Genomic DNA, 55,009 nt, shown 5'->3' on the forward strand with positions numbered 1-55,009 from the left:
AGTCGCACTGCGACACGCTGGCGTATACCGGCACGCCGCCGGCCTCGCCCAGGCGGCGGTCGCTCTCGCTGAGGCGCAGCTCCTGCACCGTGAAGCACAGCGGCGCGCTGCCCAGGCAGCAGCCGTGCGACTGGTAGAACAGGATGTCACCATGCGCGGCGCGCAGCTCGGCAATGAGTTGCAGCGCCGCCGCGCTGGCCTGCACACGGGGAATCGTCGGGCTGATGGGCATAGGCTCGGGACGGGGCCAAGGGAAAAGGGGCGGCTGTAGCCGCCCCCTGCCTGCTGATCGCGGGTAGCGATCAGAAGAAGCCCAAAGCGTTCGGGCTGTAGCTCACCAGCAGGTTCTTGGTCTGCTGGTAGTGGTCGAGCATGGCCTTGTGGGTCTCGCGGCCGATGCCCGATTCCTTGTAGCCGCCAAACGCGGCATGAGCCGGGTAGGCGTGGTAGCAGTTGGTCCACACGCGGCCGGCCTGGATGGCGCGGCCCAGGCGGTAGGCGCGGCTGCCGTCGCGCGTCCACACGCCGGCCCCCAGGCCATAGGGCGTGTCGTTGGCGATGGTCAGCGCCTCGGCCTCGGTCTTGAAGGTCGTCACCGCCAGCACCGGGCCGAAGATCTCCTCGCGGAAGATGCGCATCTGGTTGTGGCCCTGGAACAGCGTCGGCTGGATGTAGTAGCCGCCCGCCAAGTCGCCGCCCAGCTGCGCGCGGCTGCCGCCGGCCAGCACCTTGGCGCCCTCTTCCTTGCCCAGCGCCAGGTAGGTCTCGATCTTGTCCATCTGCAGGGCCGAGGCCTGCGCGCCCATCATGGTGTCGGTGTCCAGCGGGTTGCCCTGCTTGATGGCCGCAACGCGCTTGAGGGCGCGGTCCATGAACTTGTCGAAGATGCTTTCCTGGATCAGCGCGCGGCTGGGGCAGGTGCAGACCTCGCCCTGATTGAACGCGAACAGCACCAGGCCCTCGATGGCCTTGTCGAGGAAGGCGTCGTCCTCTGCCATCACGTCGTCGAAGAACAGGTTGGGGCTCTTGCCGCCCAGCTCCAGCGTCGCCGGGATCAGGTTGCTGGCCGCCGCCTGCGCGATGACCTTGCCGGTGGCCGTGCTGCCCGTGAACGCGATCTTGGCGATGCGCTTGCTGTTGGCCAGCGGCATGCCGGCCTCTCGGCCGAAGCCGTTGACGATGTTCAGCACGCCCGGCGGCAGCAGGTCGGCGATCAGTTCGGTCAGGATCAGCAGGCTGATGGGCGTGCTCTCGGCGGGCTTGAGCACCACGCAGTTGCCGGCGCCCAGCGCTGGCGCCAGCTTCCAGGCCGCCATCAGGATGGGGAAGTTCCACGGAATGATCTGGCCCACGACGCCCAGCGGCTCGTGAAAGTGATAAGCGATGGTGTGGTGGTCGATCTCGCTAAGCGCGCCCTCCTGCGCCCGCACGCAACCAGCGAAGTAGCGGAAGTGGTCCACCGCCAGCGGGATGTCGGCATTCAGCGTCTCGCGGATGGGCTTGCCGTTGTCCACGGTCTCGGCGTAGGCCAGCAGCTCCAGGTTGGCTTCCAGGCGGTCGGCAATCTTCAGCAGGATGTTGGCGCGCTCGGCCGGCGGCACGGCGGCCCAGCCGGCGGCGGCTGCGTGGGCGGCGTCCAGCGCCCGCTCGATGTCCGCGGCGCCCGAGCGCGCAGCCTGGGTGTAGACCTTGCCGTTGATCGGCGAGATCACGTCGAAGTACTGGCCCTCCACGGGCGGCTGGAACTTGCCACCGATGAAGTTGTCGTAACGGGGCTTGTAGGCGATCTTGGCGCCGGCTTGGCCGGGTGCGGCGTAAACGGTCATGGGGCTTGTCTCCGATGAAAAGGGCACGGCTCGTGTTGGCCGGGCTGCCCCTTTCAGCGCAAAGCCCGTGCCAACGCCGCTTGCGCCATCGCTGGCTTGACGCGGCGCAAACCCGGGGCCGCCAGCGGCCGGACTGTCACGAAATGGCACACCTGCCCTGGCACAGTGCGCCATTGCGGCACAAACGCTTGACGCCGCACGGCGTCAGGCTAGCGTCCGGCTCGCCGGGCATGCTGGCCCGACACGCAGAGCGCCCTCCCGAGGCGCCGCACTGGAGACACCCCATGCCCGCATCCGAGGCACCCACGCCGCCCGACCGCATCCGCCAGGCCCGCCGCCAATGGCTGGACACCGGCACCGTTGCCAGCGGCCTGATCGCCGGCCCGCTGCAGGCCAGCTGGGCCCGCTGCCGCGACCACTACGGCCTCGCCCCCGAAGGCCGCCCGCAAGGCGCGCCCCACGCCAGCGCCGCCCAGCTGGCCCGTGCGCTGGAGCATCGCCACACGCTGATGGCCCACGCCCGGCCCGTGATGGCCTTCCTGCACGACCAGGTGCAGGGCAGCGACAGCCTCGTGCTGCTGGCCGACGCCCACGGCCTGCTGCTACACGCCAGCGGCGACGCGCCCTTTGCCGACCGCGCCGCCCGCGTCGCGCTGCGGCCCGGCGCCGTGTGGAGCGAGCAATGGCGCGGCACCAACGCCATCGGCACCGCGCTGGCCGAGGGCCAGCCGCTCGTCGTGCATGCCGGCGAGCACTACCTGTCGCGCAACGGCTTCCTGACCTGTGCCGCCGCCCCCATCGCCGACCCCACCGGCCAGCTGCTCGGCGTGCTGGACATCTCCGGCGACCGCCGCGGCTACCACCGCCACACGCTGGCGCTGGCGCGCAGCGGCGCCCGCATGATCGAGCACCAGCTCTTCACCGCCCGCCACGCCGCCGGCCTGCACCTGCGCCTGCACACCCAAGCCGAGGGCCTGGGCAGCGTCACCGAAGGCCTGCTTGCCGTCAGCGAGGACGGCTGGGTGACCGGCGCCAACACCGCCGCGCTGGAACTGCTGGGCCTGGCACGCCGCGACATCGGCGCCGCCACCGTGGAGCGCGCACTGGGGCTGGACGTGCGCGCCCTGCTGGCCCAGGGCGCCGCGCCGCGCCTGCTGCCGCGCGGCGGCGGCAGCGCCCCGCTGTGGCTGCGCGTGGAGCGCGGCCTCACGCTGCGCCACACCGTGGCGCTGTCGACGCCGGCCGTCACGCGCGCAGCCCCCGACACGCCGCCCACTCCGCCCAAACCCGCCGACGCGCTGGCCGCGCTGGACACCGGCGACGCCGCCTTCCGCGCCACGCTCGCCCGCGCCCGCCGCGTGCTCGACAAGCCCGCCATCCCGCTGCTGCTGCACGGCGACACCGGCACCGGCAAGGACGTGCTGGCCCGCTCGCTGCACGCCAGCAGCGCCCGCCACAGCCAGCCATTCGTCGCCGTCAACTGCGCCGCGCTGCCCGAGACGCTGATCGAAGCCGAGCTCTTCGGCTACCGCCCCGGCGCCTTCACCGGCGCCAGCCGCCAGGGTGCGCCCGGCCGCATCCGCGAGGCCCACGGCGGCACGCTGTTCCTGGACGAGATCGGCGACATGCCGCTCGCCCTGCAGGCCCGGCTGCTGCGCGTGCTGGAGGCGCGGGAAGTGACGCCCCTGGGCGGCGGCACGGCGGTGGCGGTGGACTTCCGCCTCCTCTGCGCCAGCCACCGCCGGCTGGCCGACGAGGTCGCAGCGGGCCGCTTCCGCGAAGACCTGTACTACCGGCTCAACGGCCTGACGCTGACGCTGCCACCGCTGCGCGAGCGCAGCGACCTGCCGGCGCTGGTGGCCAAGCTGCTGCAGGCCGAGGCACCGGCGCGAGCGCTGCGGGTGGATGACGAGGTGATGGCCCTGTTCAGCCGCTACCGCTGGCCAGGCAATGTGCGGCAGCTGGCGAATGTGGTGAGAACGGGGGTGGCGCTGCTGGAGGACGGCGAGGACATGCTGACGCTGGCGCAGCTGGGCGATGACCTGCGGGAGAGGCTGGCGGGGTCAGGCAGCGCGGCCCCTGTCGCCGGTGTGCGGCCTGCCGGTGCCGGCGACCTGCGGGAGCAGGCAGACGCCAGCATCCGGGAGACGCTGGCGGCGGTGGATGGCAATGTGGCGGAGGCGGCGCGGCGGCTCGGCGTCAGCAGGAACACGCTGTATCGACGACTGCGGCGGGCGGGCCAGTTGGAGGGGCTTGCGATTTGAGACCTGACACCGAGCCCTGCGTGTGTTTGCCACTTGACGGGGCGGCTAATGGGTGCCCGCGAATTTTTTCTGGCCCTCGGCGAGTTGGTCGAGCGCCTGACGTTGCCCGTGCTTCAACGGCGCCAGCCGCTGCAGAAACAACTGCACGAGGTCATCCAGGTCGCGCACGGAATTGGCGATGACAACCAGATCGTCTCGCCGCTTGTCCTGCGGCGCATCCAACAGGATCACCCGACACAACATAACCGACCACGACCGTGGCGGGCTGCCAGACCAGCAAAGCGATCAACTGGACTTCAAGTCGATCGCGACCCGATGAACGTCCACCGGCACCACGGCGCTCACGGCGACGGTCTGGACCGCGTGAGATCCGTGCATCGAGACTTCCACGACGATGGTTTTCGTTCCTTCAGGGGATTCGGGGGGACGGGTGGCAATCGTCTCGTGCTGGATGCCGCTTATCCCCTGCACGGATGGGAGTTCAGGCATGAAGGGCTCTGTCCTCACAGGGTTCGATTTTGGAGGCTTGGTGCGAGATAACGCCCGCCGAATGCCCGATGCCAGCTTGCCCGTCAACTCGTAGCTGGCGCTTGCCAGCATGTTCTGCAGGAAGCCGGGCTGGGCGACCTGTGCGTCGAAGAACTCCACCAGGGTGTCAATGATTACCGAACCGTTCTGCACGAACTCGACCCGCGCTTCGACGCCAGAAGGTTCTTTGGACGCGGTGGCTGGCGGGTACCCTGCCCATTGGTTCAATGTTCGGTTGATGCTGGTCAGCAGCACGCCCAGCTCCGCCAGATTGATGCCCTCCTCGCTGTGAAGCCGCAGCCGCACGCGCAGTTTTCCGTCCGTCAAGATCATCATTTCCCCCTGGTTTGCATTCGTGTGCCACGTGGGCCAACTTGGAAGCTACTCAGCAGGTTGCAGGCACCTGCTGTCGATAAGTTGTCGGCATTTATGGTACGGGGTCACGGCCTGGTACGGGGGGGCACCCATTAGCCGACCCCGTCAAGTGGCAAACACACGCCCCTGCACCGCAAGAGCGCACCCTTTCTCCTTCAAGACTGCATTCCCCGTTGTCGAACTCACGGCGCACTTGGTTCTCGAAGTATTGGTTGCGCCGCAGCGCACCAGTCGCCCATCAGGATCAAGGCCTTGAACTCGGCGTTTGAAGCGTCGAGCTCGCCACCCCTGGCGGCCTTCACCGCCCCAGAAAACCGTCTGTTCCCCAGCACGTCCACTCATCGCAAGCCGGCGTGGCTCGCACAGGTCTTGTGGCTGCCGGCGCATGGCTCGATCTGGGGGCTCGGGGTCAAGGCTCAAATCTGAACCCCCAACTTGAAATCCAAGCGGACGCGCTCGATGTCATCGCGTCAAGTCTCGCAAGACGCCCTGCACCCCTGACCGCGCCTACTCCTGCCGGCGGCCATTAGCCAGCCTCAACCGGCCCGATCCAGCTTGTCCAAGAGCGCCAGCGCCCGCTCCGGCTTGCCGCGTGCGGCCCGGGTTTCAAACCTCACCCGCGCGTCGTAGTTCGCCAGCGCCACGGTCGCCAGTTCGTCCACCAGCTTGTTGACACTGATGGCATTGGCACGCGCCAGGGCCTTGAGCCGCTCGTGCTTGTCGTCAGGCAGGCGGATGGTCAGGGTGGACATGGAAACACCTCCAGGCATTGCTCGGGCGTCAGGACTTGGAGCCCGGGAAACTTCAACTCGCCGCGCGACAGGTCGCGCAGGTTGCGCGTGACGATCACATCGGCTTGCGCGGCAACGGCCAACTCGATGAGGTGGTTGTCGGCCTCGTCGGGCAGATTGGGCCGCCAGGCGTAGAACACCTCGACCCAGCGGCAGCGGCCCAGGAAGCCATCGAGCACATCGCCGCGTTCACCGGCATTCAATGCCGAGCGTTCAAACAGGGACTCGCGCGCCAGCACGTCTTCGTACTCCGCCAGCAACGCCGGCCCCAGCACGGCCTGGTAGCAGCCCGTCAGGCAGGCCCTGAGGACCGCCCGCGCGCTGGCGCCGCCCGGCATCAGCACGGCGACCAGAACATTGGTGTCGACGACGATGACCGGCATCGCAAAAAGATAGCACATATGCTGTCATTTTTCGCCGGCAAGTTGAGGGCGAACCTTCAATCCGACCTCTCACCGCAACGACGACGGCGGCCACGCCACTCAGCCCCATGCCCCGCCACCTCAGCATCGCCACCCAACTCCTGTCCCTGAAGGAGCGCTTCAAGATCCGCGAGGAGCGCGGCGACGGCAGCGAGCCGGTGGAGTTGTACGACTGCACCTGGCGCTTCGCCTGGTTCCGCGAGCTGTGGGTGCTGACGGCCGCAGGCGGGGCCGAGACGGTGATGCGGCGGCGCCTGCTGAGCTGGGCGCCACGGTGGGACATCAGCTCGCCGCTGGGCAGCTTCACGCTGTGCCAGCGCGTGTTCATGCTGCGGCGCACGCTGGTGGTGGAGGGCGGGCCGTTCGACGGCGCCACGCTCACCGGCAACTTCATCGACATGTCGTTCCGCCTGGAGCACCGCGGCCAGCTGCTGGCCACGGCCCAGGGCAAGTGGCTGACGCTGCGCAACCGCCACCTCGTGGAGCTGCTGAGCGACGCCCCCGCCGTGGAGACGCTGGTGGCCCTGCTGATGGCACGGCTGATGGCACGGCTGATGGCACGGCTGATGATCGACCAGGCCGCCGAGGCACAAGGCTCGGCCACCGGCGCGGGCGACTGAAGCGGGGCCGGCGGGCGAGCTGACGCCGATGCCCAACGCGCCGCCAACGCTGACTACACTCAGTCAACGCGTCAGCGCTCCCGGACCGACAGGTGATGACCATCCCCGTCCTGCTCGTCGATGACAGCGAGTTCGATCGCCTGTACACGCGCATCGTGCTCGGCCGCACGGGCCTGCCCTGGGCGGTGCAGGAGTGCGAGTGCGGCCCCGAGGGGCTGAGCGCCCTCACGCAGGCGCCCGGGCGCATCGCCCTCGTGCTGCTGGATCTCAACATGCCGGGCATGGACGGCTTCGAGTTCATAGCCGCCTTCGAGCGCCTGCCCGCCGCCGTGCGCGGCGGGACGGAGATCGTCGTGCTCAGCAGCTCGCCGCTGGACACCGAGCGCCAGCGCGCCCTGGCGCACCCGGTGGTGAAGGACTACCTCGTCAAGCCGCTGACGCTGCCCCAGGCCCAGCACCTGGGCCAGCCACCACGGCTGGCCGAAGCATGACGGCCCGCTGCCGGGCCCGGCAGGCGGCTGCGCTGGCGCTGCTGGTGGCCCTGGCGCCGCCGGCCAGCGCTACCGGCAGCGAGCCATTGGCCGTGCGCTTCGCCCCCGAGCGCGACTACGGCCCCTTCGTCTTCGCCGACGAGCAGGGCCGCGTGCAGGGCCTGTCGGTCGACCTGCTCGCACGCCTGGCGCCCACGGCCGGGCTGCGGCTGCAGACGCTGCCGCCCGCGCCGCTGGCCGAGCAGCTGGCGTTGCTGCGGACGGGCGGGGCCGATCTGGTGTCGTCCCTGCGCCCCACGCCGGAGCGGGCCGAGTACCTCGCATTCACGCGGCCGTATGTGACCGTGCCGGCCATCCTGGTGGTGCGCGCCGGGGCCGGCGCCGTGCTGCCGGGCGCCGACGGCCAGACCCGCCTGCTCGGGTTGACCGGCCGGCCGGTGGCCGTGGGCGCGGGTTATGCCGTGGAGGGCTTCGCGCGCGAGCGCTTCCCGCAGGTGCGCTGGGCGCCCGTGCCCGACGACGTGCAGGCGCTGCGCGGCGTGCGCGAGGGGCGCTTCGACGCCGCCGTGGTAGACGCCGCCAGCGCCGCCTTCATCACCCAGCGCCACGGGCTGGACAAGCTCGGCGCGGCCGGCCCCATCGGCTTTGACTATGCGCTCAGCCTGGCCGTGCCCAAGGCGCGGGCCGACCTCGTGCAGCGGCTGGACGCCGCGATTGCCGCCCTGCCGCTGCAGGCCCGCAACGAGATCCAGCAGCGCTGGATGGGCCCGCTGCATGGCAGCGCGCTGATGCAGCCGCCGTGGCACCGGCTGGTGGGCTGGGCGGCCGCGTGGCTGGGCGCGGCCGGGCTGCTGCTGGCCTGGGTGCTGTGGCGCCGGCACCAGCGGCGCCGTAGCCGCGTGACCGAGCCCCCCACCCCGCCATGACGGTCCCCAGCACGCCCCCGCCGCCCGCCCCTGCAGCCTCCTGGCTGGCACAGCAGCCGCTGGTGCCCACCGCGCTCGGGCTGGCCCTCGCCTACATCGCCGCAGCCGTGCTGTCGCTGGAACTGTCGCGCCAGCCGGGCAGTGTGGCGTCCATCTGGTATGCCAATGCACTGGCCGTCGCCGCGCTCGCACACCGGCCCCGGCGCGACTGGCCGGCGCTGCTGCTCGCCGTCACGCTGGCCATCGCGACCGCCAATGCGCTGTGGGGCGACCAGCTGCTGATGGCACTGTCCTTCACGCCGGCCAACCTGGCCGAGATCAGCCTGGCTGCGGCGGCGCTGCGGCGCGCGGGGCTGCACCGCAGCGGCATCGTGTCGGCCGCCACGCTGGGCTGGGCACTGCTGCTGGCGGCGCTGGCGGCGCCGCTTGTCAGTGCGACGTTGGCGCTGCTGACCGTGGGCCCGCTCATCGGCCAGGGCCTCACCGGGCTGTGGCTGCCGTGGCTGGAGGGCAGCACCATCGGCGTTCTGTCTGCGCTGCCGCTCGCGCTGCTGATGGCCGGCGAAGGGCCGCAGGCCGTGCGGCGACTGGCAGGCAACGCACTGGCCTGGGCGCTGCTGTGCGCCGCCATCGGCGCCACGCTGCTGGCGGCGGCCTACCTGCACTACCCGATGGTGTTCACCACGCTGCCGCTGATCACGGCCGCCGTCGTCCTGCCGCTGGCCGGCACCTACCTGCTGACGCTGGCCGTCTCCATCACGCTGGCCGCCGCGCTGGGCAGCGGCCTGCTGCCCGCACCGCCGCTCAGCGCGGCCTGGCAGCAGGTCTTCATTTACGTCGCCATCGCCGCCGCACTGCTGCCCGGGCATCTACTGGCTGCCACCCTGCACGAGCTGCGGCGCAGCCAGCAGCGCCTGGCCCAGCACAGCGACGCGCTGCGGCGCGCCAACGACGGGCTGGAGCAGTTCGTGCACTTCGCGGCCCATGACCTGCGCGAGCCGCTCAACACCATCGCCGGCTTCGGCAGCCTGCTGCGCGAGGAAGCCCAGCCGCTGGACGACGCGGCCCGCCAGCACCTCGCGCTGATGCTGCGCGGCACCGAGCGCATGCGCAGCCTGCTGGACGACATGCTGGCCTTTGCCCGGCTGCAGCAGCACGAGGCGCCCACGATGGGCCGGGTCGACCTGGACCAGGCGCTGCAGTCTGCCCGCGACGCGCTCGCGCAGCAGGTCGCCAACAGCGGCGCCCACATCACCAGCGCGCCGCTGGGCCACGTGCACGGCCACGCCGCCATGCTGCAGATGCTGCTGCAGAACCTGCTGAGCAACGCGCTGAAGTTCGTGGATGCCGGCGAGGCGCCACAGGTGGCGTTCAGCGCCTTCGACGACGGCCCGCTGCGCGTGCTGCAGGTGCGCGACCACGGCATCGGCATCAGCGCCGACGCCGTCAGCCGCCTGTTCAAGCCCTTCCAGCGCCTGCACACCCGGCGCCGCTACGAAGGCTCGGGCCTGGGCCTGGCGCTGGCGCGCCGCATCGTGGAGGTGCACGGCGGCAGCATCAGCGTCACCCCGGCCGAGGGCGGGGGAAGCTGCTTCACGGTGAGATTGCCGAGGGCGGCCGCAGAAGTCCTTTGAGACGCGCCTGTGCCTGGATCCGCCACACTGCGTGCCGCCCCCACTGCCCGCCCAAGAACCCACCATGCCCAAGGCCTACTGGATTGCCCGCGTCGATGTCTCCGACGCCGAGACCTACAAGCGCTATGCGCAGCGTAACAACGCGGTGTTCGCGAAGTTCGGCGGGCGCTTCCTGGTGCGCGCAGGGCAGTTCGAGAACCCCGAGGGCAGCAGCCGCGGCCGCAACGTGGTGATCGAGTTCCCAAGCTACGAGGTGGCGCTGGCCTGCTACCGCTCGCCGGAGTACGCCGCCCAGATCGCGCTGCGCCGCCCGGCCGCCGAAGCGGACGTGGTGATCGTGGAGGGCTACGACGGCCCGCAGCCCGGCGAGGCGTGACAACGGCCCGGCCGGGTGCGGAATCCGTGAGTTCCGGACATCGCCGGCCGCAGGCCATGCGGCGTGCGAAGCCGTGCTACCGCGCCTGCACCCATGCGCCGGGCCGCGACCCGGAGATGACCCTGCGGCTGCCGGAAGGCGTGGTGCTCAGCGCGCGGCCTTGGCGCGGTACATGGCCTGGTCGGCCCGCTGCAGCACGGCCTCGGGGCTGTCGTCCTGCGGGCCGAACACCGCCACACCGATGCTGGCCGAGCCGGGATGCTCGATGCAGCGCTCGCCGCCCGGCCCGCCGGGCAGCCGCAGGACATAGGTCTGGGCCAGGCGCTCGCGCAGCTTGGCCGCCACGCTCTCGGCCTGGTGCCTGGCCAGCTCGGGTTCGGCCGGCAGTGGCGTCAGCATCACGACGAACTCGTCGCCGCCCAGGCGCACCACCGAGTCCGACACCCGCACCGCCGCCTGCAGGCGCTGCGCCACCGTCACCAGCAGCTGGTCGCCGGCGGCATGGCCGTGGGTGTCGTTCAGCGGCTTGAAGTGGTCCAGGTCCACGAACAGCACCGCGCCATGCAGGCCGGTGCGCGGCCTCTGGTTGACGGCCATGCGCAGCCGGTCGTCCAGCAGCCGGCGGTTGGGCAGGCCGGTCAGTGCGTCCACGAAGGCCAGCTGGCGCACCTGCGCCTCCAGCTCCTTGCGGGAGGTCACGTCGTTGATGTAGTTGATGTAGTTGATGGTGGCCGGGCGACCCTGCCAGTCGATCAGCGAGCCGCCCATCTCCAGCCAGCGCACGCCGCGCTCCCGCGTCTTGACGCGGTACTCGTAGCGCATAGGCATGGGCACGCCCTGCAGCCGCTTGCGGTGGTTGCTCTCGAGCAGCTCGTGGTCGTCCTCGAGGATGAAGTCCAGGAAGGGGCGGCCCAGCAGCGCTTCCTCGGGGAAGCCCACGAACTCGCACAGGTGGCGGTTGACGAACTTGAAGCACCAGTCCTGCACCACGGCCACGCCCTCGCTGGCGGTCTCGCCCAGCTCCAGGTAGCGCCGCTCGCTGTGCTGCAGACGCGCCTCCAGGCGCAGTTGCTCGGTGAGGTCGCGGGCCAGCACCCAGCGCCCGTCTGGCCGGCCCAGCGCATCCACCAGCGGGCTCGTGTGGAGCGCCACCCAGCGCGGCGGCCGTTCACGCGCCAGCAGCAGCGCGCGGCCACCGGCATCACCGGCGTAGCGCCCGGCCTCCAGCAGCCGGCTCACGGGCTGGCCCAGCAGCGCCTCGGCGGGCCAGCCGCACAGCGGCAGCACCGAGGCCGACACCTCGCGAAGGCAACCCTGCGCGTCCTCGCGCCACCAGAGCTCGTGGCTGTGCGACAGCAGGGTCGCGGGCGGGCCATCGGCCAGCAACAGGCCGAGCTTGTCAGTCATGGAATCCTCCCTGTCGGCCGACCGATCTGGCTCGTGGGCGAGCTGCCGGGCGTGCGCGATTGCGCGGGAGTGTGCCGCAAGGCCGAGCAGCGGCGGGCGTGACCCACAGCCCCGCTGAGGCGGGAGGCTAGGCTGCCGGGTGTTCAACCCGTTGCGCATCGCCCACCCATGACGACCCGCCCGCCCCTGCTCGCCGCGCTGCTGGCACCAGCACTACAGCCGCGACAGCGCCATGGCCTCCACCGACAACCGCAACGCCCGCAATCCGGAGCGCCAGTCGCTGCTGCGCTCGCTAGGCAAGTCCTCCGGCGCCTACCAGAGCGGCGTGTACGGCCTGACGCCGCTGGTGCTCCTGAACCACCAGGGCAGCTTCTACAGCCTCAGCACCTTCGCCCACGAGCGGGGCCACGGCATGCACACCGTGCTGGCCAAGGCGGCCCCGCCCTTCGAGACCGCCGGCTACCCGCTGTTCCTGGCCGAGATCGAGAAGCTGCTGGCGCAGAAGGCCCGCAGGCCCGCCCGATTTCGCGCGATCTTCCCGGGTTCGCGGGGCTTGCGCGCGCCGGGCCGGACGGATCGCGGGGGTGGCCGGTACAATCCGGCCATAGATTCGCGCAAGACCCCCGGGGTCTTCCCAGCAGCCGCACCGGTCATCCCCTGGCCCGACTCCTGAGCGGCTCGCCGCAGCAACTCTGCTGAAGCTCTTGAGTGTTTCTGTCCCGCCCGGCAGCCGCCAGGCGGAGCCCGTCCAATGTCCCCGGCACGGCCGCCCGCCGCACCGGACCGGGCATTGCCAAAGATCCTGCGTGGCCCCGTGCCGCGCCCGCGCCTACGGAGCCCACTGACTTGGCCAAAGAAGAACTGATCGAAATGCACGGCGTCGTCGACGAAATCCTGCCGGACTCGCGCTTCCGCGTGACGCTGACGAATGGCCACAAGGTCATCGCCTACACCGGCGGCAAGATGCGCAAGCACCACATCCGCATCCTGGCCGGCGACAACGTGTCGCTGGAAATGTCGCCCTACGACCTGAGCAAGGGTCGCATCACGTTCCGCCACCTGGCCAACCGCGGCCCCGCCCCCGGCTCGCGCTGAACGTTCCCGGCTGAATTCGACGCTGCCGCCGCGCCCGCACCGGGCCGGCGGCAGTTGTCGTTTGCGGGGCCGCTCAGAAGGCCGTCACGCGCGCTGCGATCGTGACGGCGCTGGCCAGCGCCGCGCCGCCGCTGTGCGTGCCGGCGTTCTGCACCAGCGCGTTGAACTCGGCGCCACCGGCAGCCAGCGTGCCCCCGCTGACCGGCGTGAGGCTGATGCCGGTCTGCAGCAGCGGGCTGCTCAGCACGACGGCGCTGGCGGCGCGCGGCATCGTGAACGCGAAGGCCGGCTTGCCGTTGGCATCACGCAGCACCAGCAGCCCCGCCGGCACGGTGCGCAGCGTCACGCAGTTCTGCGTGGCGGCGCTGGCGGTCACGCTGCTGTTGCGGCCGCCCAGCCCGATGAAGGTGCCGCCGGTCACGGTGAAGGTGTTGTTGTCGCAGTCCAGCCCGCCCTCGGCGCCGCTGGCTCCGTCGGCGATGACGAGGCCGCCGTTGAGGGTGAGCGTGCCGTTGCTGTCGATGGCATCGTTGCGGCTGGCGCGCGCCAGGATGCGGCCGCCGTTGATGACGATGGCCTTGCCGGCGTTGATGGCGTCGTCCGTGGTGTTGATCACCAGCGTGCCGCCGTTGATGGTGACGCTGGACTTGCCCTCGATGCCCTCGGGCGACAGCGAGCTGTCGCCGTCGGTGAGGTTGGTGTCCTCGAAGGGCGTGCCCGTGGTGGTGATGGTGAGCGTGCCGCCGTTGATGGTGACACGCGGATCGGGGTCGTCCGTGGTGGCGCTGGTGCTGCCGTCCTCGGCGCCTTCCCACGACGCGGTGATGGCCTTGTCATGGCTGGTGATGACCAGCGTGCCGGCGTTGATGGCGATGAAGCCGACGGCGGCCGTCGCGTCCTCCTTGCCCTCGACCTTGATGCCCTTGCCGGCAGGCGTCGTCACGGTGAGGCTGCCGCCGTCCATGACGAAGGCGTGGTTGGCGCGCACGCCGTCCTTCTTGACGGCCTGCACGTTCAGCGTGCCGCTGGACAGGCGCACATGCGCGTCGCTGGCCAGGCCATGCTTGGCGGCCGACGTGATGGCCAGGCTGCCGGTGCCCGACAGCAGCAGCGGCCCCTCGGCAAACAGGGCGGCTTTCAGATCCATCGCGCTGCCATCGGGCCCGGTGCGCGCGGTGTAGGTGCTGCTGTCGCTGAGCGTGTTGCTGCCCGTCAGCACGACGAAGGCGCGCTGACGGGACTGCAGGTTCAGCGCCGGCCCGTCGGTGCTGGCCAGCGTCACGCCCTCCAGCGCCAGCCGGTAGTCCTGCTCGCTGTGCACGGTGACGGTCTGCGTCCCGCTGCCGCTGAGAGCCAGCTCCAGCCGCGCCGTGGCGGGCAGCGTGGACGTGACGGTCAGGCCCAACGCTTCGGCCTGCAACACGACCACGGTGCTGCCCGCCAGGCTGACCTCGGTGCGCCCCGCCACGGTGGCGCCAACCACCAGGCTGGCCGAGCCACTGCTCACGGCGCCCGTGCCCAGCGCAACGGCCAGACGGTGGTGGGTCAGCGCGGCGGCCGTGTCGATGGCGTTGGCGCCGGTCTCCAGGCGCCAGGCGCCCACCAGCGTGGTGGTGGGCGGCGCCACGTCGGCCCCGCTGGCATCGGTGCCCAAGACCGTGCCGGCCGTCGTGCCGCCAGTGCTGCCGCCCGAACTGCCGCCGCTGGTGCTGCCGGTGTCGCTGGAGCTGCTGCTGCCGCCACCGCCACCGCCGCAGGCGCCCAGCACCAGGGCCAGGGGGGCGGACAGCGCCAGCCGGCGGCGTGTCGGGTCGATCAGGGTGTCGGACAGGGGCGATGGCAAGTGCGATGGCATGGGCATGGGTATGGGGTGCGCGTGGCGTGTTGCGAAGGCGCCCAAGCTATCGGGCCATTCCCCGGTCCGTGTGTCCGCAGGTGAAGTTTTGTTGCCCCGGCAGGAGGTCGCTGAAGCCGCCGCGGGCAGCCGGACGGCCACCCGCCCACCGCCCGGGAAGGGCCTGCTGATCGGGGTTCACTAAACTCTCGCCCTTTTTCCTCGCGCGCGACCCGTGTGCGCGACCGTCGCCCGCATGCAAGCCTCCCCCCCTTCCACAGCCCCCGAGCCGCTGGCCCGGCTGCTGCTGCAATGGGGCGTCGCGCCGGTGCCGGCCACGCCGGTGGCGCCGCGCCTGGGCGGCTGGCTGGGCTGGGCGGACGCGATCGGGCTGTCGCAGGTGCTGGCCACGCCACCGGCCAGCGGCGTCAACGCCGCGGCGGCCGAGGAGGCGCGCCGCTGGGCGGCCGCCGCGCTGGAGCGTCTACACAGCGACCTCGCCAACGCCTTCGACGACGCCCTACTGGCCCGCGACGCCGCCGAGCCCGCGCCCGACGGCGTGTCGCTGGCCGACTTGCTGGCGCCGTTCCGGCTGCACCACGCGCAGCAGCAGCGCCTGATGGCCGCCCGCATCGCCACGCTGCGCGAGCGACTGCGCCCGCACCTGGCCGACGCTTCGGGCACCGGCATGAGGCTGGCGCAGCTGGATGCCGTCATCGAGCACGCCACACTGGCCGCCGAAAAACAGGCGCTGGCCGGCCTGGCCACGCTGCTAACGCGCCGCGCCGAGGCCCACCACGCCGCCGATGCGCGCGGCTGGCGCCACCCCTTCTGGGCCGACCTGCAGCGCCTGCTGCGGGCCGAGCTGGACCTCCGACTCCAACCGGTGCTGGGCCTCATGGACTCCCTTGAGGCGCTGCACCAGGCCGACTCCCCATGAACCGCTTCCTGACCGCCCTCTACCCCCTCGCCCTGGCCTCCGGCCTCGCGGCCATTGCCGGCGCGGCGCTGTCCGCCGCGCGCCACCACCCGGTGGCGCTGGCGATGACGCTGCTGATCGCCGCCTTCTTTGCCGTAGGCGTGTGGGAGCTGACCGCCTTCCGCCGCGCCAGCCGCGCGCTGCGCGAGGCGCTGACGGGCGACGACTTCCCGGCCCGCGTGCCCGCCGCGCTGCAGGCCGCCGTGCAGCAGCGGCTGGACGGCCTGCGCGTCACGCTGCCGGGCCTGGCCCTGGCGCCTGCCCTGGCCGGTCTGCTGGTGCTGCTGGGCATGCTGGGCACTTTCATCGGCCTGGTGCTGACACTGGGCAGTACGGCCTCGGCGCTGGGCGCATCGGCCGACCTCGCCGCGCTGCGCACCGCCCTGGGCGCGCCCGTGCAGGGCCTGGGCCTGGCCTTCAGCGCCAGCGTGGCCGGCGTGGCCGGCTCGGCCATGCTGGGCCTGATGGTGGCGCTGGCACGACGCGAGCGCGCCGCCGCCGTGGCGCTGCTGGACAGCGCACTGCTGGGCCCGCTGCGCCCGCTGACCGCCGCGCACCGCCGCGAGCAGGCCCAGCAGGCGGCCGCCGCGGCTGCCGCTGAGGCCACGCGCCAGCAGCAGCAGGCGCTGGTGGACCAGTTGCAGCAGTTCGCCCAGCAGGTGGCCGGCCAGCTGGCCGCGCAGAACGACCGCTTCCACACCAACACCCACGCGGCCTACACCGCGCTGGCTGCCAACGTGGACGCCACGCTGCGCCAGAGCCTCACCGAGAGCGCCCGCCTTGCCGGCGCCGCCATCCAGCCCGCCGCCGAGGCGGTGATGGCCGGCATCGCCCGCGAGGCTGCCGCGCTGCATGAGCGCGTGGGCACGCAAGTGGGCGAACAACTGGGCACGCTGGCCCAACGCTTCGAGGCCGGCGCCGAACGCATCGCCCAGCAGGGCGAGGCTGCCGCCACCGCCCAGGCCGACGCGCTGGCCCGCCAGCGCGAGGCACATGACCAGCTGCTGGCTGACACCGGCAGCGCCACGCAACAGGCCGTTGATCGCCTGGCCCAGCAGCAGGACGCCGCCGCGCAGACGCTGCTGGCCGCGCTGGCCGAGGCCGCCGGCCGCCAGCAGGCCGCCCAGGCCCAGGCAGATGCCGAGCGCGCCGACGTGCTGCGCCAGCAGGCCGACGCGCTGGCCCAGCAGCGCAGCGCCACCCAGCAAGCGCTGGCCGATGCGTCCGAGCGGCTGGCCGCGCAGGCGCAGGCCCTGTTCGAGCGCCTGGCCGAGCACCAGGCCCGCCAGCAAGCCGCGCAGGCGGCGCAGGCCGAGCAGGCCCGCGCCGCGCTGTTGGCCGAGCGCCAGGCGCTGGCCGACGAGCGCAGCGCCAACGAACGCCTGCTGGCCGCCCAGCGCGAGGCCGCGCAGGCCTTGCTGGCCGACAGCGGCGCCCGTGCGCAGGACGCGCTGACCGCGCTGACCACCGGCTTCGCGACGCAGACGCAGGACCTGCTGGACCGCATTGCCGACACCCAGACACGCCACGCCGCGCTGCAGGCCGAGCTGGATGCCCAAGCCCGGGCCGAGGCACGCGCCGAGGCCGAGGCCCTGGCCGCGCAGCGCGAGGCCAACGAGCGCCTGCTTGCCGCCCAGCACGACGCCGCTCACCAGTTGCTCACTGCCAGCGGCCAGCGGGCGCAGGACGCGCTGACCGAGCTGACAGCCGGCTTCACCGCGCAGACGCAGGCCGCCATCTCCGCCATCGCCGCCGCCCACAACCAGCTGCAGACGGCCCACGCCAGCCACGATGCCGAGCGACTGGCCGCCTGGCGCCACGAGCTGCAAGCCGCCGGCGCCACGCAGCTGGCGCAGCAACAGCAGCTGGCCGACGGCCTGCTGCAGCACACGCGCGACCTCGTCGCGCAGGCCGAGGCCCAGGCCAAGACCACGCTTAGCGAGGCCGGCGCCCTGCTGCAGGCGGCCGGCGAGGCGCCGCGCGCTGCCGTGGAGGTGGTGGCCGCGCTGCGCGAGCAGCTGGCCCAGAGCCAGGCCCAGGACCGCGCCGCGCTCGCCGAGCGCGCCGAGCTGATGCAGACCGTCTCCACGCTGCTGGCCTCGCTGCAGCAGGCCGCGGGCGAACAGCGCGCCGCGCTGGACGCGCTGCTGGCGGGCGCTGCCGGCCGCGTGGACACGCTGGTGGGCGGCACGTCGGCCCAGGTCGGCACGCTGCTGGACGGCGCCGCCGCCAAAGTGGACGCGCTGCTGCAGGGCGCCGCCGGCCAGGTGGAGACGCTGCTGGCCGGCACTGCCACGCAGGTACACACGCTGATGGGCAGCTCTGCCACGCAGCTGGAGAGCCTGGGCCAGCGCTTCACCGAGCAGGCCGGCGCCACCGGCCAAGCGCTGTCGGACGCCGTCACCACGATGGCCGCCAGCGCCGCCGAGATGGGCAGCCTGGGCGAGGGCTTCGGCACGGCGGTCGCGCAGTTCCAGGGCGCCAACGCGCAGCTGGTGCAGCACCTGGCCGCCCTGGAGGAACGCCTGGGCGCCACGCTGACGCGCAGCGACGAGCAGCTGAGCTACTACGTGGCGCAGGCGCGCGAGGTCATCGACCTGTGCCTGGGCTCGCAGAAGGCCGTGCTGGACGCGCTGCAGAACACGGCGGGCACCCATGGATGAGCCGCTGGACCTGGAGCACGACGCCCCGGCCGACGGCCTGAGCGCGCCGGCCTGGGCCGCCTTCGGCGACCTGATGGCCGGCGTGCTGGGCGCCTTCGTGCTGGTGCTGGCCGCCGCGCTGGTGGGCCAGCTGGACCTCGCCCACCAGCTGCAGGCCGAGGTGGCCCAGCGCGAGGCCGAGCAGGCCCGGCGCGAGGCGCTGGAGCAGGCGCTGGCGGGGCCGCTGGCCGAGTCGCTGAAGGCCGGGCTGATCACGCTGGCCGAGGGCCGCATCGGCATCAGCGGCGCGGTGCTGTTCGCCACCGGCTCTGCCGAGCTGCATGGCGACGGCCGGGCCCTGCTCAAGCGGCTCGCGGGGCCGCTGCGCAGCTACCTCGCGCAACGCGACGAGGCCCTGATGGTCAGCGGCTTCACCGATGACCGCGCCGTGGTGACCGGGCAGTTCGCCGACAACTGGGAGCTGTCGGCCCAGCGCGCGCTGACCGTCATGCGCGTGCTGACTGCCGAGGGCCTGCCGCCAGACGCGGTGTTCGCGGCCGCCTTCGGGCCGCAGCAGCCGGTCGCCTCCAACGACGACGCGGCCGGCCGCGCGCTGAACCGGCGCGTGGAGATCGCCCCCACGCCGCGCCCCCAGCGCGCCGGGGCCGCCGCCGCCTCGGCGCCCGCTTCAGCCACGGCCCGCTGAGCATGGACGACGCGCTGCGCGATCCGCTAGCCTGGCTGCAGGCGCGCACCGACCTGCTGGCCGGTGACCCGGTGCAGCGGCGCGTGCTGGACGGCCTAGCGCGCCGCGCCGCCGCGCTGCCGCCCGGCGCACTGCGTGCGCGGCTGGTGGCCCGGCTGCTGCAGCGCGCCGAAGCCGCGCCAGCCGGCCCGCCGGCCCGCGCCGCCGCCGCCGTCCCCACACCCAGCCCGCTGACCGCGCTGCTGGCGCTGCTGCACAGCCAGGCGCCCGGCGGCGGCGAGCTGCGCACCGTGGCCGCCCACCAGCGCACCTGGCGCCAGCTGCGCACCGCACAGCGCATGGCCGAGGTCAGCGCGCCGGTGCCCGAGCACCTGGGCCCGCTGAACAGCCAGGTGCTGGTGACGCGCGCGCTGCAGCAGCTGCAAGCCCTGGCGCCCGACTACCTGCAGCGCCTGCTGACCCAGCTCGACACGCTGGCCGCGCTGGCGCCGCTGCAACCTGCCGCCGCCGACGACAAGCACGCCCGCGGCACGCGCGCGCCAGCCCGCATGGCGCCGGCCAAGGCGGTCGCCCGCAAGCCGGCGGCGCGCAAGCGCTGAGGGCGACGGCGGGCGCCGAGCCTGCAAGCAGCCTCAGGCAACTACCAATTGGAACTGCGTTCCGAAAATACGAAATTACGTTTCGTTCGGCGCAACACGCCGTTTTGGACATCTCGACCGTCAGCGCCTGACGGGCCGGAGCCGCTGTTCACCTCCCCCGCCTTGCCCTGATCCGTCGCTCATTGCCCAGACGCCCGCGTGCCGAGCCGCGGCCACGCCCGTGGCCGTGAAGTCACACAACAAGCAACGACTGGAGACAAGACATGAACGGATTCCTGATGGCGCGCCGCCTGTGGCGCGGTGTGGTGGCGCTGGCCCTGGTGGCTGCCGCCGGCAGCGCGGCGGCCGCGCCCGGCGTGCGCACGGTGCCGGCCTGCACCAAGGTCAACGTCAGCGCCACCATCGACGTGCCTGCCGGCACGACCTGGGACGGCGTGGCCAAGTACGGCAAATGGGTCTGCCTGGTGGGCACGGCGTCCAACATGAAGGGTACGCAGAGCGAGAGCCAGATCCCGATGTTCAAGCTGAACAACGGCGCGACGGTGAAGAACGTCGTCATCGGCGACGGCTCGCTGGGCAGCGGCACCAACCTGGCCGCCGGCGGCGCTGACGGCGTGCATTGCTACGGCGTCTGCAACATCACCAATGTGTACTGGGCCGACGTGGGCGAGGACGGCGCCACGGTGCGCAAGCTCAGCGGCGTGACCAGCAAGCTGACCATCAGCGGCGGCGCGGCCTTCAAGGCGGCCGACAAGCTGTTCCAGCACAACAGCGACGGCACGCTGGTGATCCAGGACTTCTACGCCGACAACATCGGCAAGTTGGCCCGCTCCTGTGGCAACTGCTCCACGCAGTACGCCCGCAAGATCACGGTGACCGGCGTGCGCCTGGGCACGGTGAACTCGTCCGGCGTGGGCGTGAACAGCAGCTACGACAGCAAGTCGGGCATCGCCGGCAAGTACGACGTGGCCACCATCACCGACCTGGTCTACAGCGGCTCCAAGGCCAAGTGCGACGCCTTCGTGGGCACGGGCTCGGGCAACGAGCCGGTCAAGGACACCAACGCCAGCAACATCGCCCGCGCCTGCGTGTTCAAGTGAGCGCCCTGCGCCCGCTGGCCTGGGGGCTGGTGGCGACCGGCACCGCTCTCGCGGCGCTGGTGCTGCGGCCGGCGCCTGCGCCCACAGTGCCTGCGGCCGAGGCGGCGGCGGCGGCGCCGCTGCTGCACGTCTTCAAGCCGGCGCCCGCGGCGGCGCCGCTGGCCGCCACCGCCGCGCCGGCCGCCCCAGACCTGGGCCTGCCCGCGCTGCGCGAGCAGCTGGCGCGCGACCCGGCCGCCGCGCTGCCGGCGCTGGAGGCCCTGGCTGCCCGCCAGCCCGCGCTGGCGCTGCCACTGTACGAACAGCTGCTGGCCCACTGGGCCCAGCGGCGCCAGCACCCGCTGGCCGTACAGGCGCTGGCCCGCGCGCCGCTGGACGCCGACACCCGCGAGCGGCTGCTGCAGCCACTGCTCGCCCATTGGGCCGAGACCGCGCCCGACCAGGCCGCGCGCTGGGCCCAGGCCACACCGGGCCAGGCCGGCCTGCTGGCGCCGCTGCACGACCGCTGGCTGCAGCAGGATGCCCGCACAGCCACCGTGTTCGCCAGCATGCTGCCGGCCGGTGAGGCGCGCGGCGCGCTGCTGGCCGACGGCTGGGCGCGCTGGGCTGCGCAGGACGGCCCGGCCGCGCGCGACTGGCTGCGCTCGCAAGGCCCGCAACCCGCGCTGGACGAGGCCCTGGCCCGCCACGCCAGCGGCGACGAACTGGCCCGCCATGCGCCGCTGGAGGCGCTGGACCTGGTGGCCCGCATTGCCGACCCCGACCGCCGCCGCCAGGCATGGCAGGCACTGGCGCAAAGCCTGCACGACATCGACCCCGCCCAGGTGGCACCGCTGCTGGCCCGCGCGCCGGGGCTGTGGCCCGCCGAGCAGGCGCAGCTGCTGGCCGGGCTGCATTGAGCAGCCCGAGGCTGCGGCCCGGCCATCACCTGCGCTCATACCCACCCGGCCGGCGCGCATGGCTGCTGCGGGCCGGCCCGGGGCCGGGCAGGCGGTGGGCGCTGCAACAATCCAGCCCCATGACCGCCCCCTCCCGCGTCCTTGCCGCCGCGCTGGCCCTGCTGCTGGCCGCCTGCGCCAGCCCGCCGCCCTCGCCCTCAGCGCCCGCCCAGACCGGTGCCGCCGCCCCCGCCACGCCGCCCCCGCCGCTGCGCAGCGCCAGCGGCGAGATTCGCGCGCCGCAGATCGACCGCAGCCACACCTCGCAGAACCAGGACAGTCGCAGCCTCTTCATCGTGCTGCACTACACGGTGCTGGACTGGGAGAAGTCGCTGCGCGTGCTGACTACCGGCGGCCAGGTCTCCAGCCACTACCTGGTGCGCGACAACCCGGCCATCAGCTACGCGCTGGTGGACGAGAACCGCCGCAGCTGGCACGCGGGCGCCAGCTTCTGGGCCGGGCACAGCAACCTGAATTCCTCGTCCATCGGCATCGAGATCGTCAACGCCGGCTATGTGGACGGCCCGGGCGGCCGCGTCTACGCGCCCTTCCCTCAGGCGCAGATCGACGAAGTCATCGCGCTGGTGCGCGACATCCAGAAGCGCCACAACGTGCGCCCCGAACGCATCATCGGCCACGCCGACATCGCGCCCGGCCGCAAGCAGGATCCCGGCCCCAACTTCCCGTGGAAGCAGCTGGCTGACGCCGGCCTCATCCCCTGGCCGGACGGCCCCGCCGTGCTTGTGAAGACGCTGGAGCACGAGGTGGCGCCGCGTGACGTGGCGTGGCTGCAGGAGCGGCTGACGCGCATCGGCTACAACGTGTCGCGCTCGGGCCAGATGGACACGCTGACGAAAGAAGTGGTGTCCACCTTCCAGATGAAGTACCGGCCGCGCGACATCTCCGGCACCGTGGACGCCGAGACGGCTGCACTGATCGACGTGGCCGCCACGCCCGCGCTGATGCGCGTGAAGGGCGCGGGCGAGGGCGAGACACGCCCCTACACCTCGCGCTGGTGATGCTGGGCTTTCTGCTCAAGCGCCTGGCCACGCTGGTGCCGACGCTGATCGGCATCACGCTAGTAGCGTTCGGCCTGATCCGCCTGGTTCCCGGCGACCCCATCGAGGTCATGATGGGCGAGCGCCAGCTCGACGCCGAGACCCACGCCGCCCTTGTCAAGCGCATGGGGCTGGATCAGCCGCTGCCGGTGCAGTACGCGGACTACGTGGGCAAGCTTTTGCAAGGTGACCTGGGCGAGAGCCTGGTCAGCCGTGAGCCGGTGGCCAAAGAGTTCGTCGCGCTGTTCCCGGCGACGGTGGAACTGGCCGCGGCCGCGCTGATCTTCGCGGTCGGCTTGGGCCTGCTGCTGGGCGTCAGCGCGGGCCTCAAGCGCGGCTCGTTGCTGGACCAGGGCGTCATGGGCACGGCCACCATCGGCTACTCCATGCCGGTGTTCTGGTGGGGGCTGATCCTCATCATGTTCTTCAGCGTGCAGCTGGGCTGGACGCCGGTGAGCGGCCGCATCGGCATCGAGTTCGATCCGCCGCGCGTGACCGGCTTCATGCTGATCGACGCGGCGCTGAGCGACGAGGAAGGCGCGTTCACCTCGGCGCTGATGCACCTCATCCTGCCGGCGCTGGTGCTGGGCACGAGTACGCTGGCCGTCGTCGCACGCATGACGCGCTCGTCGATGCTGGAAGTGCTGCGCGAGGACTATGTGCGCACGGCCCGCGCCAAGGGCCTGTCTCCGACGCGCGTGGTCGTCGTGCATGCGCTGCGCAACGCACTGATCCCGGTGCTGACAGTGGTGGGCCTACAGACCGGCAGCCTGCTGGCTGGCGCGGTGCTGACCGAGACCATCTTCAGCTGGCCCGGCATCGGCAAATGGCTGATCGACTCCATCGCGCGGCGCGACTATCCCGTGGTGCAGGCCGGCATCCTGATCTCGGCGCTGACCTTCATCGGCGTGAACCTGGTGGTGGACGTGCTGTACGGCGTGGTGAACCCGCGCATACGCGGAGGTGGCCACTGATGAGCACCCTGGTGACCGAAGCACACCCGCCCGGCCCGCTGCGCGAGTTCTGGCAGGGCTTCACCGCCAACCGAGGCGCCTTTGCCGCGCTGGTGGTGTTCGCGCTGATCGCCGGAGCGTCGCTGTTCGCGCCGCTGATCGCACCGCACGACCCCATCGAGCAGTACCGCGACCACATGCTGACGCCGCCCGTCTGGGCCGAGGGCGGCAGCACACGCTTCCTGCTGGGTACCGACGAGCTGGGTCGCGACATGCTGAGCCGCTTGCTGCACGGCGGCCGCGTGTCGCTGGGCATCGGCCTGGCGGCGGTGGCGCTGTCGCTGCTGCCGGGCGTGCTGTTGGGGCTGCTGGCGGCGTTCTTCCAGCGCTGGTTGTCGCCAGCCATCATGCGCGTGATGGACATCGTGCTGGCGCTGCCGGCGCTGCTTCTGGCCATCTGCGTCATCACCATCCTGGGCCCGGGCCTCGTCAACACGGTCATCGCCATCGCCATCGGCGCGCTGCCGGGCTATGTGCGGTTGACGCGCGCGGCGGCGCTGGCCGAGATCGGCCGCGACTACGTGACGGCCAGCCGCGTGGCTGGTGCCGGCGTGTGGCGGCTGATGTTCATCACCGTGCTGCCCAACTGCATGGCACCGTTGATCGTCAACGCGACTTTGAGCTTTTCATCGGCCATCCTGGAGACAGCCGGCCTGGGCTTCCTGGGCCTGGGCGTGCAGGCACCCACGCCCGAGTGGGGCACGATGCTGTCGGCGGCGCGCGACTACATCACGCGCGCGTCGTGGGTGGTGACGTTGCCGGGGCTGACGATCCTCGTCACCGTGCTGGCCATCAACCTGATGGGCGACGGGCTGCGCGATGCGCTGGATCCGAAGTTGAAGAAGGTGGCGTGATGCTTCTTCGTTGCGCTTGCCTACCGCCCAGGCCCATGCCGGGAGTTCGCCCCGGCATGGGCCTCGCCACCAACATCCAGCAGCGATGAGCCTCCTCCACATCAAGAACCTCCGCGTCACGTTCGGCAACTTCCCCGCTGTCGACGGCGTCGACCTGCAACTCGACGCGGGCGAACTGTTGGGCATCGTCGGTGAATCCGGCTCCGGCAAGTCCGTCACCATGCTCGCGCTGATGGGCCTCATCGACGCGCCGGGCAAGGTGACGGCAGACGCGATCGAATTCCATGGCCAGGACCTGCTGAAGCTCACCCCGCGCGAACGCCGCCGCCTCATCGGCCGCGACGTGGCCATGGTGTTCCAGGACGCGCTGACCAGCCTCAACCCCAGCTACACCGTCGGCGCCCAGATCGCCGAGGTGCTCAAGACCCACCTCGGCCTTGGCAGCAAGGCGGCCCGGCAGCGAGTCGTCGAACTGCTGGAGCTGGTCGAGATCCCCGACGCCGCCAACCGAGCCAGTGCCTACCCGCACCAGCTCTCCGGCGGCATGAACCAGCGCGTGATGATCGCGATGGCCATCGCCTGCGGCCCGAAGCTGCTGATCGCCGACGAGCCCACCACTGCGCTGGACGTGACCATCCAGGCCCAGATCATGGCGCTGCTGCTGAAGCTGCAGCGCGAGCAGGGCATGGGGCTCATCATGATCACGCACGATCTCGCCGTGATTGCCGAGATGGCCCAGCGCGTGGCAGTGATGTACGCCGGCCAGATCGTCGAGACAGGCCCGGTGCCGGCGCTGTTCGAGGCGCCGCGCCACCCGTACACAAACGCGCTGCTGGCCGCGATCCCCGAGCACAGCGCGGGCGCCCGGCGCCTGTCCGCTCTGCCCGGCATCGTGCCCGGCGCGCTGGACCGCCCCACCGGCTGCCTGCTCAGCCCGCGCTGCCCGCGCGTGCAGGCCCGCTGCCACGCCGAGCGTCCGGCGCTGCAGGCCGGCGTGCGCTGCCTCTTCCCGGTGGATGCCGCGGTGGAGGCCGCATGACCGAACTCCTGCTCGAAGCCACCGACCTGGCGCGCCACTACAGCGTCAGCCGTGGCCTGTTCAAGCCCAAGGCCACCGTGAAGGCGCTCAACGGCGTGAGCTTCACGCTGGCGCCGAAGAAGACGCTGGCCGTCGTCGGTGAGTCTGGCTGCGGCAAGAGCACGCTGGCGCGGCAGCTCACGCTGATCGAGCCGCCCTCGCGGGGGTCACTCAAGATCCGCGGCACCGATGCCGCCACGGCCGACAAGGCCACGCTGCAGGCGCTGCGCCGCGACGTGCAGATGGTGTTCCAGAACCCGTTCGCGTCGCTGAACCCGCGCAAGACCATCGCGACGACGCTGGCCGAGCCGCTGCTGATCAACACGCCGCTGTCGGCCGGCGAGCGCCAGGAGCGCGTCGAGGCGCTGGCGGCCAAGGTGGGTCTGCGCGCCGAGCATCTGCGACGCTATCCCCACATGTTCTCGGGCGGCCAGCGGCAGCGCATCGCGATCGCGCGGGCCATGGTGCTGAACCCCGGCATCGTGGTCGCGGACGAACCGGTCAGCGCGCTGGACGTGTCCATCCAGGCTCAGATCCTGAACCTGTTCATGGACCTGCAGGACGAGTTCGGCACCGGCTATGTGTTCATCTCGCACAACCTGTCGGTGGTGCAGCATGTGGCCGACGAGGTGATGGTGATGTACCTCGGCGCGGCCGTGGAGGTGGGGCCCAAGGCGACGCTGTTCGCGCGCCCGCTGCACCCCTACACGCGGGCGCTGATGAGCGCCACACCGGCGCTGCGCGCGGCCGACCGGCGCGAGCGCATCGTCATCCACGGCGAGCTGCCCAGCCCGCTGAACCCGCCCTCGGGCTGCAGCTTCCACAAGCGCTGCCCGCTGGCCACCGAGCGCTGTGGCGAGGAGGCGCCCACCCTGCGCGAACTCGACGGCCGGCGCGTGGCCTGCCACGCCCTATAACCGCCGCACATGCCCGGCGCCCATTCCGTGATGCGCCGACTGTTGCGGCGGCGCTGATTTCACGCGCTTGACCTCTGACCCGGCGTGGCCGGCGTCACAAGAATCCTCGCATTCGGCAAAACGAGGATCACGCGCATGAAATTCCAGCCCACTCCCATCGCCTGCGGCCTGGCGAGCCTGCTGCTGTCGCTGCAGGGCGCCGCGCTCGCACAGCAGGCCGCGCCTGCCCGCGCGGCGGACAACAAGGCCAAGCAGTCGCTGGAGGCGGTCGTCGTCACCGGCATCCGCGCGTCCACTGAGGCCTCGCTGACCGCCAAGCGCGAGGCCTCGGCCAACGTCGAGGTCATCACCGCCGAGGACGTGGGCAAGATGCCCGACAAGAACCTGGCCGACTCGCTGCAGCGCCTGGCCGGCGTGGCCGTGCGCACCGACTACGACGAGGCCGAAAAGGTGTCCATGCGCGGCACCAACCCGGACATGACGCTGATCCTGTTCAACGGCCACACGGTCAGCGGTGGCGACTGGTACGTCTCCGACCAGACCTCCAGCAGCCGCTCCACGTCGCTGAGCCTGATGCCCAGCTCGGTGCTGAACTCGGCCACGGTCTACAAGACCTCGCAGGCCAACATCCTGGACGGCGGCCTGGCCGGCACCGTCAACGTGACGACGCGCAAGCCGCTGGATGCCAAGGCGTCCTTCGGCGGCGTCGTCAGCGTGGGCGCGGTGCACGCCACGCTGCCCAACAAGACCAGCCCGCAGCTCAATGCCAGCCTGAACTGGAAGAGCGACGACAACCGGCTGGGCATCATCGGCCAGGTGTTCGCCGAGAAGCGCTACGTGCGCCGCGACTCGGCCTCGCGCTTCGCGTACGGCGCCAGCAGCGGCTGGGACGTCATCAACACGTCCACCATGCTGGGCATCACCAACGCGTCGCTGGCCGGCACCGGCTATACGGCCGCCGACCTGAACGGCGTGCGGCTGCCGGGCAGCATGTCCACCGAGTTCGTCGAAGGCGTGCGCGACCGCAAGGGCGGCATGGTGTCGGTGCAGTGGCGCCCCACGCAGGCCGTGGACCTGGGGCTGACAGCCTTCCAGTCCAAGATGAGCTCGGACAACTATGGCCGCCTGACCTCGGGCGCGATGTACTCCATGCTGGTGGGCAAGGCCGAGCCCTTCGGCGCGGTCACGGCCGCGGCGGCCAACACCAGCTCCAACGGCCAGCGGGTGTACGCGTCTCTGCTGAACCCCAAGATCGTCGAAGAGACAACGATCTACGGCCACAAGATCAAGGTGCTGCGCGGTGGCACCATTGCCTTTGCCAACGGCACCACGCCGCAGTACGTGGGCAACTCGGAGGGCTTCTTCCGCAGCGGCGCCAGCGCCAGCAGCGGCTTCCTGGACCTGGACGCCAAGGTCAAGCTCAGCAACGACCTGACCGTGAAGGCGCTGTTCAGCACCACGCGCGGCGAGGGCACGACCGACCAGGACCGCGGCATCACCTACGCCCGCTACGGCACGGGCATCACGTTCGAGCTGCAGGGCGTCAACGACGCGCCGACCTGGGCCTACCAGGGCGCCGGTGACGGCAGTAAGCCAGTGCTGAACGCCGACGGCAGCGGCTACCGGCTGATCTCGCGCTCGGTGCCCACGCGCTACCTGACCATCGACAAGGAACGCAGCCTGGCGCTGGACGCCGAGTACCAGCAGAACAGCGGCATCTTCCAGACGCTGGACTTCGGCTTCCGCCACGCCGACCACCGCCGCGACCACCGCCGCTCGGCGCCGGCGCTCAAGAGCTCGGCCACGGTGGCGCCCGATGCCTCGCAGGCCGCGAGCTACCCGGGCGACTTCGGCGCCGACCTGGGGGCGGGCTTCGAGAACACCGGCTTCTACTTCCCGCGCGAGGTGCTGCGCTCCTTCTACGACGGCATCACCAAGGCCACGACGCCCGAGTTCGAGCGCCGCGTGGCCGCCGAGATCGAGATGCGCGAACAGCAGTCGGCGCTGTACTTCCAGCAGAACCTGGAGACGGCCGACGGCGCCTGGAGCGGCAACCTCGGCCTGCGCTACGCGCGCACGGTGGTGGACGCGCAGATCGCCACGCCCGTGCCCACCGGCCTGTGCCAGCGCATCGAGCCGGGCAAGCCCGTCGTGCCCTGCACCGCCTTCCCGACGGCCATCGTGACCGCCGGCGACGGTGCCAGCTACTTCGACGGCGTGCCCTTCAACCCCAACACCGGCACGATCTACTACAAGGTGCCCAGCCACAAGCAGTTCGACCACATCCTGCCCAGCCTGAACGCGCGCTGGCAGGTGGCGCCGGGCTGGATCGCGCGGCTGGGCCTGTCCAAGACGCTGGGCCGGCAGAACTACAACATCTACGGCGCGGGCTACACCAGCCAGGCCTGCAACGCGCAGGGCTGCACCGTCAACGGCCCGAACGCGCAGCTGCAGCCCATGACCTCGGCCAACACCGACCTGTCGCTGGGCTGGTACTACAGCAAGCGCTCGGCCCTGGTGCTGAGCGTGTTCGACTCCATGATCCGCAACTACGCCAAGACCGGCGCCGTGCGCCAGGACGTGACGGTGGACCTGCTGGACAACCAGAACGTCGTGCGCACCTACTTCATCAACACCACCAGCAACCAGCGCGCGCGCATACGCGGCGCTGAGCTGAGCTGGGAGCAGCCGGTGTGGGGCGGCTTCGGGCTGCAGTCCAACCTCAGCTACGCCGACACCCATGTGGAAGACGGCCGGCCCATGGTGGGCGCCTCGCGCAAGAGCGCCAACCTGGTGGGCTACTTCGAGAACGAGGTGTTCAGCGTGCGTCTGGCCTGGAACTACCGCAGCGAGTACGTCAACAGCACGACGGCGCCGGCACCCACGGCCAACAGCCAGGGCCTGTCGGTGGTGCAGGGCATCACCATGCCCACAGCGCCCACCATCCAGGCCCCGGTCACCAACGTCGCGCTGAGCGTGAACTACACGGTGATGCCGGGCTTGAGCCTGTCCTTCAGCGGCACCAACCTGACCAACCCGTCACGCGGCCAGTACCGCTACAGCGAGCTGGAGCCGCAGAAGGTGGACACCTCGGGCCGCCAGTACTACGTCGAGGCCCGCTACAAGTTCTGAGCCCGCATGAAAGAAGCCACCCGCAGGTGGCTTCCGGGCAGGGCCAGGGCGACAGTCAGCCCTTGGCGCTGAGGCACTCCTTCATGAAGGCCTTGCGCTCGTCGCCCGCTTTGCCCTTGGCATCGGCATTGCAGGCCTTCATCTTCTGCTGCTGCGGCGTGCTGCTCGCCGCGCTGGCTGCACCGTCTGACGGCTTGGCGGACAGGCACTCCTTCATGAAGGCCTTGCGTTCGTCGCCCTTCTTGTCGCCGGCATCTTTGTTGCAGATGGCCATCTTGGACTGTTGCACGGTGGGCGCCTTGTCGGCCGCCTGGGCGGTCAGCGCAGCACAGCCGAGGGCGATGGCGAGCGTGAGGTGTTTCATCGGGATGACTCCTTGCTGAGGGTGAGGGGCGGGTCGATTCCAGCACGCCGCGCGCGGCGGCTCAAGATTCCATCAGAGGATGCGGCGCGGATGCGCCAGCGCCTCGTGGGCCGCATGCAGGCGGCGCACCAGCACGCGGATGAAGGCGCGGTCAAAGCGGTGCTGGCACTCCGGGCTGAGCTGGCCCAGTGACTCCGGCGTGAAGCAGATCGTCGTGCAGGGCTGCGTCACCTTGATGTCGGTGCTGTGGCGGCGCAGGTCGGGGTTCGGCGCCAGGTAGGCCATCTCGCCCACCGAGGTGCCCTGACCCAGCGTGGCGACGATTCGGTTGTCACGGTGCACCTGCACCTCGCCCTGCGCAATGATGTGGAAGCTGTTGCCCTCCTGCCCGCGCTTGAACAGCGCATGGCCTTCCGGGTAGCGCTTCCAGCGCGCGCGCCGCACCACCTCCCACAGCTGCACATCGCCGAACTCGGCGAAGAACTCCAGTGCGCGCAGCATGTTGAAGCGCTCCGAGTCGCGCACCTCGCCCAGCCGGTTCAGCGGTACCTGCTGCGTGGCCACCAGGCTGGACAGCGCCTGCGCAAACGCGTCCCAGGTCGCGAAGCGCTCGTGCGGCGCCTTGGCCAGCGCACGCTGCACGACGGCGTCCAACGCCTCGGTGACGCCCTCGCGCTGGCCCATCAGCGGCAGCGGCGGCTGGTGGTAGATCTGGTGCATCAGCGCCATCTGGTGCGGCGCATCGAACGGCGGGCGGCCGCCGATCAGGTGGTACAGCACGGCGCCCAGCGCGTAGATGTCGGCGCGGCAGTCCACGTCGCCACCCTCGATCTGCTCCGGCGGCATGTAGGCCAGCGAGCCGACGCGGTGGATCTGCGTGGAGTCGGCATGCAGGTTCAGCGCCGAGCCGAAGTCGCTGACCTTGACGTCCACCACCTGGCCCGACGCGTCCAGCACCGCCAGCAGGTTGGCAGGCTTCACGTCGCGATGGATGAGCCCCTGGCGGTAGACGTAGCCCAGCGCCATCGCGCACTTGAAGGCCATTTCGACGATCTGATCCAGCGGCAGCAGGCGGTCGCTGCGGCAGAAGTGCTTGAGCGTGACGCCGGGCACGTACTCCATGACGAGGTACGGCGACGCGTCCTCGGCCACGGCGTCCAGGATGGCGACGACGTTGGGGTGATGCAGCCGGCCGGCCAGCGCTGCCTCGGCGCTGAAGAAGCGGTTGCTGAAGTCGCTGTTCGGGGCGTCCGGCGCGGGCGCCCAGGTGCGCATGCGCTTGATGGCGACATCCTGGCCCTGGAACGGGTCGCGCGCCAGGAACACGTCGCTGGTCGCGCCTTCGCCCAGGCGCCGGAGCACCTGGTAGCGGCCGATGTGGGAGGGCAGGTCGTCTGCTGGGGCGCTCACGCAGGTCATGATACGGGCCACCCATGACGGAGCCGGCCGATGTTCTCCCACGTCTTTGTCGCCACAAACGACTTCACGCGCGCCCTGGCCTTCTACCGGCCGCTGATGGCCGGGCTGGGCCTCGCCGAACGCTTCTGCGACGCGTCGCACCCCTGGGCCGCATGGCAGAGCGCACCAGGCCCGCGCCCGCTGCTGCTGCTGGGCCGGCCGTTCGAGGGCGAGCACCATCCCGGCAACGGCCAGATGGTGGCGCTGCTGGCCGCGCGCCGCGCGCAGGTGGACGCGGCTCACGCCACGGCGCTGGCCCACGGGGGCCGCTGCGACGGCCCGCCGGGCCTGCGCCCGCAGTACCACGAGCACTACTACGGCGCGTATTTCCGCGACCCGGACGGCAACAAGCTGTGCGTGGCCTGCCACGAGCCGACGGACGGCTGAACTCGCCCGACAGCCGCGCCATGCGTTTCGTCAGGCGCCCCCGGGGGCTGCCATGATGCGCGCCGCCCTGCCCACCACGCCATGACCGATCCGTCCAGCCACCTCGTCTTTGCCGCCACCGCGCTGCTGATGGCCCTCACGCCCGGGCCCAACATGGTCTACCTGCTGTCGCGCTCGCTGTGCCAGGGCCGCAACGCAGGCCTGCTGTCGTGGACGGGCGTGGTGCTGGGCTTCACGGTCCACATGGTGTGTGCGTCCATCGGGCTGACGGCGCTGTTCATGGCCGTGCCGCTGGGCTACGAGCTGCTGAAGTTCGGCGGCGCGCTCTATCTGGGCTGGCTGGCCTGGCAGGCGCTGCGGCCGGGCGCACATTCGCCCTTCGAGGCGCGCGACCTGCCGCCGCAATCGCCCCACAAGCTGTTCACGATGGGCCTGCTGACCAGCGTCCTGAACCCCAAGGTCGCGGTGTTCTACCTGTCGGTGCTGCCGCAGTTCATCTCACCGGACGGCGGTTCGGTGCTGGTGCAGAGCCTGCTGCTGGGCGCCACGCAGGTGCTCATCGGCGGCGGCATCAACCTGCTGGTCACGCTGTCGGCGGCGGGCATCGCCGGCTGGTTCGGGCGCCACCGCCTGTGGCTGGCCGTGCAGCGCTGGCTGATGGGCCTGGTGCTGGGTGGCCTCGCCGTGCGCTTGCTTAGCCAGCCGCGCCATGCCTGAGCGGGCGAGCCTCCTAAAATCGCGCCCATGATCCAAGCCAAGCAGGCGCTGCTCGCCGCACTCGCCGAGTCCCTCCAGGAAATCGCCCCCGGCGCCAACGCGTCGGCGGCCTTCGAATCCCCCAAGCAGGCCGCCCACGGTGACTTCGCCTGCACGGCCGCCATGCAGTTGGCCAAGCCGCTCAAGGCCAACCCGCGCGAACTGGCCACGCGCCTGATCGCCGCGCTGGAGGCCAAAGCCGCCTTCCAGCAGTGGGTGCAGGCGCTGGAGATCGCCGGCCCCGGCTTCATCAACATTCGCCTGAAGCCCGCCGCCAAGCAGACCGTCGTCGCCGAGGTGCTGGCTGCTGCTGGCCAGTTCGGCCACCGCGCCGCCACCGGCAAGCACGTCATGGTGGAGTTCGTCTCCGCCAACCCCACCGGCCCGCTGCACGTGGGCCACGCCCGCCAGGCCGCGCTGGGCGACTCGCTGTGCTCGGTGTTCCAGAGCCAGGGCCACGACGTGACCCGCGAGTTCTATTACAACGACGCCGGCGTGCAGATCGCCACGCTGGCCAACTCCACGCAGATGCGCCTGAAGGGCTTCAAGCCCGGCGACGCCGAGTGGCCCGAGGCCGCCTACAACGGCGACTACATCCAGGACATCGCCGACGCCTTCCTCAAGAAGGAAACCGTCAAGGCCGATGACCGCGAGTTCACCGCCTCGGGCGACGTGAACGACTTGGACAGCATCCGCCAGTTCGCCGTCGCCTACCTGCGCCATGAGCAGGACCTGGACCTGCAGGCCTTCGGCCTGAAGTTCGACAGCTACTTCCTGGAGTCCAGCGTCTACGCCGGCGGCCAGCTGGAGAAGACCGTCGAGCGGCTGGTGGCCAGCGGCAAGACCTACGAAGAAGGCGGCGCGCTGTGGCTGCGCACCACCGACTACGGCGACGACAAGGACCGCGTGATGCGCAAGAAGGAAGGTGGCTTCACCTACTTCGTGCCCGACGTGGCCTATCACATCAACAAGTTCGAGCGCGGCTACACGCAGTGCATCAACATCCAGGGCACGGACCACCACGGCACCATCGCCCGCGTGCGCGCCGGCCTGCAGGCGGTTGACCTCGGCATCCCGCAGGGCTTCCCGGACTACGTGCTGCACAAGATGGTCACGGTCATGAAGGGCGGCGAGGAGGTCAAGATCTCCAAGCGCGCCGGCAGCTACGTGACGCTGCGCGACCTGATCGACTGGACCAGCCGCGACGCGGTGCGCTTCTTCCTCATCAGCCGCAAGGCCGACACCGAGTTCGTCTTCGACATCGACCTGGCGCTGAAGGCCAACGACGAGAACCCGGTGTTCTACGTGCAATACGCCCATGCGCGCATCTGCTCGGTCATCCGCAAGTGGGGCGGCGACGTTGCCGGTGTCGCGGGCGCCGATTTCGGCCTGCTGACCGCCCCGACCGAAGAAGCGCTGATGCTCAAGCTCGCCGCCTACCCCGACATGCTCAGCGGCGCCGCGGCCGGCCTGGCGCCGCACGACATCGCGTTCTATGCACGGGACCTGGCGGGCGCCTACCACTCCTACTACGCTGCCGAGCGCGTCACGGGCCAGGCGCCCGAGCTGAGCCGCGCCCGCGTGGCGCTGCTGGCCGCCACCCGCCAGGTGCTGGCCAACGCCCTGGGCATGCTGGGCGTCAGCGCGCCCGAGCAGATGAACCGCGACACTGCTGACACCTCGGAAACCTCGGAGAGCGCATGACCTCAGCGTCCAAACCCGCCGGCCAGAAGAACCAGAAGGGCGGCTTCGTCCTCGGCCTGATCGTGGGCCTGCTGGTGGGCCTGGCCGTCGCCCTTGGCGTGGCGCTGTACATCACCAAGGTGCCCATCCCCTTCGTCGACAAGGTGCCGCAGCGCACGGCCGAGCAGGACGCGGCCGAGGCCGAGCGCAACAAGAACTGGGACCCCAACGCGCCGCTGGCCGGCAAGGGCGCCCGCAGCGCCAGCGGTGTCGTCAACGCACCGCCCGCTGCCACCACGCCGCCACCGGCCGTGCCGGCATCGGCCAGCGCCCCGGTCGCTGCGGCGAGCACGCCCACGGCGGCCATCGCCCCGGCCAAGCCAGCCGCCAAGGCTGAAGCGCCCGCCACGCCGGCCGCCTCGGCCCCGGCAGCGGCCGACGCCTTCGTCTACTTCGTGCAGGCCGGCGCCTACACGCGCACCGAAGACGCCGAGGCCCAGAAGGCCAAGCTCGCCATCCAGGGCTTCACGGCCAAGCTGATGGAGCGTGAGCAGAACGGCCGCACCGTCTACCGCGTGCGCCTGGGTCCCCTGGACACGCGCGACGCCGCAGAAGACCTGCAACGCAAGATCGAGGGCGCCGGCTTTGAGGCCAACCTCGTTCGTGTACAACGCTGACACCACCCTAGGAACCTGACGCCATGAAGCGCCGCGATTTCTCCGCCCTGCTCGCCACCACACCCCTCGCGGGCACCGCCCTCGCCCAGGGCGGCCCGGTCGAAGGCCGGCACTACAACGTGCTGGCCCAGCCGCTGCCCACGGCGCCCGGCCGCATCGAGGTGATCGAGTTCTTCTGGTACGGCTGCCCGCACTGCTACGCCTTCGAGCCTCTGATCGAGCCCTGGGCCAAGCAGGTACCGGCCGACATCGCCTTCCGCAAGGCACATGTGGCCTTCCGCGCCAGCCTCAAGCCGCACCAGCGCATGTTCTATGCGCTCGAAGCCCTGGGCAAGGAAGCCCAGGCCCGGCCGGCCATCTTTGCCGCGATGCACCAGCAGGGTCAGAGCCTGGACGACCCCAAGGTGCAGGCCAAGTTCCTCGCCAACCTGGGCGTGGACGCGGCCAAGTACCTGGACGCCTACAACTCCTTCGGCGTGCAGACCAAGTGCACGCAGGCCGACAAGCTGTTCGACGCCTACCGCGCCGACGGTGTGCCCGCGCTGGGCATTGCCGGCCGCTTCATCACCTCGCCCACCATCGCCAGTGCCGGCCAGCGCCTGGCCGAGCACGAGTCGGGCCAGCGCGCGCTGCAGGTCGCCGACTTCCTGATCCAGCGCGTGCGCGCCAAGAAGTGAGCCCGGACGGCGCCGGCCGTCGCGGTACCCGCTGAGCCGCTTGCCGCGACGCAGAGGCTGAGGCGGCCGCCGCACCCATAGAATGGCCTGCAACTTCCGTGCCGCCATGCCTTTGCGCCTACTTCCCCTGCTGCTCGCCCTTGCTGCCGGCGCCGCCTTCGCGGAGAAGGCCGACCGCAGCAAGCCCCTCGTGTTCTCGTCCGACAAGCCGGGCCAGATCGACCAGGTCAACCAGCGCCTGGAGCTGGTTGGCAATGTCGTCGTCACCAAGGGCAGCCTGGCGCTGCGGGCCGAGAAGGTGGACGTGCGCGAGACCCGCGACGGCTACCACCAGGCCTATGCCAGCGGCACCAGCCAGCAGCCGGTGAGCTTCCGCCAGGCCCGCGACGTGCCCGGCGAGGCCATCGACGGCACGGCCGACCAGGTCGAGTACGACACACGCACGGAGGTCGTGCGCTTCATCGGCAATGCCCGCGTGCGCACCACGCGCGGCGCGATGGTCATGAACGAGATGGCCAGCGCGGTCATCATCTACAACAGCCGCACCGAGGTGGCCACGCTGGAAGGCGGCAGCGCCTCGCCCAACCCCAACGGCCGCACCCGCATCGTCGTGATGCCGCGCGCCGAGGCGGCCGACGACGCCAGCTCGGCGCCCGCGCCGACGCTGCCGCTGAAGCCGTCGACGACGCTGCAGCCGGGCAAGCCGTCGTGACCCGCAGCGTCGCCCAGACTCCGCCAGCCAGCTGCGGCGGCAGCCGGCTCGAGGCCGAAGGCCTGGCCAAGACCTATGGCGTGCGCAAGGTCGTCAAGAACGTGCACGTGCGCGTGGACTGCGGCGAGGTGGTGGGCCTGCTGGGCCCCAACGGCGCGGGCAAGACTACGAGCTTCTACATGATCGTGGGCCTGGTGCGATCGGACGCCGGCATCATCCGCATCGACGGCGCCGAAGTGCAGCGCCTGCCCATCCACTCGCGCGCCCGGCTGGGGCTGAGCTACCTGCCACAGGAAGCCTCCATCTTCCGCAAGCTGACCGTCGAGCAGAACATCCGCGCTGTGCTGGAGCTGCAGCAGGACGAGCGCGGCAAGGCGCTGTCCAAGGCCCGCATCGACGAGCTGCTCAACGGCCTGCTGCATGACCTGTCCATCGAAGGCCTGCGCGACAGCCCGGCACCGGCGCTGTCCGGCGGCGAACGGCGCCGCGTGGAGATCGCCCGTGCGCTGGCCACGCAGCCGCGCTTCATCCTGCTGGACGAGCCCTTCGCCGGCGTGGATCCGATCGCGGTGCTGGAGATTCAGCGCATCATCAGCTTCCTGAAGGGGCGCGGCATCGGCGTGCTGATCACGGACCACAACGTTCGCGAGACGCTGGGCATCTGCGACCGCGCCTACATCATCAGTGAGGGCGCTGTGCTCGCCGAAGGCACGCCCGACGAGATCGTGGCCAACGCCGACGTGCGCAAGGTCTACCTCGGCGAACACTTCCGGATGTAGCGGTGAAACAGACGCTGCAAGTCCGCCTCAGTCAGCACCTCGCGCTGACACCCCAGCTGCAGCAATCCATCCGGCTGCTGCAGCTGTCCACGCTGGAGCTGCACCAGGAAGTCGAGCAGATGCTGGCCGCCAACCCGCTGCTGGAGGCGGAAGAGGAGTTCAGCGTCAGCGCACCGGAGCTGGCCACCAACGCGCCCGCCGAGAGCGGCACCGAGGCCTCGGCCGGAGAATCCGACGGCGGTGAGGCCGCCGAGTTGTCCGGCGAGGATTTCGGCGGCACCGAGCGCGAGGACTGGGAGAACGGCACCGAGCGCGACGACTTCGACGGCATCCGCGAGCTGCCCAGCAGCAGCTCAGCCGGCAGCGACGACGACGGCGAGCGCGAGAGCCAGGAGTCCGCCGGCACGACGCTGGCCGAACACCTCGCCGAACAGCTGGCCGGCATGACGCTGTCGCGCGAGGACCGCGCCGCGCTGCACGTGCTCATCGAGTCGCTGAACGAAGACGGCTACCTGGAAGACACGCTGGAAGAGCTGGCCGCGGCGCTGGTGCCCGACGACGACGAGGACTGCGAGCAACTGCTGGACCACCTGCGCATCGCGCTGCGCCTGCTGCAGAGCCTGGACCCCGCCGGCATCGGCGCCCGCGACCTGGCCGAGTGCCTGACGCTGCAATTGCGCGCACTCCCTCGCAGCGTGCCCCAGGTCATCGCACTGCGCATCTGCCAGGGTCACCTGGAGCTGCTGGCCCGCCGCGACATGCGCCGCCTGATGAACGAGACGGGCGCCGACGAGGCCACGCTGCGCGAGGCCCAGGCGCTGATCACGCGGCTGGAGCCCAAGCCCGGCCGGCGCTTCGCGCAGGGCGCCAGCGCGGCCATCGTGCCCGACGTCATCGTGCGCAAGGTGGGCCGCGAGTTCCGCGTCATGCTCAACCCCGAGGTGGCGCCCAAGCTGCGCATCAACGAGCTCTATGCCAACGCGCTGCGCGCCACGCGCGGCGGCATCAGCAACTCGCCACTGGGCGGGCAGCTGCAGGAGGCGCGCTGGTTCATCAAGAACATCCAGCAGCGCTTCGACACCATCCTGCGCGTCAGCCAGGCCATCGTGGAGCGCCAGCGAGGCTTCTTCACACACGGCGAGCTGGCCATGAAGCCGCTGGTGCTGCGCGAGATTGCCGACGAGCTGGGCCTGCACGAGTCCACTATTTCGCGCGTGACGACGGCCAAGTACATGGCCACGAGCTGGGGCACCTTCGAGCTGAAGTACTTCTTCGGCTCGGGGCTGAGCACCGAGGCCGGCGGCGAGGCCTCCAGCACCGCCGTGCGCGCGCTCATCAAGCAGTTCGTCGCGGCCGAGGACACCAAGAAGCCGCTGTCAGACAGCGCGCTGGCCGCCATGCTGGACGAACAAGGCATCCAGTGCGCGCGGCGCACGGTGGCCAAGTACCGCGAGGCGATGAAGATCGCGCCCGCCAACCTGCGCAAGGCGCTGTAAGGAGCTCGCATGATCCGCAACCTGTGCACGGCGCTGCTGCTGAGCAGCTGTGGCGGCATGGCCTGCGCTGCCGGCGCACAAGACCTGACCGGCGACGTCAAGACCTGCCGCCAGCAAGTGGACGCCGCGAGCCGGCTGCGCTGCTATGACGCGATCAGCCTGCCCGCAGATGCGCCAGCGGCCACGACCAAATCCGTCGCGCACGCAGCCGAGGCGGTCGCGAAATTCGGCCAGGAGGCCGTCAAGCCGCCCGCCGGCAACCCGCCAGCACTGCAGCAGGTCGAGAGCCGCATTCGCGGTCGCTTCCAGGGCTGGCGGCCGAACCAGCGCATGGAGCTGGAGAACGGCCAGGTCTGGCGCATCGCCGATGACAGCGAGGCGCTGTACGACCTGCAAGACCCCAAGGTGGTCGTGCATCGAGGCCTTTTTGGCGCTTACTTCCTGGAGATCGACGGCGTGCCCTTCCAGGTCCGCGTGGTGCGGGCCCGCTGACGTCACGGCCGTGCAAGCTCGCCGCCTTGAGGCGAGCTGCCGTAGCCCACGTCCATCGCGCTGCGGCGCGTCATGCAGCGCCACCCGCACGCCGTGCAGGGCATGGAGGCCGGCGCCAAGGCCAACTACGACGGCATCGAGGCCTTCTTCCACGCCGACTTCCGCAAGGATCTGAAGAAGGTGAACGTGCCGACACGGGTCATCCACGGTGCCGATGACCAGATCGTGCCCCTCGAGACGATGGCCGTGCGACAGCCAAGCTGGTCAAGGGCGCTCGCGGCCCGCACGGCATCACAGACACGCACAAGGACCGGCTGAACCAGGACCTGCTGGGCTTCGCGCGCCAGTGAGCTCGCGTTGAGGGGCTCGGCGGGCAGTGAGAATGCGTGGTTAAAAAAGGAGCCGAGAAAACAATGAAAGTCGCATACATCGCCCTCTTGGCCCTGCCCGTGCTGACCGGCTGCGTCAGCATCGAGCTGCCCGGCGTGGTCTCCGACACGGCCAAGGTGGCCAAGGACACCTACAAGTCGGTCACCAGCAAAAAAGCGCCGCCGGAAACGCCCAAGCCGGCTGTCGCCCCCGCCAACAGCGTGGCCAATACCTACGTGGGCCTTGAAAGCCAGACCCCGGCCGAGATCAAGCAGCTCTGCGTGGACGAGGCCGCAGCCAAGCTGTTCAAGGCCCATGGCAAGACGGTGGCCTACACCGTGACCGAGAACACCCTTTCGGCGATCAACAACGCGATCGCGGCGAACTGCCGCATCACCGTCAACAAGCCCGGCCCGACGACGACGGCCGAGTAGGCCTCCGCAGGCGCCTGACGTCAGTCTTTGGACGGCCCCGTCTCCGGCGCCAGCGGCTCGAACACGAAGCGCATGCCGCGCGTGTAGCTCTCGGCCTTGGTGCCGGCATGGCGTTCGCCATCGATGGTGCGGTTCTGGAACACCAGGCCAGGATGCTTCAGCGTCGGCAGCAGCGCTTGGTAGCGCTGGATGCCAGCCAGGAATCCAGGCCACTCATGCTCGGCACCGGTCACATACAACCGCGCGTTCAGCGGCTTGCCCGTCGCGGCGTAGACCCTGGCCTGGCCAATGATCCAGTCGCCCCCCACCACCACCGCCGGGCTGGCCGCGATGTAGCCTTTGAACAATTCCGGCTTGGCGTACATCGCGTGCAGCGTGAACAGCCCACCCAGCGAGCTGCCGGCGAGATAGCGCTGCGCCGGGTCGGCACGGTACTCGCGCTCCAGCAGCGGGAAGATGTCCTTCTGCAGCGACGCGATGAACTTGTCGGCATGGCCGGTGCCGAATGCCAGCGGCCCCAGCTTCACCGGTGACAGCTCCCAGCCACGCAACTCGCCGTAGTCCAGGTAGTCGCCCGCATAGCCCAGGCCCACGACGATGAACTCCGGCACGACCTTGTCGTAGGCCAGGTTGTTGTACGACGCGACGACGGTGGCGAAGTCCCAGTAGCCGTCGGTCACGTACAGCACCGGGTAGCGCCGCTGGGACTCCTTGGCAAATGAGCCCGGCAGGTGGATGTGCAGCTGGTAGGCCCGCCCGTCGGCGTTCTTGGGCAGCGCACGCAGCTGGGTGTTGGGGATGGTGTGCGCAGGGTAGGCCGGCGCCGGGTCAGTCGCCTGGACCTGCGCAACGCCGAACAGGAAAGCCAGGGACAGAACGATTCGCTTCACGGGCAGGCTCCAGGCTTGGATAACGCTATCCAGTTTAGGGCCGGCGACAATGCCGGCGTGAGCCTGCCCAACAAGTTATCCCTTTTCGTGTCCTGCCCCGGTGGCGTCGAGCCGCTGCTGGAGGAGGAGCTCAAACGCTTCCTGCCGCCCGGCGTGCGCAGCAAGGTCGAAGCCCTGCGAGGCGGCTGCGGCGTGCTCGGCACGGCCGAGGACGTCATGCGCATCAACCTCGAGAGCCGGCTGGCGCAGCGCGTGCTCGTCGAGATCATCGAAGGCCCCTACCGCCACGAAGACGACCTCTACTCGCTAGCCCGCCGTGTCGACTGGCGCGACTGGCTGACGCCAAAGCACACGCTGCGCATCGACACCACCGCGCAGCGCTCGCCGCTGAAGAGCCTGAACTTCGCCGCGCTGCGCATCAAGGACGCCATCTGCGACCAGCTGCGCGAGCACACCGGCGAGCGCCCCAGCGTCGACACGCAGCGCCCCGACCTGCCCGTCGTGCTGCACGTGGGCCCCGAGCGCGCGGCAATCTACGTCGACACCTCCGGCGAACCGCTGTTCAAGCGCGGCTGGCGCATCGACAAGGGCGACGCCCCGCTGAAGGAGACGCTGGCCGCCGCGATGCTGGCTGCCGCCGGCTGGCGTGGCACGCCCGAGGAAGGCGGCGCCTTGCACGACCCTTGCTGCGGCTCCGGCACCATCCCCATCGAGGCCGCGTTGATCGCCTGCGACTCGGCCCCTGGCCTGCAGCGCCGCTTCGCGTTCGAGCACCAACTGCCCTTCTCCACGCCGGCCATGAAGGTCGCGTGGGGCGAGATGGCGCAGGCCGCCCGCGCCCGCATTCACGCGCCCGCCGTGCCCATCTACGCCAGCGATGTGGCCTTCCGCATGGTCGACTTCGCGCGCCGCAATGCCGAGCGCGCGGGCGTGGCGCAATACATCCAGTTCAACGGCGGTGACGCGCTGGAGCGCCCAGCACCGGCCCTGCCCGACGGCATGCCTGGCGCCATCGTCATGAACCCGCCCTACGGCGAGCGCATCGAGGTGCGCGGCAAGGCCGCGATGACGCGCGATGCCGGCGGCAGCGAGGAACGTGACGGCGGCGACGACTTCTTCCCCCGCCTGGCTGCGCACTGGAAGCGCCAATACACCGAGAACCCCGCCGGCTGGACGGCCTGGATGCTCAGCCCCGACATGAAGCTGCCGAGCAAGATGCGGCTGAAGGAAGCGCGCCGCGTGCCGATGTGGAACGGCCCCATCGAATGCCGTCTGTTCCGCTTCGACCTCATCAAGGGCTCGGCGCGCAAGCCCAGCGACGCGCCCGCGGACACGCCCACCTGACACTGCCCATGCAGCGCCGCGATCTCTTCCGCGTCCTGGCTGCTGCCGGCCTCGGCCAGCTCACGAGCGCCCATGGCGCCACACCCAGGCTGGAGGCCGACCCCTTCCAGCTGGGCGTGGCCAGCGGCAGCCCCACGGCCAGCAGCGTCGTGCTGTGGACGCGGCTGATGCCGCTGAACCCGCTGAACAACCCCTGGGCACGCGAAACGCTGGATGTGCGCTGGGAACTGGCCGCCGACCCCGGCTTCGCCCAGGTGCTGCGCGCCGGCACCGTGCAGGCCCTGCCCCTGCTGGCGCACAGCGTGCACGTGGAGCTGCAGGGCCTGCCGGCCGACACCCATTTTTTCTACCGATTCCTGATCGGCGACGCGACCAGTCCCGTGGGCCGCACGCGCACGCTGCCGACCGCCGACCAGGCCGTCGACCGCCTGCGCCTGGGCCTGGCCTCATGCCAGCGCCTGGGCAATGGCCTGTTCGGCGCCTACACGCGGCTGATCGAGGACGGCGTGGATCTGATCGCCTTCGTCGGCGACTACATCTACGAGTCCGGCGCCTGGCCCACGGCTGCCCTGCCACGCGGTCTCACACCGGCCAGCGACCTGGGCGGCTACCGGCTGCATCACGAGACCCACAAGCTCGAACCCACACTGCAGGCCGCCCACGCCGCTGTGCCCTGGCTGGTGACCTGGGACGACCACGAGGTCGTCAACGACTACGCCGGGGCCCCGTTGCAAGGCCTGAGCAGCGGCGATGCCCGGCGCCGCGCGGCCGCCTACCAGGCCTACTACGAGCACATGCCGCTGCCGCTGTCGGCCTTGCGCCGCGGCCTCGCGGGCCTGACGCAGACGGGCGACGAACTGCGCCTATATGGCCGCCAGGCCTGGGGGCGGCTGGCCCAGTTGCACCTGCTGGACTGCCGGCAGTACCGCAGCGCGCCGGCCTGCACCGGGCTGCGCGGCCTCGTGGCGCCCGATGACTGCGCGGGGCTGCAGCGCCCCGACCGCACGCTGCTTGGCAGCGAGCAGGAAGCCTGGCTGCTCGACGGCCTGGCCGACACCGAACGCCCCTGGCAGCTGATGCTGCAGACCACCATGGTGGCACCGCGCCGCATCCCCTTCGGCGGCGGCCACCGAGTCTGGATCGACGGCTGGGACGGCTATCCCGCCTCGCGCCAGCGCCTGCTGGAGCGCCTGCAGGCGCAGCGCACGCCCGGCGCCGTCTTCCTCGGCGGCGACCTGCACGAGAACTGGGCCACGGAGATCCGCCAGCCCGACGGCAAGCCAGTGGCCACCGAGTTCGTCGGCGCCGGCATCACGATGAAGTCCTTCTTCCCGCGCATGACGCCCGACATCCTGGCCGCCAACCCGCACGCCCGCTACGCCGACGGCAGCGCCTGCGGCTACGCGCTGATCGACGTGACGCCGCAGCGCCTGCGCTGCGATTTCCGTGTCGTCGACAGCCTCGCCACCAACACGCCGGCCGTCCGCACGGCGGCCAGCTTCACGGTCGAGGCCGGTCAGCCGCGCCTGGTCAAAACCTGACGCAAAAGGTCTGCGAGCCGCCTGGCCCGCTCAGGACAAAGCCAGCCAGGACAGCACGGCCAGCGGCGCCGTGTCCGCACGCAAGACGCGCGGGCCCAGCGTGATGGCCACGAAGCCACGCGCACGGGCTGCGGCTTCCTCGGCGTCGCTCAGGCCGCCTTCCGGGCCGCTCAGGAACAGCGCGCGCGACGGCGCCAGGCCAGCCAGTGGCTGCGCCGCACGCGGGCTCAGCAGACCGCGCCATTCATCATCGGCCGGTGCCGGCAAGCCGGCCAGCCAGGCAGGCAGCGTCTGCACGGGCTCGACGCGCAGCGGCACCGTGCGCCCGCTCTGCTCGGCCGCCGCGATGGCCACGCCCTGCCAATGCGTGCGCTTCTTGTCGGCCCGCTCGCCTGCCAGGCGCAGCACCGACCGCTCGCCCACCAGCGGCTGCAGCGCCACGGCGCCCAGCTCGGTGGCCTTCTCGACAAGGAAGTCCATGCGGTCATTGGCTGGCATGACGACGGCCAGCGTCACGGCGCGCGCCAGCTCGCGCTGCGGCTGCTCGGCGTCGATGAGGTTCACGCGCACCTCGCTGCGCCCCATCGCCGTCACCTCGGCCCGCCATTCCGGGCCGCTGCCGTCGAACAGCGTCAGCGCGTCGCCTGGTTGCAGACGTAGCACCTGCACATGGCGTGCGGCACCCGCCGGCAACACAAGCTCGCCGGGCTGCAAAAGGGGAATATCAACAAAAAATCGAGGCAAGGCCGTCGTGCCTTATTTCGGGCCGAGCGCCGGGCCGCTCCCAAGCCGGCCCGTCTGGCGATGTTCGCAGCTCAATGCCGCGGACATCGTCGTCCCCTCGGGGGACCGACCGGACTCGCCCGCGTTCAGCGGCGAGCCCAGGCGAGGGGCATCATTTCGCGGCGATCTGCGCGTCCAGCTCCTTGCAGGACGGCGAGCACACGGGCTGCGACTTGCCCAGCAGCTTCTTGGACTTGAGCATGGCGCGCGGGCGATGCTTGCCGCAGAGGAAGCAGGACATGGTTGCTGCGCCGAAAGAGGAGGTCGCCGCGAAGGGCGAGCCCGGGGCTTTGGAGCGGTAGCGCAGACCATCCGCTTCGATGGTGGTCTTGGTGGTTTCTTTGGCCACGCTGGTCCTGTCGAAGAGTTGTAAGTGAGGAACGCCGGGCAGGCGCTGGGGCCCTGTATTTTCCACCATGTCCGGGGTGTCCGGCCTAGGGCTTTCAACACCCCTCGAATTTGACCCGTGGAGTCACACGCATGGCGACGTTTGCATCCGGCCGATCGACGGCACGGCGTAAGCTCGCGGCCCCGACATCAATGGGCGACCCATGCCGCTGCCAACCCGCCGCCATCTGCTGGGCCTGAGCCTGGCCCTGGGCCTCACGGCCTGCTCCACCCCGCCGACCGCCCACTCGCCGCAACGCCCGCAACTGCTGGTGCTGATGGTCGTCGACGGCCTGCCCATGCGCCAGGTTACCGACTACCGCGACCAGCTCGCGGCCGACGGCCTCGCACGCTTCCTGGAGCGCGGCCGCTGGTTTTCCGACGCGCATTACGGCCACGGCCACACCGTCACGGCGGCCGGCCACGCGGTGATGCTGTCGGGCGCCCACCCGCAACGCACCGGCATCATCAGCAATGAGTGGCGCGACCCGGCCACCGGCGCGCCGGTCTACAACACCGGAGACGCCGCGCACACCTACCTCGACAACCCGACAGCACCGCTGGCCGGCACCAGCCCGCGCAGTCTGAAGGTGCAGACGCTGGGCGACGTGCTGCGCACGCGCTCGGCCGCATCCAAGGTCATCGGCATCTCCGGCAAGGATCGCGGCGCCATCCTGCCGGCCGGACACCTGGGCACCGCCTACATGTACATGAGCGAGACGGGCCAGTTCTCGTCCAGCACCTACTACATGCCCGCGCTGCCGGCCTGGGTGAAGGACTTCAACGCCGTCAAGCCGGCCGACGCGTTCTTCAAGAAGACCTGGGCACCGCTGCTGCCCGAGTCGGCCTATGCCCGCTCCGTGCCCGACGGCCAGTCCTGGCAGGTCGCCAGCGGCAACGGCAACCGCCTGCCCGCTGTCATCGGCGACAAGACGGACGCACCCGGCCCACGCTTCTACGGCAACCTGCTGGCTTCGCCCTTTGGCGACGAGCTGACGCTGGCGTTCGCGCGTGCTGCGGTCACAAACGAAAAGCTGGGCCAGCGTGGCGTGCAGGACATCCTGTCCGTCAGCCTGTCCAGCCACGACTACATCAACCACGCTTACGGCCCCGAGTCGCGCCTGTCGCACGACCACCTGCTGCACCTGGATCGCCACCTGCAGGCCTTCTTCCAGTTCCTGGACAAGACCGTGGGCGCGGGCAATTACGTGCTGGCACTGACAGCGGACCACGGTTTTTCCGACACGCCCGAATGGGCGCTCACCCAGGGCCGCGACGCCGGCCGGTTTGCGTCGGCGCCGTCGCTGGCCGCCGTCAATGCCGCGCTGGCCAGCCGGTTCGGCGTGGATAAGCTCGCTCGCGACTTCTCGGCCGCCGGCCTGCTGCTCAACGACCAGCTCGCGGCACAGCGCGGCCTGGACTTCGCGGCCGTGCAGGCCGCCGCACGCGAGGAGTTGCTCAAGCTGCCGGGCGTGGAGACGGTCTTCACCCGCGAGCAGTTGCTGGGCGATGACGTGACCACCCCGTACCTGGCCGCGATGCGCAAGTCCTTCGACCCCACGCGCGCCGCGCAGCTGCAGATCGTGCTCAAGCCGCACTGGATTGCCAGCTACCGCCCCGGCGGCAGCACGCATGGCACGCCCCACCGCTACGACACCCATGTGCCGCTGCTGTTCTGGGGGCCGTCGTTCGTGGGCCGCGGCGAAATCAGGACGCCCGCCGAAGTGGCCGACCTGGCGCCCACGCTGGCCGCCGTGGCCGGACTGCCAGCACCAGCCCAATCGCAGGGGCGGGATCTGGGCATCAAGCCCTGAGCAGCAACTCCGTCGCCGACTCGCCCCACTGCGCCTCGGTCATCACCAGCCCACCCAGGCGCGCGCACAACGCAGCGGCCTGCGCCGGGCCTGTGGACGGCAACAGCAGCAGCAGCCGTCCATCGGCCAGACGGGCACAGCCATCGTCGGCGCGGATGCTGGCCAGCAGCGTCTGCGCCTCGGCGCCAGGCGAGGTTGTGGCGACACACAGCGGCCAGGCACGCGCGTCGCTGAGCAGCGACTGCAGCAGCGTCATCCCGGCCTGTGCGTCGAGCAGCTGGCCCGGCACCGGCTGCGGGCCTGCCAGTGCGCTGATGTCAACGCCGGTGCAGGCCCACCCGCCATCGGGCGTCGGCTGCTCCACCCACCAGATGCGGCGGCCATCCCGCCACGCCTGCTCGTAGCCGCCACGCAAGGCCTTTTGCCGGCGCCCCGGCGGGTCTACCGGCCCCACGCCGGCCGTCTGCGCTGCCTCCGCGATGTCGGCACGCGCCGGGTGCTCGGCCACCCCGATCGCCCAGGCCTGGCGGAACGCGGCATTGGCCAGCCTCAGCCGGTCGTTCGCATCGAACAAGGCCAACAACAGCGGGCCATCAGCCTGCGCCTGCCACCAGAGATCGGTTGGGTTCACGCCCAGGATTGGAACTCACCGCGACAGCGATCGCCCCGCCGCTGACGTTTTGGTGCAACTGCGCCTCACTCGGCCGGCGGCGACGCGAAACGCGCGCGCCACGCCTTGCGCACCAGGTGCGGCAGCAACAGCCGCAGAGGCATGCGCAGGGCATGGGAGCGCACGTACAGCAGCCATCTGGCCAACCGGGTGAGGCCCGTGTCGCACGCAGGATGAGGGGGCTGCAACGCACGCGCAAGAAGCGCCGCGATGCTGACGCGCCGCACCCACCCGGGCGCCAGCTTGACCAGTGCGGCCCTGTGCTCCGACGGAGCGCCAATGCCGAACAGGCGTTCGCGCTGCGCCAGGAGCACCGTCAGCGGCTCCCCCAGGCGCAGCTCGGCCGCGCGGTCCAGCAGCGTGGGCCAGAAGTCAGCGTCACGACCGAAATGGATGAGCAGGTCGTGGAGGTCGAGCAGGTCCCGCAGGCCATGGTCGAACTCGCCCTCCTGGTAGAGGTGCACGGCGCTGTGCAGCACCATGTCCTCCGGCGCCAGCATGTGATAGCCGCTGCTGCCGATGGGTCGGATGCGCTGCATCAGCAGCGCGCCGTCCACCCGAAAGCGCGACGTGGGCGGAGCGATGGTGTGGTGCAGGTCGATGACGCTGAGACGCTGCACATGCGTCAAGGGCGGGATCTCGTGCATCCAGTCGCGGTAGTAGCGCTGGTTGTAGGGATCACGCTCCTCGCTGATCCAGCCGCCACCCATCAAGGCGTTCTCTGCAGATGCCAGTTGCGGCAGCGATACCAGCAGATCGATGTCGGAAAAAATCCGGCCCCGGCTGGGGGGCAGGTCGGCCAGCAGGTAGGCCGCCCCCTTGAGCAGCACCAGGGGCTGCAGCCCCCCCAGCGCCTGGCGCATCTGGTGGAGCTCGAACAGCACGTCACGCCGCTGGCGCTGCACCAGTCGCAAAGCGCCTGCCAGGTAGTCACGCGGCGGCGCTGGCAGAGCCGCCAGCCCCCCGGGCCCTGCCGACGCGTGCACTGCCAGGCGCGCCAACAGGCGGCTGCGGCGCGCCTGGCCGATCAAGACCTCCCAGTCTCGCGGGCGCAGCGAACGCAACCGGCCTTCATCGCACCAGATACCGCTGAGCAGGTCAGCCACGCCCACCTCCCGCGCCAGCGTCGACGGCCAAGGCGTCGAACACGGCCACCGCATCGTCCAGCCGGCTGTAGCTGAACTCGAAGCAGTCGCAAGCGGCCGTCAGCCGTCCGAGCGCGTCGAATCCATCGGCGCCCAGCAACATGTAGTTGAAGGCATTGGCGCCTAGGTCCAGCAGGCTGCGCGCGCGCGGCCGCTGGCGCAGCTGCGCAGGCGCGCCGGCCACGAACTTGGGGAAGATCACCCATCGCGGCGCCGCGCGTTCGTCCATGCGGGCCACGTGTTCCGCCGGCACCTTCAGGTGGGTCACCGACCCCTTCGAGGTGCCATGCGTCACGGCCGTCATCACCGCGCCGGGAACGTAGGCTCGCATCAAGTCGATGGACTCGTTCTTCAGGCTGATGGGCCGTACGGCGGGTGAGATGAGGCCGTCCTGCAACGAAATCAGCGCAACCTCATCGGAAAGCAAGCGCCAGCCGCGATGCACGAGACCGGCGCACAGCGTGCTCTTGCCCGACCCCGGCGGCGCCGGCAGCACCACCGCCAGGCCACCGCGCTCGACAACGGCTGCGTGCAGCATCAGGTAGTGGTGGGCGCGCGTGGAAACGCACCAGTTCATGGCCCATTCCAGCTGCGGATAGGCATGGTCCTGCGGCAATGGCTCGAAGGGATAGAACCCGTCGCTGCTGAAGCGGACCTGGCGACGCCACCAGCGGTGCAGGCCGGCGCCGCCCTCCATCTTCAACGCGAAGTCGGCAAACTCGTCCGGGGTCTCGACGGGGTAGTCCGCATAGAGCAGCGCGATGCCGGCACCGATCTGAGGCAGACGGGAGTGCAGCCGGTAGCGAAAGGGGCCCGAGCGGATCACCAGATCGCCCACGGCCAGCCGGCGGTGCAATTCCTGCCCGCCCAACGCGGCCAGGTTCATGTCGCCTCGCCCACCAGCGACTCCACCAGACCCAACTGTTCGAAGAAGGCCAGCCCGTCCTGCAGCTGCGTCCGCAGGCCAGCGTCGGCGGCGACACCCAGGTCGGCGCACACCTGCGCCTCGATGTCAGCAAGCCCGCTGCAACCGCTCTCCAGGGCCATCAGCGCCGCAGCCATCAACGCGTCGACAGCCAGCGTCTGGCCCGAACCGGTGTCGTAGATGACCCAATCGCCGTCCAGATGCCGCCAGCGCAGCGCCGTCAAGCCACCCAGGCGCCAGGGCAATTCAAGAGACCGGCGTGATCCGCTTGAACAGCGACGCAGCGGCCGCGCGCGTATCTCCCCCTGCGCTCCAGAACTCGTAGACCTTTTCCTTGCTGTAAGGGAAGGTCTTGGTGGAAGAGGGAGTGTCCGCATACAACGTCGCCGCGTTCAGGTATGCGCAGATGTAGGTCGCTTCGACGGTTGTCGAGTTGTCACGAAGCACTGCCAACAGCGTTTTGCTGCTGAGGGTCGACGAGCAGCTCGAGCCGAACGCAGAACCCGCCGTCGTTGCATGACTGATTGCCGGCCACGCGTTCACGGGCGTCCAGGTGTTCTTCGACGAGTCATAGGTCGCGCTGGACCAATGCGTCATCGGCTTGCCTTTGGCCTGGATGGCAACAATGTTCGGCCCGAACGAATGTGCGGCCGACTGCACGCCGGAAATCGAGCACAAGCCTTCCTTGCCCTTGTCGCCAGCGCAGGTCAGCACCGTGGATTGACCAGTGGCCAGGGCCCCGACGGGCTGCAACGCTGCCACCGCAGCCGCACTGCCGACCGCGCCCTTGAGCAACAGGCGCCGACGCGCCAAGGCCTCTGCGGACAAAGCTGGGCGGACGGGCAACAGCGGGTCACCGCTCAACGGAACATCCGGGTTCGAGGTCTGGTCGTTCATGCGAATCTCACGTTGGCCGCCCGCTAGGGGACACTGAAAACCGGCCTACTTGGCGCGGCCGACCAAAAAAGCCATTGCCTCACCACAGGGCGGGGCGGCACAAAATTTTAAAAGCCCCTCCGCACTCGCGTGCGGCTCCAAAAGGAACTTCGCCCAATTTGACCTCAAGCGCCGTCGTTTGCACCGGCCCCGCACCCCTCGGCTCAGGGGTGATCAACAGTCACAACCCGTGTTGCGCGCCACACCATCGTGGCCTGAGGCGCCAGCCGTGGCTGTGCTCTGGGCATGGCATCTGGTGACGACCGACTCCCGGCAGCAGGCGCCGCCGGCGGTGAAGCGGATCTGGAATTTATGCCGTGCGGCGCGACAGCCAGCTCAGCGGGGAATCCGACGTGCCACGGCCGGACTGCGACTCCAGGTAGTCGCTCGGCGGCTGGTTGCGGTATTCGCTGATGCCGCCGCCATCTAGGCAGGCGTCAAGGCCGAAGGCCGTGCCGAGGTCGGCGGGATCCGGCTCGCTGCGCACGGCAGCGTCACGGCGGAAGAAGCGCAGCGCTGGGACGAATCGCATGACGAACCTCTCGGGGTGAAGCGCCGACAACCACATCGGCCTGATGTGCTGAGCAGTGTGCGGGATTCGTGTGACAAGCGATGCCTGCAACTGTGAGTAAATATTGCCCCACCTGCAAATACCACACGTTCAGGGTGGGGCCCGCCCCAAGTTCTTCGGGCCGGCTGTCGCGGCCATGCGTCACATCGGCCCGATAGCGGGCCAGCGGATCAGCCCAGCGCCCGCCGCGCGCCGTCGGCGAGCGCTTGTCCGATGCGGTCGAGCAGCGCGCCGCGGGCCTGGAGCTGCCACTGGTGCCAGTACAGCGCCACGTCGACGCCGACCTCCGGCCGCAACACCACCAATTGACCGGTTTCGACGAGCGGGCGCACCTGGACCTCGGGCGCCACGCCCACGCCCCAGCCCATGACGACAGCCATCACATAGGCCTCGCTGGACGGCACGAAGCGCTCGCGCAGGCGGGGTGCGCGCACACCGAAGGCCTGGGCCACCCACTGCGCCTGGCTGTCGTCCTTGCGGTTGAAGACGAGGAAGGGCGTGTCGGCAAAGTTGCCGGCGTGCAGGCCCTCCGGCAACTGCGCCGCCAGGAAACCTGGGCTCGCCACGGCCACGTAGCGCATCACGCCCAGCGGCTGCACGCGACAGCCCTGCAGCGCCTCGGCCACCGTGGACACGCAGCCCAGCACGGCGCCCTGGCGCAGGCTGTCGTGAGTGAAGTCCTGGTCGTCCACCACCAGTTCCAGCCCGTAGCCCTCGCGCAGGCCCTGCTGAACCAACTCGTTCAGTGCCGGCAGCACCCAGGTGGCCAGGCTGTCGGCGTTGACGGCGATGGCCAGCCGCGACTGCGGCGCGACGCGCTCGCCCAGCTCCCGGGCGACGTCCACGCGCAGCGCCTGCAACTGGCGGGCGAAGCGCAGCAACACCTTGCCGGCCTCCGTCAGCCGCAGCGGCCGGGAGCGCACGACCAGTGGCTGGCCCACCTGGGTCTCCAGGGATCGCAGGCGCTGCGACACGGCGCTCTGCGTGATGGACAGCCGCTGGGCGGCCCGCTCGAAGCCCTGCTCGTCAGCTAGCGCAGCCAGACAGTCGAGGGCGGCAGGATCGAAGTCATTCATAAGCCGCACTAATGTATGGCGAAGAATATGAATGAAGCTTCTTGATTTAGGCCACGCTTCGGAGAATCCGCCGATGCCCGAGCCGCTCACCACGCCCGCCGTCGTTTTTGCGCAGGGCCTGGCCATGGGCGCCGGGCTGATCCTGGCCATTGGCGCGCAGAACGCGCTGGTGCTGCGGCAGGGCCTGAAGCAGGAGCATGTGGGCGCCGTCGTGGCCGTCTGCACACTGTCGGACTGGCTGCTGATCGCGCTGGGCGTGTTCGGCCTGGGAGCGCTGATTCAGGGCAGCCCGCTGCTCCTGGAGGCCTTCCGTTTCGGTGGCGCGGCCTTCCTGCTGGGCTACGCCGTGCTGGCCGCCAAGCGCGCCTGGCGACCGTCGTCGGGGCTCTCCGCCGCCGGCCAGGCCACGAGCCTGGGCGCGACGCTGTCGGCCGCATTCGCCTTCACCTACCTGAACCCGCACGTCTACCTGGACACCGTCGTACTACTGGGCGGCCTGGGTGCGCGCCAGCCGCCGGAAATGCGCACGGCCTTCGCGGCGGGCGCCTGTGCCGCGTCGGCACTGTGGTTCAGCCTGCTGGGCTTCGGCGCAGCGGCCGCGGCACCGAAGCTGCAAAACGCCAACACCTGGCGGGTTCTCGATGCGCTGGTCGCTTTGCTGATGGCCGGCCTGGGTTTACAACTCCTCCTGCAACCGCTCTAAGGGCCACCCGCTCATGAAGATCGTTGTCCTCGGCGCCGGCATCATCGGCATCGCCACCGCCTGGTATCTGCTCGACGAGGGTCACGACGTCATCGTCGTCGACCGCCAGCGCGACGCCGCGCTGGAAACCAGCTTCGCCAACGGCGCCCAGATCTCGGTGAGCTTCTGCGAGCCATGGGCCAACGCAGGTGCGCCGTTCAAGGTGGCCAAGTGGCTGCTGCGCGACGACTCGCCGCTGCTGTTCCGCCCGCGGCTGGACCCCAACCAGTGGCGCTGGGGCCTGGCTTTCCTGACACAGTGCACAACAGCGGCCTTCGAGCGCAACGTGGAGCAGCTCGTGCAACTGGGCCGCTACTCGCACGAGTCGCTGAAGGACCTGGTGGCGAGCACCGGCATCGAGTACGACCGGCTGGAGCGCGGCATCCTGCACTTTTTCTCCACCCAGGCCGACTTCGACGCCGGCGCGGCGGGCGCCGAGATCATGCGCCGTCACGGCGTGGACCGCCGCGTGCTGAACCGCGACGAGGTGCTGAAGGTGGAGCCCGCGCTGGCCACCTTCGGCTCGCAGGTAGCCGGTGGCACGTTCACGCCCAGCGATGAGAGCGGCGATGCCAAGGTCTTCACGCAAAAGCTGGCGGCGCTGTGCGCGTCACGCGGTGCGCAGTTCCTGTACGAGCACGACATCCTGGCGCTGCAGCGCGCCGGCGACGGCATAGAAGCCGTGCAGATCGCCGATGTGCGCAGCGGCGAGCGCAAGACCGTGAAGGCGGATGCCTTCGTCGCCGCGATGGGCTCGTACACGGCCGCGCTGGTGAGGCCGCTGGGCGAGCACCTGAACATCTACCCGGCCAAGGGCTACTCAGCCACGCTGCGGCTCAAGAAGCCCGAGGCCGCCAGCACCGTCAGCCTGCTGGACGACAGCCGCAAGATCGCGATCTCGCGGCTGGGCGACCACATCCGCATCGCCGGCACGGCCGAGCTGTCGGGCTTCGACCTGAACCTGGACTCGCCCACGGCGCGCGTGCGCTGCGCGGCGCTGGTGCGGCGCTACGAGGAGCTGTTCCCCGGCGTGGCGGACACGAGCGAGCCCAACTACTGGACCGGCCTGCGGCCCAGCACGCCCACCAACATTCCGTACATCGGCCGCAGCAAGCGGGCTCGTAACCTGTGGCTGAACGCCGGCCACGGCACGCTGGGCTGGACGCATGGCGCCGGCTCGGGCCGAGCGATGGCAGAGCTCATCGCCGGCCGCAAGCCGGACCTGCAGTTCGGCTTTTACTGACGCCCCGGCTCGCGGCCGGGGCGCCGCCGCGTCAGAGCGTCTTCAACAGCGCCTCGACCTCGGCCTGCTGCGGGAACTTCTTGCCCAGCTGGGCCAGCACCTCCAGCTCCGTGCGCGCCTTGGCCTTGTCGCCCGACAGGATGAGGATCTGCGCCAGGTTGAGCTTGTAGCTGGGCTGGTCGGGCTGGTCGGAGACCAGCGCGCGCTGCACCGTGAGCGCCTTGCTGAACTGCTTCTCGTTGGCCAGCACGGTGGCGTAGGTGTCGCGCAGCGCGCCGTCATCGGGACGCAGCTTCAGGCCGCGCTCGGCCAGCTCCAGCGCGCCGGCCTTGCCGGCCTTGCTGCGCAGCCAGGCCACGTTGTTGATCAGCGGCACCACGTCCGGGTAGCGCGCCAACAGCGCTTCGTAGCGCGTCAGCGCGCCGTCGAAATCGCCACGCGCCAGCGTCACGTCGGCCGCCGCCGTAGCGAAGGCGTTGTCCTGCGGGTGGCTGGCCTGCCACTGCTTCTCGAAAGCCAGCGCCTCATCGCGCTTGCCGCTGGTCAGCAACACGGCGAACAGACGCGGTGCGGCATCTGCCGGGTCGGCCAGGGCCGTGGCCTTGCGCAGCAGCGCGATCGCGGCATCCGGGCGCTTGCGGCCGAGCTCGATGTCGGCCTCCGCCACCAGCGCGAAGGCCTCCTGCGGCAGCCGCTTCTGGCGCTCGCGCAGCGCCGCCTGCGCCTCGTCCGTGCGGCCCTGCCGCATCGCCAGCTGGATCAGCAGGCGCTGCGCCATGACGGAGCCCGGCTGGGCCTCCAGCGCGCGCTTGACCTCGCGCTCGGCCCCCGCGTAGTCCTTGTCGACGAAGCGCAGCTGGGCCAGCCCCAGCCAGCCGTAGGCGCGCGCCGGCGCCAGCGACGTGAGGCGCGAGTAGGTCTTGGCGGCCTGCACCCGGTCGCCCGAGGCCAGCTGCGTGCGGGCCAGGCGCTCCAGCAGGTCGGGGTTCAGCGGCTGGGCGGCCGAGGCCTCCTGCGCGGCCTGCGCGGCGGCAGCCACATTGCCCAGGCGCA

At 70.6% G+C, this 55,009-nt stretch carries 57 protein-coding genes (2 of these 57 running past the window's edge); 36 read left to right on the forward strand and 21 right to left on the reverse strand.

All coding sequences use genetic code 11. From position 1 onward, the window contains the following. A protein-coding gene (locus ACG0Z3_RS16525) for a DUF779 domain-containing protein (protein WP_394399378.1) crosses the window boundary here: on the reverse strand, positions 1-232 show its 5' portion. It extends 161 nt beyond the left edge of the window; only the first 232 of its 393 coding nucleotides appear in the window; the start codon lies at positions 230-232; its stop codon lies off the left edge, out of view. Between the two features lie 70 nt (positions 233-302). Then, positions 303-1,826 (reverse strand): acetaldehyde dehydrogenase ExaC, encoded by a 1,524-nt coding sequence (gene exaC / locus ACG0Z3_RS16530; RefSeq protein WP_394399380.1) that lies wholly within the window; start codon positions 1,824-1,826, stop codon positions 303-305. A 284-nt stretch (positions 1,827-2,110) separates the two neighbouring features. Between exaC and ACG0Z3_RS16535 the strand changes: the two genes are divergently transcribed. Beyond that, positions 2,111-4,090, forward strand: coding sequence for a sigma-54-dependent Fis family transcriptional regulator (locus ACG0Z3_RS16535; protein ID WP_394399382.1), 1,980 nt, complete (start codon positions 2,111-2,113; stop codon positions 4,088-4,090). Between the two features lie 45 nt (positions 4,091-4,135). Here ACG0Z3_RS16535 and ACG0Z3_RS16540 read toward each other — a convergent pair whose 3' ends face one another. The 4 genes from ACG0Z3_RS16540 to ACG0Z3_RS16555 form a co-directional block, all read right to left on the reverse strand. Continuing rightward, positions 4,136-4,321, reverse strand: coding sequence for a hypothetical protein (locus ACG0Z3_RS16540; RefSeq protein ID WP_394399384.1), 186 nt, complete (start codon positions 4,319-4,321; stop codon positions 4,136-4,138). 54 nt (positions 4,322-4,375) lie between these two features. Next, positions 4,376-4,954, reverse strand: coding sequence for a hypothetical protein (locus ACG0Z3_RS16545; RefSeq protein WP_394399386.1), 579 nt, complete (start codon positions 4,952-4,954; stop codon positions 4,376-4,378). 575 nt (positions 4,955-5,529) lie between these two features. Next, positions 5,530-5,745 (reverse strand): toxin-antitoxin system HicB family antitoxin, encoded by a 216-nt coding sequence (locus tag ACG0Z3_RS16550; RefSeq protein ID WP_394399388.1) that lies wholly within the window; start codon positions 5,743-5,745, stop codon positions 5,530-5,532. Beyond that, positions 5,733-6,185 (reverse strand): PIN domain-containing protein, encoded by a 453-nt coding sequence (locus ACG0Z3_RS16555; protein ID WP_394399391.1) that lies wholly within the window; start codon positions 6,183-6,185, stop codon positions 5,733-5,735. The genes ACG0Z3_RS16550 and ACG0Z3_RS16555 overlap by 13 nt, the downstream gene beginning before the upstream one ends. 89 nt (positions 6,186-6,274) lie before the next feature. Here ACG0Z3_RS16555 and ACG0Z3_RS16560 point away from each other — a divergent pair, with 89 nt between their 5' ends. From ACG0Z3_RS16560 to ACG0Z3_RS16580, 5 genes are all read left to right on the forward strand, one after another. Continuing rightward, the gene (locus ACG0Z3_RS16560) at positions 6,275-6,826 is read left to right on the forward strand and encodes an LURP-one-related/scramblase family protein (RefSeq protein WP_394399393.1); all 552 of its coding nucleotides are present in this window, start codon (positions 6,275-6,277) and stop codon (positions 6,824-6,826) included. Between the two features lie 95 nt (positions 6,827-6,921). Continuing rightward, on the forward strand, positions 6,922-7,317 hold the full coding sequence (locus tag ACG0Z3_RS16565) for a response regulator (protein WP_394399395.1): 396 nt from the start codon (positions 6,922-6,924) through the stop codon (positions 7,315-7,317). Beyond that, on the forward strand, positions 7,314-8,243 hold the full coding sequence (locus ACG0Z3_RS16570) for a transporter substrate-binding domain-containing protein (protein WP_394399397.1): 930 nt from the start codon (positions 7,314-7,316) through the stop codon (positions 8,241-8,243). Before ACG0Z3_RS16565 ends, ACG0Z3_RS16570 begins: the two co-directional genes overlap by 4 nt. Then, positions 8,240-9,877 carry a sensor histidine kinase gene (locus ACG0Z3_RS16575; protein WP_394399399.1) on the forward strand — a complete coding sequence of 546 codons (1,638 nt, stop codon included), beginning with the start codon at positions 8,240-8,242 and terminating at the stop codon, positions 9,875-9,877. Before ACG0Z3_RS16570 ends, ACG0Z3_RS16575 begins: the two co-directional genes overlap by 4 nt. Before the next feature lie 64 nt (positions 9,878-9,941). Next, entirely contained in the window at positions 9,942-10,253 is a 312-nt protein-coding gene (locus ACG0Z3_RS16580) for a DUF1330 domain-containing protein (RefSeq protein ID WP_394399401.1), read from the forward strand. Between the two features lie 147 nt (positions 10,254-10,400). On the opposite strand, the gene ACG0Z3_RS16585 is transcribed toward ACG0Z3_RS16580, so the two are convergent. After that, positions 10,401-11,660 carry a diguanylate cyclase domain-containing protein gene (locus ACG0Z3_RS16585; RefSeq protein ID WP_394399405.1) on the reverse strand — a complete coding sequence of 420 codons (1,260 nt, stop codon included), beginning with the start codon at positions 11,658-11,660 and terminating at the stop codon, positions 10,401-10,403. A 232-nt stretch (positions 11,661-11,892) separates the two neighbouring features. On the opposite strand from ACG0Z3_RS16585, the gene ACG0Z3_RS16590 reads away from it, so the two are divergent. Together ACG0Z3_RS16590 and infA are read left to right on the forward strand one after the other, a co-directional pair. Then, the gene (locus tag ACG0Z3_RS16590) at positions 11,893-12,333 is read left to right on the forward strand and encodes a M3 family metallopeptidase (protein ID WP_394399408.1); all 441 of its coding nucleotides are present in this window, start codon (positions 11,893-11,895) and stop codon (positions 12,331-12,333) included. Positions 12,334-12,506: 173 nt separating this feature from the next. After that, positions 12,507-12,755 (forward strand): translation initiation factor IF-1, encoded by a 249-nt coding sequence (gene infA / locus ACG0Z3_RS16595; protein ID WP_394399410.1) that lies wholly within the window; start codon positions 12,507-12,509, stop codon positions 12,753-12,755. 73 nt (positions 12,756-12,828) lie between these two features. Here the strand turns inward: infA and ACG0Z3_RS16600 are convergent, their stop codons facing one another. Further along, positions 12,829-14,610 carry a carbohydrate-binding domain-containing protein gene (locus tag ACG0Z3_RS16600; RefSeq protein WP_394399412.1) on the reverse strand — a complete coding sequence of 594 codons (1,782 nt, stop codon included), beginning with the start codon at positions 14,608-14,610 and terminating at the stop codon, positions 12,829-12,831. A gap of 235 nt (positions 14,611-14,845) precedes the next feature. Between ACG0Z3_RS16600 and ACG0Z3_RS16605 the strand changes: the two genes are divergently transcribed. The 12 genes from ACG0Z3_RS16605 (at position 14,846) to ACG0Z3_RS16660 (ending at position 29,605) form a co-directional block, all read left to right on the forward strand. Further along, complete coding sequence (locus tag ACG0Z3_RS16605; RefSeq protein WP_394399414.1) at positions 14,846-15,529, forward strand: DUF3348 family protein; 684 nt, start codon at positions 14,846-14,848, stop codon at positions 15,527-15,529. Then, on the forward strand, positions 15,526-18,231 hold the full coding sequence (locus ACG0Z3_RS16610; RefSeq protein ID WP_394399416.1) for a coiled-coil domain-containing protein: 2,706 nt from the start codon (positions 15,526-15,528) through the stop codon (positions 18,229-18,231). Before ACG0Z3_RS16605 ends, ACG0Z3_RS16610 begins: the two co-directional genes overlap by 4 nt. Then, positions 18,224-18,916 (forward strand): OmpA family protein, encoded by a 693-nt coding sequence (locus ACG0Z3_RS16615; protein ID WP_394399418.1) that lies wholly within the window; start codon positions 18,224-18,226, stop codon positions 18,914-18,916. The genes ACG0Z3_RS16610 and ACG0Z3_RS16615 overlap by 8 nt, the downstream gene beginning before the upstream one ends. 2 nt (positions 18,917-18,918) lie before the next feature. Next, a complete protein-coding gene (locus ACG0Z3_RS16620) occupies positions 18,919-19,515 on the forward strand; it encodes a DUF2894 domain-containing protein (RefSeq protein WP_394399420.1) in 597 nt (198 codons plus the stop codon). A 263-nt stretch (positions 19,516-19,778) separates the two neighbouring features. Further along, complete coding sequence (locus tag ACG0Z3_RS16625) at positions 19,779-20,615, forward strand: pectate lyase (RefSeq protein ID WP_394399422.1); 837 nt, start codon at positions 19,779-19,781, stop codon at positions 20,613-20,615. Beyond that, positions 20,612-21,514, forward strand: coding sequence for a hypothetical protein (locus ACG0Z3_RS16630; RefSeq protein ID WP_394399424.1), 903 nt, complete (start codon positions 20,612-20,614; stop codon positions 21,512-21,514). Before ACG0Z3_RS16625 ends, ACG0Z3_RS16630 begins: the two co-directional genes overlap by 4 nt. Positions 21,515-21,633: 119 nt before the next feature. Then, positions 21,634-22,572 carry an N-acetylmuramoyl-L-alanine amidase gene (locus tag ACG0Z3_RS16635; protein WP_394399426.1) on the forward strand — a complete coding sequence of 313 codons (939 nt, stop codon included), beginning with the start codon at positions 21,634-21,636 and terminating at the stop codon, positions 22,570-22,572. Continuing rightward, positions 22,572-23,585, forward strand: coding sequence for an ABC transporter permease (locus ACG0Z3_RS16640; RefSeq protein ID WP_394399428.1), 1,014 nt, complete (start codon positions 22,572-22,574; stop codon positions 23,583-23,585). The genes ACG0Z3_RS16635 and ACG0Z3_RS16640 overlap by 1 nt, the downstream gene beginning before the upstream one ends. After that, a complete protein-coding gene (locus ACG0Z3_RS16645; protein WP_394399431.1) occupies positions 23,585-24,478 on the forward strand; it encodes an ABC transporter permease subunit in 894 nt (297 codons plus the stop codon). Before ACG0Z3_RS16640 ends, ACG0Z3_RS16645 begins: the two co-directional genes overlap by 1 nt. An 85-nt stretch (positions 24,479-24,563) precedes the next feature. Beyond that, a complete protein-coding gene (locus ACG0Z3_RS16650) occupies positions 24,564-25,517 on the forward strand; it encodes an ABC transporter ATP-binding protein (RefSeq protein WP_394399432.1) in 954 nt (317 codons plus the stop codon). Beyond that, on the forward strand, positions 25,514-26,473 hold the full coding sequence (locus ACG0Z3_RS16655) for a peptide ABC transporter ATP-binding protein (RefSeq protein ID WP_394399434.1): 960 nt from the start codon (positions 25,514-25,516) through the stop codon (positions 26,471-26,473). Before ACG0Z3_RS16650 ends, ACG0Z3_RS16655 begins: the two co-directional genes overlap by 4 nt. Positions 26,474-26,608: 135 nt before the next feature. Next, a complete protein-coding gene (locus ACG0Z3_RS16660) occupies positions 26,609-29,605 on the forward strand; it encodes a TonB-dependent receptor (protein ID WP_394399436.1) in 2,997 nt (998 codons plus the stop codon). Positions 29,606-29,660: 55 nt separating this feature from the next. Here the strand turns inward: ACG0Z3_RS16660 and ACG0Z3_RS16665 are convergent, their stop codons facing one another. Together ACG0Z3_RS16665 and ACG0Z3_RS16670 are read right to left on the reverse strand one after the other, a co-directional pair. Then, positions 29,661-29,969, reverse strand: coding sequence for a PsiF family protein (locus tag ACG0Z3_RS16665; protein WP_394399438.1), 309 nt, complete (start codon positions 29,967-29,969; stop codon positions 29,661-29,663). Between the two features lie 72 nt (positions 29,970-30,041). Beyond that, the gene (locus tag ACG0Z3_RS16670; protein ID WP_394399440.1) at positions 30,042-31,379 is read right to left on the reverse strand and encodes a serine/threonine-protein kinase; all 1,338 of its coding nucleotides are present in this window, start codon (positions 31,377-31,379) and stop codon (positions 30,042-30,044) included. Between the two features lie 39 nt (positions 31,380-31,418). On the opposite strand from ACG0Z3_RS16670, the gene ACG0Z3_RS16675 reads away from it, so the two are divergent. The 11 genes from ACG0Z3_RS16675 to ACG0Z3_RS16725 all read left to right on the forward strand — a co-directional run bounded on the left by ACG0Z3_RS16675 (position 31,419) and on the right by ACG0Z3_RS16725 (position 39,889). Next, on the forward strand, positions 31,419-31,814 hold the full coding sequence (locus ACG0Z3_RS16675) for a VOC family protein (protein ID WP_394399442.1): 396 nt from the start codon (positions 31,419-31,421) through the stop codon (positions 31,812-31,814). An 81-nt stretch (positions 31,815-31,895) separates the two neighbouring features. Beyond that, positions 31,896-32,531 (forward strand): LysE family translocator, encoded by a 636-nt coding sequence (locus tag ACG0Z3_RS16680; protein WP_394399444.1) that lies wholly within the window; start codon positions 31,896-31,898, stop codon positions 32,529-32,531. A gap of 27 nt (positions 32,532-32,558) precedes the next feature. Further along, a complete protein-coding gene (argS, locus tag ACG0Z3_RS16685) occupies positions 32,559-34,274 on the forward strand; it encodes an arginine--tRNA ligase (RefSeq protein ID WP_394399446.1) in 1,716 nt (571 codons plus the stop codon). Further along, positions 34,271-34,930, forward strand: coding sequence for an SPOR domain-containing protein (locus ACG0Z3_RS16690; RefSeq protein WP_394399448.1), 660 nt, complete (start codon positions 34,271-34,273; stop codon positions 34,928-34,930). The genes argS and ACG0Z3_RS16690 overlap by 4 nt, the downstream gene beginning before the upstream one ends. Positions 34,931-34,953: 23 nt before the next feature. Next, a complete protein-coding gene (locus tag ACG0Z3_RS16695; protein ID WP_394399450.1) occupies positions 34,954-35,607 on the forward strand; it encodes a thiol:disulfide interchange protein DsbA/DsbL in 654 nt (217 codons plus the stop codon). A 106-nt stretch (positions 35,608-35,713) separates the two neighbouring features. Then, positions 35,714-36,319: a lipopolysaccharide transport periplasmic protein LptA gene (gene lptA, locus ACG0Z3_RS16700; protein ID WP_394399453.1), complete on the forward strand. Its 606-nt coding sequence runs from the start codon at positions 35,714-35,716 to the stop codon at positions 36,317-36,319. After that, positions 36,316-37,098, forward strand: a complete 783-nt coding sequence (gene lptB, locus ACG0Z3_RS16705; protein WP_394399455.1) for an LPS export ABC transporter ATP-binding protein — start codon at positions 36,316-36,318, stop codon at positions 37,096-37,098. Before lptA ends, lptB begins: the two co-directional genes overlap by 4 nt. Positions 37,099-37,100: 2 nt before the next feature. Further along, on the forward strand, positions 37,101-38,594 hold the full coding sequence (locus ACG0Z3_RS16710) for an RNA polymerase factor sigma-54 (protein WP_394399457.1): 1,494 nt from the start codon (positions 37,101-37,103) through the stop codon (positions 38,592-38,594). Positions 38,595-38,603: 9 nt separating this feature from the next. Continuing rightward, a complete protein-coding gene (locus ACG0Z3_RS16715) occupies positions 38,604-39,086 on the forward strand; it encodes a hypothetical protein (protein ID WP_394399459.1) in 483 nt (160 codons plus the stop codon). Positions 39,087-39,158: 72 nt separating this feature from the next. Beyond that, the gene (locus tag ACG0Z3_RS16720) at positions 39,159-39,404 is read left to right on the forward strand and encodes an alpha/beta fold hydrolase (RefSeq protein WP_394399462.1); all 246 of its coding nucleotides are present in this window, start codon (positions 39,159-39,161) and stop codon (positions 39,402-39,404) included. A gap of 95 nt (positions 39,405-39,499) precedes the next feature. Next, a complete protein-coding gene (locus ACG0Z3_RS16725; RefSeq protein WP_394399464.1) occupies positions 39,500-39,889 on the forward strand; it encodes a hypothetical protein in 390 nt (129 codons plus the stop codon). A gap of 20 nt (positions 39,890-39,909) precedes the next feature. Here ACG0Z3_RS16725 and ACG0Z3_RS16730 read toward each other — a convergent pair whose 3' ends face one another. Further along, entirely contained in the window at positions 39,910-40,779 is an 870-nt protein-coding gene (locus tag ACG0Z3_RS16730; RefSeq protein ID WP_394399466.1) for an alpha/beta hydrolase, read from the reverse strand. 57 nt (positions 40,780-40,836) lie between these two features. Between ACG0Z3_RS16730 and ACG0Z3_RS16735 the strand changes: the two genes are divergently transcribed. Both ACG0Z3_RS16735 and ACG0Z3_RS16740 read left to right on the forward strand, forming a co-directional pair. Next, positions 40,837-42,123 (forward strand): THUMP domain-containing class I SAM-dependent RNA methyltransferase, encoded by a 1,287-nt coding sequence (locus tag ACG0Z3_RS16735; protein ID WP_394399468.1) that lies wholly within the window; start codon positions 40,837-40,839, stop codon positions 42,121-42,123. 8 nt (positions 42,124-42,131) lie between these two features. Next, the gene (locus tag ACG0Z3_RS16740; RefSeq protein WP_394399470.1) at positions 42,132-43,664 is read left to right on the forward strand and encodes an alkaline phosphatase D family protein; all 1,533 of its coding nucleotides are present in this window, start codon (positions 42,132-42,134) and stop codon (positions 43,662-43,664) included. A gap of 30 nt (positions 43,665-43,694) precedes the next feature. Here ACG0Z3_RS16740 and ACG0Z3_RS16745 read toward each other — a convergent pair whose 3' ends face one another. After that, positions 43,695-44,408 carry a 16S rRNA (uracil(1498)-N(3))-methyltransferase gene (locus tag ACG0Z3_RS16745; protein ID WP_394399472.1) on the reverse strand — a complete coding sequence of 238 codons (714 nt, stop codon included), beginning with the start codon at positions 44,406-44,408 and terminating at the stop codon, positions 43,695-43,697. Positions 44,409-44,559: 151 nt separating this feature from the next. Continuing rightward, entirely contained in the window at positions 44,560-44,796 is a 237-nt protein-coding gene (locus ACG0Z3_RS16750) for a hypothetical protein (protein WP_056266878.1), read from the reverse strand. 202 nt (positions 44,797-44,998) lie between these two features. Between ACG0Z3_RS16750 and ACG0Z3_RS16755 the strand changes: the two genes are divergently transcribed. Further along, complete coding sequence (locus ACG0Z3_RS16755) at positions 44,999-46,648, forward strand: alkaline phosphatase family protein (RefSeq protein WP_394399474.1); 1,650 nt, start codon at positions 44,999-45,001, stop codon at positions 46,646-46,648. On the opposite strand, the gene ACG0Z3_RS16760 is transcribed toward ACG0Z3_RS16755, so the two are convergent. The 7 genes from ACG0Z3_RS16760 to ACG0Z3_RS16790 all read right to left on the reverse strand — a co-directional run bounded on the left by ACG0Z3_RS16760 (position 46,638) and on the right by ACG0Z3_RS16790 (position 51,971). Next, positions 46,638-47,279 (reverse strand): hypothetical protein, encoded by a 642-nt coding sequence (locus ACG0Z3_RS16760; protein WP_394399476.1) that lies wholly within the window; start codon positions 47,277-47,279, stop codon positions 46,638-46,640. The genes ACG0Z3_RS16755 and ACG0Z3_RS16760 overlap by 11 nt on opposite strands. Positions 47,280-47,344: 65 nt before the next feature. Continuing rightward, complete coding sequence (locus ACG0Z3_RS16765; protein ID WP_394399478.1) at positions 47,345-48,424, reverse strand: nucleotidyltransferase domain-containing protein; 1,080 nt, start codon at positions 48,422-48,424, stop codon at positions 47,345-47,347. Further along, positions 48,417-49,349: an HprK-related kinase A gene (locus ACG0Z3_RS16770; RefSeq protein WP_394399480.1), complete on the reverse strand. Its 933-nt coding sequence runs from the start codon at positions 49,347-49,349 to the stop codon at positions 48,417-48,419. Before ACG0Z3_RS16770 ends, ACG0Z3_RS16765 begins: the two co-directional genes overlap by 8 nt. Continuing rightward, positions 49,346-49,633 carry an HPr-rel-A system PqqD family peptide chaperone gene (locus ACG0Z3_RS16775; protein WP_394399482.1) on the reverse strand — a complete coding sequence of 96 codons (288 nt, stop codon included), beginning with the start codon at positions 49,631-49,633 and terminating at the stop codon, positions 49,346-49,348. Before ACG0Z3_RS16775 ends, ACG0Z3_RS16770 begins: the two co-directional genes overlap by 4 nt. A 1-nt stretch (position 49,634) precedes the next feature. Beyond that, positions 49,635-50,285: a hypothetical protein gene (locus tag ACG0Z3_RS16780; protein WP_394399484.1), complete on the reverse strand. Its 651-nt coding sequence runs from the start codon at positions 50,283-50,285 to the stop codon at positions 49,635-49,637. A gap of 349 nt (positions 50,286-50,634) precedes the next feature. Next, on the reverse strand, positions 50,635-50,856 hold the full coding sequence (locus ACG0Z3_RS16785; protein ID WP_394399486.1) for a hypothetical protein: 222 nt from the start codon (positions 50,854-50,856) through the stop codon (positions 50,635-50,637). 209 nt (positions 50,857-51,065) lie between these two features. Beyond that, positions 51,066-51,971: a LysR family transcriptional regulator ArgP gene (locus ACG0Z3_RS16790; RefSeq protein WP_394399488.1), complete on the reverse strand. Its 906-nt coding sequence runs from the start codon at positions 51,969-51,971 to the stop codon at positions 51,066-51,068. A 73-nt stretch (positions 51,972-52,044) separates the two neighbouring features. Between ACG0Z3_RS16790 and ACG0Z3_RS16795 the strand changes: the two genes are divergently transcribed. Both ACG0Z3_RS16795 and ACG0Z3_RS16800 read left to right on the forward strand, forming a co-directional pair. Beyond that, a complete protein-coding gene (locus ACG0Z3_RS16795) occupies positions 52,045-52,674 on the forward strand; it encodes a LysE/ArgO family amino acid transporter (protein WP_394399490.1) in 630 nt (209 codons plus the stop codon). 13 nt (positions 52,675-52,687) lie between these two features. Further along, positions 52,688-53,956 carry a D-amino acid dehydrogenase gene (locus ACG0Z3_RS16800; protein WP_394399492.1) on the forward strand — a complete coding sequence of 423 codons (1,269 nt, stop codon included), beginning with the start codon at positions 52,688-52,690 and terminating at the stop codon, positions 53,954-53,956. A gap of 31 nt (positions 53,957-53,987) precedes the next feature. On the opposite strand, the gene prsT is transcribed toward ACG0Z3_RS16800, so the two are convergent. Further along, positions 53,988-55,009 carry the final stretch of an XrtA/PEP-CTERM system TPR-repeat protein PrsT gene (prsT, locus tag ACG0Z3_RS16805; protein ID WP_394399494.1) on the reverse strand. Its footprint extends 1,756 nt past the window's final position, so the window shows 1,022 of its 2,778 coding nt (coding positions 1,757-2,778); its start codon lies off the right edge, out of view; its stop codon occupies positions 53,988-53,990.

Origin of the sequence: Pelomonas margarita, from assembly GCF_043555875.1 — a bacterium.
In the GTDB taxonomy this organism is placed as follows: domain Bacteria; phylum Pseudomonadota; class Gammaproteobacteria; order Burkholderiales; family Burkholderiaceae_C; genus Pelomonas; species Pelomonas margarita.

Bases quoted from the DNA above. Each gene is read 5' to 3' on its own strand.
- exaC (WP_394399380.1), bottom strand. From the start codon at position 1,826: ATGACCGTTTACGCCGCACCCGGCCAAGCCGGCGCCAAGATCGCCTAC.
- ACG0Z3_RS16535 (WP_394399382.1), top strand. From the start codon at position 2,111: ATGCCCGCATCCGAGGCACCCACGCCGCCCGACCGCATCCGCCAGGCC.
- ACG0Z3_RS16545 (WP_394399386.1), bottom strand. From the start codon at position 4,954: ATGATGATCTTGACGGACGGAAAACTGCGCGTGCGGCTGCGGCTTCAC.
- ACG0Z3_RS16550 (WP_394399388.1), bottom strand. From the start codon at position 5,745: ATGTCCACCCTGACCATCCGCCTGCCTGACGACAAGCACGAGCGGCTC.
- ACG0Z3_RS16555 (WP_394399391.1), bottom strand. From the start codon at position 6,185: ATGTGCTATCTTTTTGCGATGCCGGTCATCGTCGTCGACACCAATGTT.
- ACG0Z3_RS16560 (WP_394399393.1), top strand. From the start codon at position 6,275: ATGCCCCGCCACCTCAGCATCGCCACCCAACTCCTGTCCCTGAAGGAG.
- ACG0Z3_RS16565 (WP_394399395.1), top strand. From the start codon at position 6,922: ATGACCATCCCCGTCCTGCTCGTCGATGACAGCGAGTTCGATCGCCTG.
- ACG0Z3_RS16570 (WP_394399397.1), top strand. From the start codon at position 7,314: ATGACGGCCCGCTGCCGGGCCCGGCAGGCGGCTGCGCTGGCGCTGCTG.
- ACG0Z3_RS16575 (WP_394399399.1), top strand. From the start codon at position 8,240: ATGACGGTCCCCAGCACGCCCCCGCCGCCCGCCCCTGCAGCCTCCTGG.
- ACG0Z3_RS16580 (WP_394399401.1), top strand. From the start codon at position 9,942: ATGCCCAAGGCCTACTGGATTGCCCGCGTCGATGTCTCCGACGCCGAG.
- ACG0Z3_RS16585 (WP_394399405.1), bottom strand. From the start codon at position 11,660: ATGACTGACAAGCTCGGCCTGTTGCTGGCCGATGGCCCGCCCGCGACC.
- ACG0Z3_RS16590 (WP_394399408.1), top strand. From the start codon at position 11,893: ATGGCCTCCACCGACAACCGCAACGCCCGCAATCCGGAGCGCCAGTCG.
- ACG0Z3_RS16600 (WP_394399412.1), bottom strand. From the start codon at position 14,610: ATGCCATCGCACTTGCCATCGCCCCTGTCCGACACCCTGATCGACCCG.
- ACG0Z3_RS16605 (WP_394399414.1), top strand. From the start codon at position 14,846: ATGCAAGCCTCCCCCCCTTCCACAGCCCCCGAGCCGCTGGCCCGGCTG.
- ACG0Z3_RS16610 (WP_394399416.1), top strand. From the start codon at position 15,526: ATGAACCGCTTCCTGACCGCCCTCTACCCCCTCGCCCTGGCCTCCGGC.
- ACG0Z3_RS16615 (WP_394399418.1), top strand. From the start codon at position 18,224: ATGGATGAGCCGCTGGACCTGGAGCACGACGCCCCGGCCGACGGCCTG.
- ACG0Z3_RS16620 (WP_394399420.1), top strand. From the start codon at position 18,919: ATGGACGACGCGCTGCGCGATCCGCTAGCCTGGCTGCAGGCGCGCACC.
- ACG0Z3_RS16625 (WP_394399422.1), top strand. From the start codon at position 19,779: ATGAACGGATTCCTGATGGCGCGCCGCCTGTGGCGCGGTGTGGTGGCG.
- ACG0Z3_RS16635 (WP_394399426.1), top strand. From the start codon at position 21,634: ATGACCGCCCCCTCCCGCGTCCTTGCCGCCGCGCTGGCCCTGCTGCTG.
- ACG0Z3_RS16640 (WP_394399428.1), top strand. From the start codon at position 22,572: ATGCTGGGCTTTCTGCTCAAGCGCCTGGCCACGCTGGTGCCGACGCTG.
- ACG0Z3_RS16645 (WP_394399431.1), top strand. From the start codon at position 23,585: ATGAGCACCCTGGTGACCGAAGCACACCCGCCCGGCCCGCTGCGCGAG.
- ACG0Z3_RS16650 (WP_394399432.1), top strand. From the start codon at position 24,564: ATGAGCCTCCTCCACATCAAGAACCTCCGCGTCACGTTCGGCAACTTC.
- ACG0Z3_RS16655 (WP_394399434.1), top strand. From the start codon at position 25,514: ATGACCGAACTCCTGCTCGAAGCCACCGACCTGGCGCGCCACTACAGC.
- ACG0Z3_RS16660 (WP_394399436.1), top strand. From the start codon at position 26,609: ATGAAATTCCAGCCCACTCCCATCGCCTGCGGCCTGGCGAGCCTGCTG.
- ACG0Z3_RS16665 (WP_394399438.1), bottom strand. From the start codon at position 29,969: ATGAAACACCTCACGCTCGCCATCGCCCTCGGCTGTGCTGCGCTGACC.
- ACG0Z3_RS16675 (WP_394399442.1), top strand. From the start codon at position 31,419: ATGTTCTCCCACGTCTTTGTCGCCACAAACGACTTCACGCGCGCCCTG.
- ACG0Z3_RS16680 (WP_394399444.1), top strand. From the start codon at position 31,896: ATGACCGATCCGTCCAGCCACCTCGTCTTTGCCGCCACCGCGCTGCTG.
- argS (WP_394399446.1), top strand. From the start codon at position 32,559: ATGATCCAAGCCAAGCAGGCGCTGCTCGCCGCACTCGCCGAGTCCCTC.
- ACG0Z3_RS16690 (WP_394399448.1), top strand. From the start codon at position 34,271: ATGACCTCAGCGTCCAAACCCGCCGGCCAGAAGAACCAGAAGGGCGGC.
- ACG0Z3_RS16695 (WP_394399450.1), top strand. From the start codon at position 34,954: ATGAAGCGCCGCGATTTCTCCGCCCTGCTCGCCACCACACCCCTCGCG.
- lptA (WP_394399453.1), top strand. From the start codon at position 35,714: ATGCCTTTGCGCCTACTTCCCCTGCTGCTCGCCCTTGCTGCCGGCGCC.
- ACG0Z3_RS16715 (WP_394399459.1), top strand. From the start codon at position 38,604: ATGATCCGCAACCTGTGCACGGCGCTGCTGCTGAGCAGCTGTGGCGGC.
- ACG0Z3_RS16720 (WP_394399462.1), top strand. From the start codon at position 39,159: ATGCAGCGCCACCCGCACGCCGTGCAGGGCATGGAGGCCGGCGCCAAG.
- ACG0Z3_RS16725 (WP_394399464.1), top strand. From the start codon at position 39,500: ATGAAAGTCGCATACATCGCCCTCTTGGCCCTGCCCGTGCTGACCGGC.
- ACG0Z3_RS16740 (WP_394399470.1), top strand. From the start codon at position 42,132: ATGCAGCGCCGCGATCTCTTCCGCGTCCTGGCTGCTGCCGGCCTCGGC.
- ACG0Z3_RS16755 (WP_394399474.1), top strand. From the start codon at position 44,999: ATGCCGCTGCCAACCCGCCGCCATCTGCTGGGCCTGAGCCTGGCCCTG.
- ACG0Z3_RS16770 (WP_394399480.1), bottom strand. From the start codon at position 49,349: ATGAACCTGGCCGCGTTGGGCGGGCAGGAATTGCACCGCCGGCTGGCC.
- ACG0Z3_RS16780 (WP_394399484.1), bottom strand. From the start codon at position 50,285: ATGAACGACCAGACCTCGAACCCGGATGTTCCGTTGAGCGGTGACCCG.
- ACG0Z3_RS16785 (WP_394399486.1), bottom strand. From the start codon at position 50,856: ATGCGATTCGTCCCAGCGCTGCGCTTCTTCCGCCGTGACGCTGCCGTG.
- ACG0Z3_RS16790 (WP_394399488.1), bottom strand. From the start codon at position 51,971: ATGAATGACTTCGATCCTGCCGCCCTCGACTGTCTGGCTGCGCTAGCT.
- ACG0Z3_RS16795 (WP_394399490.1), top strand. From the start codon at position 52,045: ATGCCCGAGCCGCTCACCACGCCCGCCGTCGTTTTTGCGCAGGGCCTG.
- ACG0Z3_RS16800 (WP_394399492.1), top strand. From the start codon at position 52,688: ATGAAGATCGTTGTCCTCGGCGCCGGCATCATCGGCATCGCCACCGCC.